Source organism: Enterobacter soli ATCC BAA-2102 (assembly GCF_001654845.1).
GTDB classification, from domain to species: Bacteria; Pseudomonadota; Gammaproteobacteria; order Enterobacterales; family Enterobacteriaceae; genus Enterobacter; species Enterobacter soli.
On sequence record NZ_LXES01000016.1, the window covers coordinates 1 to 45799 of the forward strand.

General features: G+C 52.4%; 42 protein-coding genes and 2 pseudogenes. 25 read left to right on the top strand and 19 right to left on the bottom strand.

The genetic code is table 11. The annotated features are described in order from the left end of the window. Positions 1 to 331: 331 nt before the first annotated feature. Complete coding sequence (locus M987_RS05640) at positions 332 to 1039, top strand: FadR/GntR family transcriptional regulator (RefSeq protein WP_014072421.1); 708 nt, start codon at positions 332 to 334, stop codon at positions 1037 to 1039. Continuing rightward, positions 1036 to 2469, top strand: a complete 1434-nt coding sequence (gene mdtD / locus M987_RS05645) for a multidrug transporter subunit MdtD (protein WP_014072422.1) — start codon at positions 1036 to 1038, stop codon at positions 2467 to 2469. Before M987_RS05640 ends, mdtD begins: the two co-directional genes overlap by 4 nt. Here the strand turns inward: mdtD and rbsR are convergent. The 7 genes from rbsR to kup form a co-directional block, all read right to left on the bottom strand. Further along, the gene (gene rbsR / locus M987_RS05650; protein ID WP_074392761.1) at positions 2435 to 3427 is read right to left on the bottom strand and encodes a ribose operon transcriptional repressor RbsR; all 993 of its coding nucleotides are present in this window, start codon (positions 3425 to 3427) and stop codon (positions 2435 to 2437) included. The genes mdtD and rbsR overlap by 35 nt on opposite strands. Before the next feature lie 3 nt (positions 3428 to 3430). After that, positions 3431 to 4360 carry a ribokinase gene (gene rbsK / locus M987_RS05655; protein WP_014072424.1) on the bottom strand — a complete coding sequence of 310 codons (930 nt, stop codon included), beginning with the start codon at positions 4358 to 4360 and terminating at the stop codon, positions 3431 to 3433. Between the two features lie 106 nt (positions 4361 to 4466). Further along, positions 4467 to 5357, bottom strand: a complete 891-nt coding sequence (gene rbsB, locus M987_RS05660; protein ID WP_014072425.1) for a ribose ABC transporter substrate-binding protein RbsB — start codon at positions 5355 to 5357, stop codon at positions 4467 to 4469. A 27-nt stretch (positions 5358 to 5384) separates the two neighbouring features. Beyond that, the gene (gene rbsC, locus M987_RS05665) at positions 5385 to 6350 is read right to left on the bottom strand and encodes a ribose ABC transporter permease (protein ID WP_006177541.1); all 966 of its coding nucleotides are present in this window, start codon (positions 6348 to 6350) and stop codon (positions 5385 to 5387) included. A 4-nt stretch (positions 6351 to 6354) separates the two neighbouring features. Next, positions 6355 to 7860 (bottom strand): ribose ABC transporter ATP-binding protein RbsA, encoded by a 1506-nt coding sequence (gene rbsA, locus M987_RS05670; protein ID WP_014072426.1) that lies wholly within the window; start codon positions 7858 to 7860, stop codon positions 6355 to 6357. A 7-nt stretch (positions 7861 to 7867) separates the two neighbouring features. Next, entirely contained in the window at positions 7868 to 8287 is a 420-nt protein-coding gene (rbsD, locus tag M987_RS05675) for a D-ribose pyranase (RefSeq protein ID WP_014072427.1), read from the bottom strand. Positions 8288 to 8511: 224 nt separating this feature from the next. Next, complete coding sequence (kup, locus tag M987_RS05680) at positions 8512 to 10380, bottom strand: low affinity potassium transporter Kup (protein WP_014072428.1); 1869 nt, start codon at positions 10378 to 10380, stop codon at positions 8512 to 8514. A gap of 222 nt (positions 10381 to 10602) precedes the next feature. Between kup and ravA the strand changes: the two genes are divergently transcribed. Next, positions 10603 to 12099, top strand: a complete 1497-nt coding sequence (ravA, locus tag M987_RS05685) for an ATPase RavA (protein WP_014072429.1) — start codon at positions 10603 to 10605, stop codon at positions 12097 to 12099. Further along, a complete protein-coding gene (gene viaA / locus M987_RS05690) occupies positions 12093 to 13544 on the top strand; it encodes an ATPase RavA stimulator ViaA (protein ID WP_014072430.1) in 1452 nt (483 codons plus the stop codon). Before ravA ends, viaA begins: the two co-directional genes overlap by 7 nt. On the opposite strand, the gene asnA is transcribed toward viaA, so the two are convergent. Continuing rightward, positions 13545 to 14537, bottom strand: a complete 993-nt coding sequence (asnA, locus tag M987_RS05695; RefSeq protein WP_014072431.1) for an aspartate--ammonia ligase — start codon at positions 14535 to 14537, stop codon at positions 13545 to 13547. It lies immediately after the preceding gene. 151 nt (positions 14538 to 14688) lie between these two features. Between asnA and asnC the strand changes: the two genes are divergently transcribed. The 13 genes from asnC to M987_RS05760 all read left to right on the top strand — a co-directional run bounded on the left by asnC (position 14689) and on the right by M987_RS05760 (position 26178). Continuing rightward, entirely contained in the window at positions 14689 to 15147 is a 459-nt protein-coding gene (asnC, locus tag M987_RS05700; protein WP_003862383.1) for a transcriptional regulator AsnC, read from the top strand. A gap of 90 nt (positions 15148 to 15237) precedes the next feature. Further along, complete coding sequence (gene mioC, locus M987_RS05705; RefSeq protein ID WP_014072432.1) at positions 15238 to 15687, top strand: FMN-binding protein MioC; 450 nt, start codon at positions 15238 to 15240, stop codon at positions 15685 to 15687. 374 nt (positions 15688 to 16061) lie between these two features. Continuing rightward, positions 16062 to 17951 carry a tRNA uridine-5-carboxymethylaminomethyl(34) synthesis enzyme MnmG gene (mnmG, locus tag M987_RS05710; RefSeq protein WP_014072433.1) on the top strand — a complete coding sequence of 630 codons (1890 nt, stop codon included), beginning with the start codon at positions 16062 to 16064 and terminating at the stop codon, positions 17949 to 17951. 108 nt (positions 17952 to 18059) lie between these two features. Continuing rightward, positions 18060 to 18683: a 16S rRNA (guanine(527)-N(7))-methyltransferase RsmG gene (rsmG, locus tag M987_RS05715; RefSeq protein ID WP_014072434.1), complete on the top strand. Its 624-nt coding sequence runs from the start codon at positions 18060 to 18062 to the stop codon at positions 18681 to 18683. Between the two features lie 616 nt (positions 18684 to 19299). Continuing rightward, entirely contained in the window at positions 19300 to 19680 is a 381-nt protein-coding gene (gene atpI, locus M987_RS05720) for a F0F1 ATP synthase subunit I (protein WP_008500194.1), read from the top strand. An 8-nt stretch (positions 19681 to 19688) separates the two neighbouring features. Further along, the gene (gene atpB / locus M987_RS05725) at positions 19689 to 20504 is read left to right on the top strand and encodes a F0F1 ATP synthase subunit A (protein ID WP_014072435.1); all 816 of its coding nucleotides are present in this window, start codon (positions 19689 to 19691) and stop codon (positions 20502 to 20504) included. Positions 20505 to 20553: 49 nt separating this feature from the next. Continuing rightward, positions 20554 to 20793, top strand: a complete 240-nt coding sequence (atpE, locus tag M987_RS05730) for a F0F1 ATP synthase subunit C (RefSeq protein WP_000429386.1) — start codon at positions 20554 to 20556, stop codon at positions 20791 to 20793. A gap of 48 nt (positions 20794 to 20841) precedes the next feature. Continuing rightward, positions 20842 to 21312, top strand: a complete 471-nt coding sequence (atpF, locus tag M987_RS05735; protein ID WP_014072436.1) for a F0F1 ATP synthase subunit B — start codon at positions 20842 to 20844, stop codon at positions 21310 to 21312. A 14-nt stretch (positions 21313 to 21326) separates the two neighbouring features. Further along, positions 21327 to 21860, top strand: a complete 534-nt coding sequence (gene atpH / locus M987_RS05740) for a F0F1 ATP synthase subunit delta (protein WP_003862369.1) — start codon at positions 21327 to 21329, stop codon at positions 21858 to 21860. 12 nt (positions 21861 to 21872) lie between these two features. Beyond that, complete coding sequence (atpA, locus tag M987_RS05745) at positions 21873 to 23414, top strand: F0F1 ATP synthase subunit alpha (protein WP_006808751.1); 1542 nt, start codon at positions 21873 to 21875, stop codon at positions 23412 to 23414. A 51-nt stretch (positions 23415 to 23465) separates the two neighbouring features. Further along, positions 23466 to 24329: a F0F1 ATP synthase subunit gamma gene (gene atpG, locus M987_RS05750; RefSeq protein ID WP_014072437.1), complete on the top strand. Its 864-nt coding sequence runs from the start codon at positions 23466 to 23468 to the stop codon at positions 24327 to 24329. A 26-nt stretch (positions 24330 to 24355) separates the two neighbouring features. Then, complete coding sequence (atpD, locus tag M987_RS05755) at positions 24356 to 25738, top strand: F0F1 ATP synthase subunit beta (protein ID WP_014072438.1); 1383 nt, start codon at positions 24356 to 24358, stop codon at positions 25736 to 25738. A 20-nt stretch (positions 25739 to 25758) separates the two neighbouring features. Next, positions 25759 to 26178 carry a F0F1 ATP synthase subunit epsilon gene (locus M987_RS05760; RefSeq protein ID WP_006177560.1) on the top strand — a complete coding sequence of 140 codons (420 nt, stop codon included), beginning with the start codon at positions 25759 to 25761 and terminating at the stop codon, positions 26176 to 26178. A 302-nt stretch (positions 26179 to 26480) separates the two neighbouring features. On the opposite strand, the gene M987_RS05765 is transcribed toward M987_RS05760, so the two are convergent. Next, the gene (locus M987_RS05765) at positions 26481 to 28589 is read right to left on the bottom strand and encodes a right-handed parallel beta-helix repeat-containing protein (protein WP_014072439.1); all 2109 of its coding nucleotides are present in this window, start codon (positions 28587 to 28589) and stop codon (positions 26481 to 26483) included. 344 nt (positions 28590 to 28933) lie between these two features. Here M987_RS05765 and glmU point away from each other — a divergent pair, with 344 nt between their 5' ends. From glmU to phoU, 7 genes are all read left to right on the top strand, one after another. After that, entirely contained in the window at positions 28934 to 30301 is a 1368-nt protein-coding gene (gene glmU, locus M987_RS05770) for a bifunctional UDP-N-acetylglucosamine diphosphorylase/glucosamine-1-phosphate N-acetyltransferase GlmU (protein WP_014072440.1), read from the top strand. Between the two features lie 154 nt (positions 30302 to 30455). Beyond that, a complete protein-coding gene (gene glmS / locus M987_RS05775) occupies positions 30456 to 32285 on the top strand; it encodes a glutamine--fructose-6-phosphate transaminase (isomerizing) (protein ID WP_014072441.1) in 1830 nt (609 codons plus the stop codon). Positions 32286 to 32606: 321 nt separating this feature from the next. After that, positions 32607 to 33647: a phosphate ABC transporter substrate-binding protein PstS gene (gene pstS / locus M987_RS05780; RefSeq protein ID WP_014072442.1), complete on the top strand. Its 1041-nt coding sequence runs from the start codon at positions 32607 to 32609 to the stop codon at positions 33645 to 33647. Between the two features lie 82 nt (positions 33648 to 33729). Further along, the gene (gene pstC, locus M987_RS05785) at positions 33730 to 34689 is read left to right on the top strand and encodes a phosphate ABC transporter permease PstC (RefSeq protein WP_014072443.1); all 960 of its coding nucleotides are present in this window, start codon (positions 33730 to 33732) and stop codon (positions 34687 to 34689) included. Continuing rightward, positions 34689 to 35579, top strand: coding sequence for a phosphate ABC transporter permease PstA (pstA, locus tag M987_RS05790; RefSeq protein ID WP_014072444.1), 891 nt, complete (start codon positions 34689 to 34691; stop codon positions 35577 to 35579). Before pstC ends, pstA begins: the two co-directional genes overlap by 1 nt. A 47-nt stretch (positions 35580 to 35626) precedes the next feature. Continuing rightward, the gene (gene pstB / locus M987_RS05795) at positions 35627 to 36400 is read left to right on the top strand and encodes a phosphate ABC transporter ATP-binding protein PstB (RefSeq protein WP_010426574.1); all 774 of its coding nucleotides are present in this window, start codon (positions 35627 to 35629) and stop codon (positions 36398 to 36400) included. A gap of 26 nt (positions 36401 to 36426) precedes the next feature. After that, the gene (phoU, locus tag M987_RS05800; RefSeq protein WP_008500182.1) at positions 36427 to 37152 is read left to right on the top strand and encodes a phosphate signaling complex protein PhoU; all 726 of its coding nucleotides are present in this window, start codon (positions 36427 to 36429) and stop codon (positions 37150 to 37152) included. 85 nt (positions 37153 to 37237) lie between these two features. On the opposite strand, the gene yieH is transcribed toward phoU, so the two are convergent. Then, positions 37238 to 37903, bottom strand: coding sequence for a 6-phosphogluconate phosphatase (gene yieH / locus M987_RS05805; protein ID WP_014072445.1), 666 nt, complete (start codon positions 37901 to 37903; stop codon positions 37238 to 37240). Between the two features lie 166 nt (positions 37904 to 38069). On the opposite strand from yieH, the gene adeP reads away from it, so the two are divergent. Further along, entirely contained in the window at positions 38070 to 39407 is a 1338-nt protein-coding gene (gene adeP, locus M987_RS05810; RefSeq protein WP_140418967.1) for an adenine permease AdeP, read from the top strand. Between the two features lie 90 nt (positions 39408 to 39497). On the opposite strand, the gene M987_RS05815 is transcribed toward adeP, so the two are convergent. From M987_RS05815 to M987_RS25020, 9 genes and pseudogenes are all read right to left on the bottom strand, one after another. Next, positions 39498 to 40064: an NADPH-dependent FMN reductase gene (locus tag M987_RS05815; RefSeq protein ID WP_014072446.1), complete on the bottom strand. Its 567-nt coding sequence runs from the start codon at positions 40062 to 40064 to the stop codon at positions 39498 to 39500. A gap of 36 nt (positions 40065 to 40100) precedes the next feature. Next, the gene (locus M987_RS05820; protein ID WP_014072447.1) at positions 40101 to 40847 is read right to left on the bottom strand and encodes a 4'-phosphopantetheinyl transferase family protein; all 747 of its coding nucleotides are present in this window, start codon (positions 40845 to 40847) and stop codon (positions 40101 to 40103) included. Between the two features lie 141 nt (positions 40848 to 40988). Beyond that, positions 40989 to 41952, bottom strand: a pseudogene (gene yidZ, locus M987_RS05825) (HTH-type transcriptional regulator YidZ). Continuing rightward, positions 41921 to 43096: an MFS transporter gene (locus tag M987_RS05830; RefSeq protein ID WP_014072448.1), complete on the bottom strand. Its 1176-nt coding sequence runs from the start codon at positions 43094 to 43096 to the stop codon at positions 41921 to 41923. The pseudogene yidZ and the gene M987_RS05830 overlap by 32 nt, the downstream one beginning before the upstream one ends. Positions 43097 to 43655: 559 nt before the next feature. Then, positions 43656 to 43976, bottom strand: a complete 321-nt coding sequence (locus M987_RS05835; RefSeq protein ID WP_128738945.1) for a hypothetical protein — start codon at positions 43974 to 43976, stop codon at positions 43656 to 43658. Between the two features lie 5 nt (positions 43977 to 43981). Continuing rightward, positions 43982 to 44362 carry a type IV secretion protein Rhs gene (locus M987_RS25010; protein ID WP_088201854.1) on the bottom strand — a complete coding sequence of 127 codons (381 nt, stop codon included), beginning with the start codon at positions 44360 to 44362 and terminating at the stop codon, positions 43982 to 43984. A gap of 49 nt (positions 44363 to 44411) precedes the next feature. Beyond that, the gene (locus tag M987_RS25015) at positions 44412 to 44897 is read right to left on the bottom strand and encodes an RHS repeat domain-containing protein (protein WP_071881280.1); all 486 of its coding nucleotides are present in this window, start codon (positions 44895 to 44897) and stop codon (positions 44412 to 44414) included. A gap of 110 nt (positions 44898 to 45007) precedes the next feature. Then, positions 45008 to 45385, bottom strand: coding sequence for a hypothetical protein (locus M987_RS23765; protein ID WP_014072450.1), 378 nt, complete (start codon positions 45383 to 45385; stop codon positions 45008 to 45010). Continuing rightward, positions 45382 to 45799 (bottom strand): annotated as a pseudogene (locus M987_RS25020) (hypothetical protein); the annotation flags it as partial. The gene M987_RS23765 and the pseudogene M987_RS25020, both read right to left, overlap by 4 nt.

The window sequence follows — 45799 nt, forward strand, 5'->3', positions numbered from 1 at the left end:
AACGCGGCTTTCGCTCAACGTTGCGAGGTGGCGTATATTACGCTTTCCTCATTCAGAGTCAAGCGTTTATTTTCACTTTTCTCTGTTGGCGTTCATCTCTGAACCCCGCTAACCCGGCGGCTTGTAAGCCGTTGTTCCGTGTCAGTGGAGGCGCATTATAGGGAGTTATTCTGAAGTGACAAGAGGAAATTTAAAAAAAGTTTCTGACCGTGTTTTTTTTCACCAAAACCTACGTAATCAAGCTACAAATTGTTCTATTTGATGTATTTGCAACCACAATCACACTCCAGATGGCATACTTACCAGCATGAACAAATAAGGAATAAGAGCGATGCCCTTAAGCGCACAACAGCTGGCAGCACAAAAAAACTTATCGTATGTGCTGGCAGAAAAGCTGGCTCAGCTGATCTTAGCGGGTAAATATGCCCCTGGTTGTATCTTGCCAGGTGAAATGGAACTGGGTGAACAGTTTGGGGTAAGCCGTACAGCCGTTCGCGAAGCGGTGAAAACATTAACGGCCAAAGGGATGGTATTACCACGCCCGCGCATCGGGACTCGCGTTATGCCGCAGGGCAACTGGAATTTCCTCGACCAGGAGCTGCTCTCCTGGTGGATGACGGAAGATAACTTCCATCAGGTTGTCGATCATTTCCTGGTGATGCGCAGCAGTCTTGAGCCGCAGGCCTGCCTGCTTGCCGCCACGCTAGGTAGTGCAGAACAGAAGGCAGAGCTGAACACCTTAATGGAAGAGATGGTCTTCCTGAAGAAGCACTTCAATCGCGAACGCTGGGTTGAAGTGGACATGGCCTGGCACGAGCACATCTATTATATGAGCGGCAATCCGTTCCTGACCTCGTTTGCATCTCTGTTCCATTCGGTTTATCACACCTACTTTACCTCTATTACCCAGGACGAAGTGGTGAAGCTGGATCTGCATCAGGCCATTGTTGATGCGATTCAGGACAGTGACGGGCAACGCGCCCTGAGTGCATGTCAGGCATTGCTGGCAGCACCAAACCACCAGCAGGAAAATAAATGACCGAGAAAAAAGCACGCAGCATGGCCGGATTGCCGTGGATTGCAGCCATGGCGTTCTTTATGCAGGCACTGGATGCCACCATCCTTAATACCGCTCTCCCCGCGATTGCCCACAGTCTTAACCGCTCCCCGCTGGCGATGCAGTCTGCCATTATCAGTTATACCCTGACGGTGGCAATGCTTATCCCGGTGAGCGGCTGGCTGGCAGATCGCTTCGGCACCCGCAAAGTATTTATGCTGGCCGTGACCCTGTTTACCCTCGGCTCCCTGGCCTGTGCACTTTCTACATCCTTAACGCAACTGGTCATCTTTCGCGTACTTCAGGGGGTTGGCGGGGCGATGATGATGCCCGTGGCGCGCCTGGCACTATTGCGGGCCTATCCGCGCAGCGAACTGCTTCCCGTGCTTAACTTCGTTACCATGCCTGGGTTGGTTGGCCCGATCCTGGGCCCGGTCCTGGGCGGCGTGCTTGTGACCTGGGCAAGCTGGCACTGGATATTCCTGATTAACATTCCGATTGGTATCGCAGGGCTTCTCTACGCCCGCAAATATATGCCGAACTTCACCACCCCCAAACGCAGCTTTGATATGGGGGGCTTTTTCCTGTTTGGCCTGAGCCTGGTGCTGTTCTCCAGCGGGATGGAGTTATTTGGCGAGAAGATCGTGGCAACGTGGATAGCGGTATCCATTATTCTCAGCGGCATTCTGCTTTTGCTTCTTTATATACGTCATGCACGCCGTCACCCGACACCACTAATCTCTTTATCTCTCTTTAATACGCGAACATTTTCAGTGGGTGTTGCCGGAAACATTGCCTCTCGGCTGGGTACAGGTTGCGTTCCCTTTCTGATGCCGCTGATGTTGCAGGTCGGTTTTGGTTACCCGGCGTTGATTGCCGGCTGCATGATGGCCCCCACGGCGATGGGGTCGATTCTGGCGAAATCGACTGTAACTCAGGTGCTGCGCTGGTGCGGTTATCGTAAGACGCTGGTTGGTGTGACCGTGTTTATCGGCCTGATGATTGCACAGTTCTCGCTGCAATCCGCAGCATTACCGGTCTGGATGCTGATCCTGCCGCTGTTTGTTCTGGGCATGGCGATGTCTACGCAGTTCACCTCGATGAATACCATCACGCTGGCAGACCTGACGGATGAGAACGCCAGCAGCGGGAACAGCGTACTGGCGGTGACTCAACAGTTGTCGATAAGCCTGGGGGTAGCCGTGAGTGCGGCGGTACTGCGGTTCTATGAAGGATTCGACAGCGCAAACACCGTCGAGCAATTCCATTACACCTTTATCACGATGGGCGCGCTTACCGTTGTCTCTGCACTGGTCTTTATGTTGCTAAAACCCAAAGATGGTCGAAACCTGATCAAAGAGCGCCATAAACCAAAGGCTAAACCGAACCCCGTTCCATCAGAACAGGAGTAAGCTGCAAACGTTGCTGTTGCAGCGCGGGCTGTGCCATACGATGAATCAACACATCGATGGCCAGCTCGCCCAGCTCATCCTTGGGCTGATGGATGGTGGTAAGCGGCGGCGTCATATAGCGCGCCAGTTCGATGTCATCGTAGCCGATCACCGCCATATCATCTGGAATGCTCAGTCCGGCCTGATACAACGCCTGATAAGCACCAAATGCCATCGCATCGTTACCAATAAATACCGCCTGCGGACGTTGTGTTTGTGCCAGCAGCTTTTGCATGGCCTCTAAACCGCCGTTAAATTCAAAGTCACCGGTAATGCAATATCCCTCAGGAATGGAAAGCCCTGCCCGCGCCATCGCGGAAAGGTATCCTTCAAGACGTAACCGGGCCGGCGTTTTATCCAGCGGCCCCGTGATACAGGCAATACTGGTGTAGCCTTTATTGATCAGGTATTGCGTTGCCATATCGCCACCCAGCAACGAGTTATCCTGAATCAGGTCGCTGGTGCCATCGAACGGTGCCCAGTCCATCATCACCGTAGGAATAGAAGGGTAGCGCTGAATAATCTCTTTCGAGGGCTGATGCGTTTCGGTACACAGCAGTAGTAGCCCGTCGACGCGTTTTTGCATCAGCGTTTCAAGGTTACGGTTCATGCGCTGCTCATCGCCTTCGGTATTACACAACACCAGGCTGTAGCCGCGCTCAAAGCAGCTGCGTTCGACGCCGCGCACAAGTTCAGAATAGAAAGGGTTGGTACTGGCGGTAATGAGCATCCCGATGGTACGGGTCTGGTTGAGCTTCAGACTACGGGCCAGCGCCGACGGCGCATAGTTGAGATCTTTTACTGCGGCTTCGACTTTTTCCCGAATCGCCTCACTGACAAAGCGATCGTTATTGATAACGTGGGAGACAGTAGAAGTAGAAACGCCCGCCATGCGGGCGACATCTTTCATTGTGGCCAAGCGTTACCCCTGCTGACTTAAGAATTCATCGATCTCTTTACGCCACGGAACGGAAGGCTGCGCACCTTTGCGGGTGACCGCGATAGCGGCAGCGGCATGAGCAAAACGAATAGCCTGATCCTGCGCCTTACCTTCCAGCAACGCCGTCACCAGCGCACCGTTAAAGGTATCCCCGGCCGCAATGGTATCAATCGCTTCCACCTTAAAGCCCGGCACGCGACGGCCTTCGCCGTTGACGCTGGCCCACACACCGCGGCTGCCGAGGGTAATGATAACGTTGCCGATACCTTTGTCGTGCAGAGCTTTCGCCGCACGCGCCGCATCGTCGTCATTTTCCACACGAATACCGGTCAGCTTTTCAGCTTCGGTTTCGTTAGGGGTGATGATATCCACCAGCGCCAGGAGCTCATCAGATAATACACGGGCAGGCGCCGGATTAAGTACGACAGTGGTATGATTTTCATGCGCAATTTTGGCCGCAGCCAGTACGCTTTCCACCGGGGACTCCAGCTGCATTAATAATGCTTCTGCACTGGCAATAATGTCGCGCTGCGCTTCAACGCGTTCGGTTGTCAGCGCCGCATTAGCCCCAGCATGAATACCGATGACATTCTCACCTTCCGCATTAACGAAAATCAGCGCTACGCCTGTTGATTCCCCGGCCACCACGCTTACTGGCGCAATATCGATGTTGTCGCTTGCCAGTTGTTTACGTACGCGTTCACCCGTGTCGTCATCACCCGTACAGGCAATAAACGCAATCTGTGCGCCGCTGCGACCGGCAGCAACAGCCTGGTTTGCGCCTTTGCCGCCAAATGCCACCTGGTACTGGTTACCGGTGACGGTTTCGCCAGGTGTCGGGAAAGATTCAAGGTTAAGAATGTGATCGGCATTGATACTGCCAAGAACAACGAGGTTGCCAGCGGTTTTCATGTATGAGGTGTCCATCTGAGAGCGCCACCGGGATTAACCGGTGGCGTATGCCACACTTTTCTTTGTATTTGTCCATCAGGCCGCCAGTGACGGCCTGAATCGCATATTACTGCTTGATGACCAGTTTCAGGTCAACTGGATATTTTGCCTGAACCTTTTCGCCCTTCAGCACTTTATCAGCAGTCTGAACACCTGTTGCGCCAATCTGCTCAGGCAGCTGAGCGATGGTCGCAGCCAGTTTGCCATCATTTACTGCTTTTTCACCATCCGGAGTACCGTCAAACCCGACAACCATCACATCAGATTTACCGGCAGTTTGCAGAGCACGCAGCGCACCCAGTGCCATTTCGTCGTTCTGTGCGAATACGGCCTGTACATCAGGATGTGCGGTCAGCAGGTTCTGCATGACGTTCAGACCTTTAGTACGATCGAAGTCGGCAGGCTGGCTGGCCAGAACGTTAAATTTGTGTGCTGCAACAGCTTGCTGGAAGCCTTCGCCACGTTCACGAGCAGCGGAGGTACCGGCAATACCCTGCAATTCAATAACTTTCGCGCCTTCACCGGCTTTCTTCGCGATGTAATCACCCGCGATTTTGCCGCCCAGAACGTTGTCAGACGCAATGTGGCTGACGACCTCACCTTTAGATGCCTGACGGTCCAGGGTGATCACCGGGATTTTCGCCTGGTTTGCCATTTTCACGGCGTTACCCACAGCGTCGGAATCGGTTGGGTTGATCAGCAGGATTTTGGTGCCACGAACGGTCAAGTCCTGAACGTTAGCCAGTTCTTTCGCCGGGTTGTTCTGGGAATCCAGCACCACCAGGTTGTAGCCCAGTTTGTCTGCTTCTTTCTGCGCGCCATCCTTCAGAGAGACGAAGAACGGGTTGTTCAGCGTGGAGATAACCAGCGCGATGGTGTCTTTCGCCATTGCGTTAGCACTTACGGTTGCGCTCAGCGCCACAGCAGAAACCAGGGTAGCCAGTTTTTTCATGTTCATATCTAAGATGTCCTGTAGTGTCGTCAGTTACTGTTTTTTGTTGTCTACCAGTACCGCCAGCAAAATCACCACTGCTTTAACGATCATCTGGTAATAGGAGGAAACACCTAATAAATTCAAACCATTATTCAGGAAACCGAGGATCAGTGCGCCGATCAATGTCCCAACAATGCGACCTTTACCGCCCGCAAGACTCGTACCGCCCAGAACCACTGCCGCAATGGCATCCAGCTCATAACCTGTACCCGCCGTAGGTTGCGCAGAAGAGAGACGCGCCACTTCGATGATGCCTGCCAGGGACGCCAGCAAGCCGCACAGGGAATAGACGATAATTTTGACTTTATTAACGCTGATACCAGAAAGGCGCGTCGCGGCTTCGTTACCACCCAGCGCATAGATATAGCGACCCAGACGGGTGTGGTGCAGCATGTACCACGCCGCCAGGAAGACGATACCCATAATCCAGACCGGCGTCGGGATACCCAGCGGGCGACCGATACCGAACCAGCCAAACAGATCGGCGTTATCCGTAAATCCGGTGTTCACCGGGCTGCCGTTGGTGTAAACCATGGTCACACCGCGCAGCAGCAGCATCATCACCAGCGTGGCGATGAACGCCTGGACGCGGCCTTTCGCCACAATCACACCAGTTACCGCGCCAATCGCCGCGCCTGCTGCCAGGGCCGCTGCAACGGCCACCAGCGCGTTGACCTCAATCCCTACAATTGAAGCCGCAATCGCACCGGTGAGCGCCAACAAGGAACCGACGGACAGGTCGATCCCCGACGTCAAAATCACCAGCGTCATGCCGACCGCCATAATGGCGTTCACGGAAGTCTGCTGAAGAATGTTGAACAGGTTATTAACGGTGAAAAAGTTTGGGCTCATGGTCGACACAATCGCAATCAGCACCAGCAGGGCAATCAGCGATTTTTGTTCCAGCAGCCAAGCCTTTGTGAAATAACGGCGACCAGAAACAGCCTGGGTAGTCATCTTCTTACTCCTGATTCACGCGATTAAGCTTGCCCACAGCGGCAGCCATCAGAACTTCCTGGGTGGCCTGCTCGCGAGTGAATTCACCGCCGAGATGCCCTTCATGCATGACGATAATGCGATCGCTCATGCCTAATACTTCTGGCATCTCGGAAGAGACCAGAATGATGCTCAGACCGTCGGCCTTAAACTGGTTAATCAGCTGATAGATCTCTTTTTTCGCGCCCACGTCCACACCACGGGTTGGCTCATCAAGGATCAGCACTTTCGGGCGCGTCATCAGACCACGCGCAATCGCCACCTTCTGCTGATTACCGCCGGACAACAGGCCGATTGCCTGCTCCATCGACGGGGTTTTGACGTTAAAGAGACGGATAAAATCGCTGACCGCCTGCTGCTCGTCTTTGTGCTTCAGGGTGCCACCGCTATGGCTGAAATAGCGCAGTGCAGTAAGAGACATGTTCTCTTTCACCGACATGCCCAGCACTAAGCCGTCGCGCTTACGGTCTTCAGAAATATAGACGATGCCATTCGCCAGACCATCTTGCGGAGAGCGAGTGACAACTTCATGGCCATCAAGAGTGACGTAACCGCTGGTGCGCGGCAGTGCCCCGTAGAGCACTTTCATCAGCTCGGTACGCCCCGCGCCCATCAGGCCCGCCACGCCGAGGATTTCCCCCTGACGCAGGGTAAAGGTCACATCGTTCACACCCGGGCCGCAGAGGTTGTCCACCTTCAGGCGGATTTCACCCGGCGCTTTATCCAGATGCGGGTACTGATCTTCGAGCTTACGTCCCACCATCATTTCGATCAGGGTATCTTCGGTCAGCGAAGCCACTTCGCGCTCGGCAATAAACTGCCCGTCGCGGAAGACGGTGACGTCGTCGCAAATCTCGAAGATCTCTTTCATGCGGTGAGATATATAGACAATCCCGCGCCCCTGCGATTTCAGCTCGCGGATAACACGGAACAGAGATTCGGTTTCGGTATCGGTCAGGGCGTCGGTCGGTTCATCCATAATGATGACCTTCGACTCAAAGCTCAGCACCTTAGCGATTTCCACCATCTGCTGATCGCCAATGGAGAGGTCGCCCACCAGGCGGTCGCTTTTAAAGCGCAGGTTCAGCTTCGCCAGCAGTTTGTCCGCTTCGGCGTACATCGTTTTCCAGTCGATTTTGCCAAACCGGTTAACAAACTCGCGGCCGAGGAAGATGTTCTCCGCAATGGTGAGTTGCGGGATCAGGTTCAGCTCCTGGTGGATAATGCCGATACCGGCTTCCTGGGATGATTTCGGGCCGTTGAAGGTGGTTTCTTTACCCAGCCAGGTGAGTGAGCCGGCATCGCGTTGATAGATACCGGTCAGCACTTTCATCATGGTGGATTTGCCAGCGCCGTTTTCACCCACCAGCGCCATCACGCGCCCGGCGTATACGTTCAGCGCGGCACCGGAGAGGGCTTTTACGCCAGGGAACGATTTATCGATCCCTTTGAGTTGCAATAATGCGTCCATGATGGCCTCAGAAGGTGACGCCAGCACAGAGAATAATATTCGCATACGGGGAACACTCCCCGCTGCGAATCACCGCCTGACTGTCTGCGGTTTGTTGTTTGAACTGTTCGTGCGTTGTGTAACGAATTTCTATGGTGTTTCCCTGGTGTTGTTGCAGTTGCTCAATGTGGCTGAGCAACGTTTCGTGGAGTTGCGGATTATGTTGTTTGATCTCCGTCGCGAGAATGGCTGCCTCAACCTGCATCTCCGCGGTCACCACGTCCAGTACCTGCATAAACGAAGGAACACCCTGCGTTAACGCCATATCAATACGGGTTGTGCTGTGCGGAACCGGTAAGCCTGCATCGCAAACCACCAGCGTATCGGTATGCCCAAGACGGGAAATAACCGATGAGATTTCTGAGTTGAGTACAGTGCCTTTCTTCATTTTCTTGCTCCACTAGCGAAACGTTTCGCTGAAAATAGTGTAGACCCACTGGTGTTCAGAAAACCATCATGACGTAACAGATTTGTGATCAACGTCGAAACGTTTCGCTAAGTGAAATGTGGAGAGGTAAATGCAAAACGGTAACCCTCAGGTTACCGTTTTTATGTTTGCGCCCTCTCCCTGTGGGAGAGGGTCGGGGTGAGGGCATCAGGCCGCAGGAAGACTTAAATCTCGACCTGTGTCCCAAGTTCAATCACGCGGTTAGGCGGGATCTCAAACTGGTCTGGCGCACGCAGGGCGTTACGTTGCAGGATAAGGTACAGCTTGCCACGCAGACGCAGATACCACGGCCGCTTACCGATAATCAGCGACTCGTGGGACATGAAGAACGAGGTCTCCATCATACGGCAGCTCAGCCCTTCCAGACCGCAGCGGTGGAACACCTCTTCCACGTTCGGCGTTTCGCGCCAGCCGTAACTTGCCACCACGCGCCAGAAGGTTGGCGACAGCTGCTCAATCTGCACGCGACGTACGTTATGAACATACGGCGCATCTTCGGTACGCAACGTCAGCAGGATCACGCGTTCATGCAGCACTTTGTTGTGCTTGAGGTTATGCATCAGCGCGAACGGGATAACGTTCAATGCGCGCGACATATACACCGCAGTACCCGGAACACGCACCGGCGGGGATTTCTCCAGGGAAACAATCATCGCTTCCAGAGAGTTACCGTGTTCATGCATCCGACGCAGCAGACGGAAGCGTTCGCTCTTCCACGTTGTCATCACAATAAACATCACCAGACCCAGCGTCAGCGGCAGCCAGCCACCGGAAACAATCTTGTCGAGGTTGGCAGAGAACAGCGGCACGTCAATACACAGGAAGCCCACCAGAATCATTCCCACCAGGAATTTATTCCAGTGCCAGTTCCGGTACGCCACAGTTGTGGAGAGGATCGACGTCAGCACCATAGTACCGGTCACGGCGATACCGTATGCCGCAGCCAGGTTGCTGGAGTGCTCGAAACTCACGATGACAATCACCACGGCAAAGTAGAGCAGCCAGTTAATGAAAGGAATGTAGATCTGGCCCGACTCCATTTCTGAAGTGTGGATAATGCGCATTGGCGAGAGATAACCCAGACGCACGGCCTGCCTAGTCAGAGAGAACACGCCGGAAATAACCGCCTGAGACGCAATAACGGTCGCCAGGGTGGCGAGGATCAGCATCGGTACCAGCGCCCAGTCAGGTGCCAGCAGGAAGAACGGGTTCTTAATGGCTTCCGGGGTTTTGAGCAACAGCGCGCCCTGGCCAAAGTAGTTCAGCACCAGTGACGGCAGCACCACGGCAAACCATGCCACGCGGATAGGCAGTTTCCCGAAATGCCCCATGTCCGCATACAGCGCTTCAACACCGGTAATAGAAAGAACGACCGCGCCTAATGCAATAAACGAAACGGTTTTGTATTCAAGGAAGAAGTTAACAGCCCAGAGCGGGTTCAGGGCGTGCAGCACTTCCGGGTTCGCAATAATGCTGCGCAACCCCAGCGCGGCCAGGATCAGGAACCAGGCCAACATAATCGGTGCAAACAGCTTTCCGACAAGCCCGGTGCCGTGCTTCTGGATAGCAAACAGCAGCGTCAGAACAATAATGGCCAGCGGGACAACCCACGTATCAAGCTGCGGCGCGATAATTTCCAGCCCCTCTATTGCCGAGAGAACCGAAATCGCCGGGGTGATCACCACCTCACCATAGAAGAAGCTGCCGCCAATCAACCCGATGATAACCAGCACCGAGGTCATTTTGGCCGACGTGTTACGCCCGGCAAGAGACATCAGCGTCAGGATACCGCCTTCGCCTGCGTTATCTGCACGCATAACAAAGGAGAGATATTTAACGGAAACAACCAGGATCAGCAGCCAGAAGATGAGTGACAAAAAGCCAAATACAGCGTCACGTTCAACACCAAAACCAAACTGACCGGACAGACATTCACGAAGCGTATAAAGCGGGCTGGTGCCGATATCACCGTAGACAACCCCGATCGCCGCAAGCGTTATTGCGGGTAATGATTGCTTATTATCAGTGCTCATAGACTAGTCTTTTCGTTTGTATAACAAATGTGTGCTTAGTCCCTTGGCCCACAAAAAGCGCACAGTATGCACGATTAATTGCAAAATCGTACCCCTAAATGCAACCGCGTTAATGTAGCGCAAAGAAAATAGCGCCGTACTTCAGTCTATTACCAGCCCTGACTGAAACGTCTATACTCGCTTCAATTGGCCGCCACGACGGCGAAAGGATGCAAAACTATTATGGCTCACTCACATTTATTAGCAGAAAGAATTTCCCGCCTCAGCAGCGCGCTGGAAAAAGGCCTTTTCGAGCGTAGCCACGCCATTCGCCTGTGTTTACTGGCGGCGTTGAGCGGTGAAAGTGTATTTTTGCTTGGCCCGCCGGGGATCGCGAAAAGCCTGATTGCCCGTCGACTGAAGTATGCTTTCCAGAATGCCCGTGCCTTTGAATATCTGATGACCCGATTCTCTACCCCGGAAGAGGTTTTCGGTCCGCTTTCCATTCAGGCCTTAAAAGATGAAGGGCGCTATCAGCGTCTGACGGAGGGTTATCTCCCGGAAGCAGAGATAGTGTTTCTCGATGAGATCTGGAAAGCCGGCCCAGCCATTCTGAACACTCTACTTACGGCAATTAACGAGCGTCGCTTCCGTAATGGGGCCAGTGAAGAAAAAATCCCGATGCGCCTGCTGGTGGCCGCCTCCAACGAACTGCCGGAAGCCGACAACAGCCTGGAAGCACTTTACGACCGTATGCTGATCCGTCTGTGGCTGGATAAAGTCCAGGACAAATCGAACTTCCGCTCGATGCTGGTCAGCCAGCAGGATGAAAACGAAAACCCGGTATCCGCATCGCTTCAGGTCACCGACGAGGAATACCATCAGTGGCAGCAGGAGATCGGCAAAATCAAACTGCCAGATGCCGTCTTTGAGCTGATCTTCATGCTACGCCAGCAGCTCGATTTACTGCCCTCGGCGCCCTACGTTTCCGATCGTCGCTGGAAAAAAGCGATCCGCCTGTTACAGGCCAGCGCCCTGTTCAGCGGGCGCGATGCCGTTGCGCCCATTGACCTGATCCTGCTGAAAGACTGTCTGTGGCATGACGCAGAAGGCATGAACCTGATGCAACAGCAGCTTGAAATATTGATGACCGGGCAGGCCTGGGGGCAGCAGTCAATGCTCAACCAGCTCGGTGCGATTGCCCAGCGTCGGATGCAGCTCCAGCAGCAGCAAAGCGATAAAACAGCACTCAAGGTTAACCGTCTTGGCGGAATGTTTGCCCGTAAACCGCATTACGAGCTGCCGACTGAGCTCACTGCTACCTCTCTCACGCTTCTGCTCCAGCAACCGCTAAAACTCCACGATATGCAGGTGGTGCACATTACCCTTGAGCGCGAGGCGTTATCGCAGTGGCTGGATAAGGGCGGCGACATCCGCGGCAAGCTCAACGGCATTGGTTTTGCGCAGCTGCTGAATATGGAAGTTGATACCAGCCAGCATCTGGTGCTTCGCGATGTTAGCCTGCAAGGTTCCCGCCTTGCGTTACCCGGCACGGCGTCAGACAGCGTACCGGAAGAAATCAAACAGCAGTTGGAAGCGCTGGATACCGAATGGCATCAGCAACATACCCGCTTCAGCGAGCAGCAGAAGTGTCTGTTTATTCACAGCGACTGGTTAGGGCGCATTGAAGCCAGCCTTCAGGACGTGGGCGCGCAGATCAAACAGGCGCGTCAATGCTAACGCTGGATACGCTTAACGTCATGCTGGCGGTCAGTGAGGAAGGATTGATCGAAGAGGTCGTCATTACTCTGCTGGCCTCCCCACAGCTGGCGGCCTTCTTTGAAAAATTCCCCAGACTCAAAAAGGCCATGACCGACGATCTCCCGCGCTGGCGGGATAATCTGCGTAAGCGCTTAAAAGAGACGGAAGTCCCGCCTGAACTCACCGAAGAAGTGGCGTGCTATCAGCAGTGCCAGCGGTTATCCACGCCACAGTTTATTGTTCAGCTGCCACAAACCCTGACCCTGCTGGATAAAGTCCACTCTCCGTTTGCCAGCCAGGCCAGAACGCTGGTCACCGATAACGCCACCTTTACTCCGGCACTGCATACTCTGTTTTTACAGCGCTGGCGGCTCAGCCTGGTAGTGCAGGCGACAACCCTTAACCAGCAGCTGCTGGATGAAGAGCGTGAACAGCTCCTGAGCGAAGTACAAGAGCGTATGACGCTCAGCGGCCAGCTGGAGCAGGTGCTGGTGGAGAACGAAAACGCGGCCGGACGCCTGTGGGATATGAGCGCCGGGCAGTTGCGGCGCGGTGATTACCAGCTGATCGTAAAATACGGCGACTTTCTGACGCAGCAGCCAGAGCTCATGAAGCTCGCAGAGCAGTTGGGCCGCTCGCGGGAGGCAAAATCCGTCCCGAAAAAAGATGCGCCAATGGAAACATTCCGCACGCTGGTACGTGAACCGGCAACAGTGCCTGAACAGGTCGATGGGTTACAGCAGAGCGATGATATTTTGCGCCTGTTGCCTACGGAGCTGAGCACGCTGGGTATTACCGAGCTGGAGTACGAGTTTTATCGTCGGCTGGTGGAAAAGCAGTTGCTCACGTACCGGCTACATGGCGAATCCTGGCACGAAAAAATCAGCCAGCGTCCGGTGGTGCATCAGGACTTTGATGAGCAGCCACGCGGGCCTTTTATTGTGTGCGTGGATACTTCCGGTTCGATGGGCGGTTTTAATGAGCAATGCGCGAAGGCCTTTTGCCTGGCACTGATGCGCGTGGCCCTGGCCGACCGACGTCGCTGCTTTATTATGCTGTTTTCCAGTGAAGTGGTGGGTTACGAACTGACGGGGCAACAAGGCATTGAGCAGGCCATTCGTTTCTTAAGCCAGCGTTTTCGTGGTGGTACCGATATGGCGAGCTGCTTTCGCGCCATTATCGAACGTATGCAGGGTGGCGACTGGTACGATGCCGATGCGGTGGTGATCTCTGACTTTATTGCCCAGCGGCTGCCGGATGACGTGGTAAATAAAGTGAAGGTATTACAGCGCGAACATCAGCATCGTTTTCATGCTGTGGCGATGTCCGTAAACGGAAAACCCGGCATCATGCGCATCTTCGATCATATCTGGCGCTTTGATACCGGGTTGCGTAGTCGCCTGCTCAGACGCTGGCGACGCTAGTTAAAGAAGGGAACTGACGCTTTCACGAACCTGCTGTGGCCATACTCCACACTGAACCTGGCCGATGTGGTCAAGTTGCAGCAACAGCATCGTCAGGCGAGACTGACCAATACCGCCGCCGATAGTCTGCGGCATCTCTCCGCGCAGCAACGCCTGGTGCCACTCAAGCTTCAGGCGATCTTCATCACCCGTAACGGCAAGCTGGCGTTTCAGCGCAGCGGCATCAACACGGATACCCATTGAAGAAAGCTCAAATGCATCTTCAAGAACCGGGTTCCAGACCAGAATGTCACCGTTCAGGCCGGCAAATTCACTTTCGCCTGCCGTGCTCCAGTCATCGTAATCAGGTGCACGAACGTCATGACGCTTACCATCAGACAGCTTGCCGCCGATCCCCATCAGGAATACCGCACCCAGCTCTTTCGCAATTGCGCGTTCACGGCCTTTAGCATCCAGATCCGGGAAGCGGCTCAGCAGCTCCTGGCTGTGAACAAAGTGGATCGTTTCTGGCAGGAACGGTGCCAGACCAAACTCTTTGCTCACGGCGGTTTCAGTTGCTTTGATCCCAGCGTAGATCGCCTCAACGGTGGATTTCAGCGTACCAATATGGCGCTCGCCATCACCCATTACGCGCTCCCAGTCCCACTGGTCAACGTAGACAGAGTGAATAGCAGAAAGGCGGTCTTCATCGGGACGAAGGGCTTTCATGTGCGTGTAGAGCCCTTCGCCCGCGCTGAAGTCGTGTTGTCCCAGCGTTTGACGCTTCCATTTCGCCAGTGAATGAACTACTTCGAACTGAGCGTCTGGCAGTGTTTTCACTTTCACCTGAACCGCTTTTTCGCAACCAGACAAGTTATCCTGCGTCCCGTCTCCTACGCGGCTTAAGATTGGAGCCTGAACTTCAACCAGGCTGAGCTTATCTTCCAGCTGGCGGGAAAAGTGGGATTTAACGAAGCTGATCTGGCGTTGTTTTGCGATGTAAGCGGTTTTCATTATTTATACTCCTGCGTCCTGTTGGTATTGATTAAGCAACAGAAATGGCACTCAACTCAATAATCCAACAACAAAAAGCCACCTTCACTTTTGATTCGTTAAAATAAGACGCTAGAATAGAGTGATTCACTAATCTTCATAAGAAAAACCTATGGAAAATTATCAGATCGACAATCTGGACCGCGGCATCCTGGAAGCGCTAATGGCCAATGCACGCACCGCCTACGCAGAACTGGCAAAGCAGTTTGGCGTCAGCCCCGGAACCATTCACGTGCGGGTAGAGAAGATGAAACAGGCAGGGATCATTACCGGTGCACGTATCGACGTCAGCCCAAAACAACTGGGTTACGACGTGTGCTGCTTTATTGGCATCATCCTCAAGAGCGCCAAAGATTATCCCTCTGCACTGGAAAAGCTGAACGCACTCGATGAAGTCACCGAGGCGTACTACACCACCGGGCACTACAGCATCTTTATTAAAGTCATGTGCCGATCCATCGATGCGCTCCAGCAGGTACTTATCAACAAGATCCAAACAATCGATGAAATTCAGTCCACCGAGACACTGATCTCCCTGCAAAACCCGATCATGCGGACTATCCGCCCGTGATCGGGCAAATTCATTCCCACATTTTCCACAGGTAGATCCCAGCTCGTTCACAGCGTACAATGGCCGCCTCTTAATATGAGCGAGCGATCAATGGCGGACATTACTCTTATCAGTGGCAGCACCCTGGGCGGCGCGGAATACGTTGCAGAACATCTGGCCGAAAAGCTGGAAGATGCCGGTTTTTCCACGGAAACCCTGCACGGACCGTTACTGGAAGATCTTCCGACTGCCGGGATCTGGCTACTGATCACCTCTACACATGGTGCCGGCGATATCCCGGACAACCTGCAACCTTTATATGACGAACTGCTAGAGCAACAACCCGACCTGTCAGCCGTGCGTTTCGGTGCAGTCGGTATCGGCAGCCGTGAATATGACACCTTCTGTGGTGCAGTAGAGAAAGTAGAAGCCGCAGTGAAGTCATGCGGAGCCAAACAGCTCGGTGAAACGCTGAAGATCAACATCCTCGAACACGATATTCCAGAGGATCCAGCAGAGGTTTGGCTGGAAGAATGGAAAATTTTACTCAAAAACGATTAAAGATCGCGCGAACAGATGTGGATAACTCTGGTTAAAAGCTCGTATTAAGCCGTAGTTATCCCAATAACAACTCGCGTCCCGTTTTTGGCCTGTGCATAAAGTCGCGATCTGATCCCAGCTTATACGGTCCAGGATCACCGATCATTCACAGCAAACGATCCTTTCTAACTGCATGATCTTCTTTGTGAGATCGGACTTACCCACAGGGAGAGTCGATCCTAATAAGAGATCACAATAGAACAGATCTCTAAATAAAAAGATCTTCTTTTTAATAGCCCAGGATCCCAATGCTTTCTCGAAAGACTAAAGTTGAGTAGAATCCACGGCCCGGGCTTCAATCCATTTTCATACCGCTTTACGCGAGGCAGACCACCATGTTTTATCAGGATCCTTTTGACGTCATTATCATTGGCGGGGGTCATGCAGGCACTGAGGCCGCAATGGCCGCAGCGCGAATGGGTCAGCAGACCCTGCTTTTGACACACAATATCGACACGCTTGGACAGATGTCCTGTAATCCGGCGATTGGCGGCATTGGGAAAGGACACCTGGTAAAAGAAGTGGATGCACTTGGCGGCCTGATGGCGAAGGCGATCGATCATGCGGGCATTCAGTTTAGGATACTAAACGCGAGCAAAGGCCCGGCTGTCCGTGCGACCCGAGCCCAGGCAGACCGTGTGCTTTACCGCCAGGCAGTGCGTACCGCACTGGAGAACCAACCGAATCTGATGATCTTCCAGCAAGCGGTGGAAGATCTTATCGTTGAGAACGATCGTGTTGTCGGCGCGGTGACCCAGATGGGCCTCAAATTCCGCGCTAAAGCGGTGGTGCTGACTGTCGGGACATTCCTCGATGGCAAAATCCATATCGGTCTGGATAACTACAGCGGTGGCCGTGCTGGCGATCCACCGTCCATTCCGCTGTCTCGTCGTTTGCGTGAGCTGCCGCTGCGCGTCAGCCGCCTGAAAACCGGTACGCCGCCGCGTATCGATGCCCGAACCATTGATTTCAGCGTGCTGGCACAACAGCATGGTGACAACCCAATGCCGGTGTTCTCGTTCATGGGCAATGCGGCTCAGCATCCGCAGCAGGTGCCGTGCTACATCACGCACACCAACGAAAAAACCCATGACGTGATCCGTAATAACCTCGATCGCAGCCCAATGTATGCCGGCGTGATCGAAGGGATCGGCCCACGTTACTGCCCGTCGATCGAAGACAAAGTGATGCGTTTTGCCGATCGTAATCAGCACCAGATCTTCCTGGAGCCGGAAGGGCTGACCTCTAACGAAATTTATCCGAACGGTATTTCCACCAGCCTGCCGTTTGATGTGCAGATGCAAATTGTTCGCTCAATGCAAGGCATGGAGAACGCTAAAATTGTTCGTCCAGGCTACGCTATTGAATATGATTTCTTCGATCCGCGTGACCTGAAGCCAACCCTGGAGAGTAAGTTCATCCACGGGCTGTTCTTCGCAGGCCAGATCAACGGCACAACTGGTTACGAAGAAGCTGCCGCACAGGGTCTGCTTGCAGGTCTGAACGCCGCGCGCTTCTCTGCCGAGAAAGAGGGCTGGGCTCCGGGTCGTTCCCAGGCTTATCTGGGCGTGCTGGTCGACGATCTTTGTACCCTGGGCACCAAAGAGCCGTACCGTATGTTTACGTCCCGCGCGGAATATCGTCTGATGCTGCGCGAAGACAACGCCGATCTGCGTCTGACCGAAATGGGTCGTGAGCTGGGTCTGGTGGATGACGAACGCTGGGCGCGTTTCAACGAGAAGCTGGAACGCATTGAGCAGGAACGTCAGCGCCTGAAAACAACGTGGGTGAATCCACAGGCAGAGACTGCTGCCGAAGTGAACGCTCACTTGACTGCACCGCTCTCACGCGAAGCCAGCGGTGAAGATTTGCTGCGTCGCCCGGAAGTGACCTATGAGAACCTGGTCAAACTGACCGCGTTCGCGCCGGGTCTTGAAGACGCTGAAGCGGCAGAGCAGGTCGAAATTCAGGTGAAATACGAAGGCTACATCGCGCGTCAGCAGGATGAGATCGAAAAACAGCAGCGTAACGAAAATACGTTGCTGCCGGAAATGCTGGACTATCGCCAAGTGACTGGTCTTTCCAACGAAGTGATCGCCAAGCTTAACGATCATAAGCCTGTGTCGATCGGCCAGGCATCTCGTATCTCCGGCGTCACACCTGCCGCGATTTCGATTCTGCTGGTGTGGTTGAAAAAACAAGGCATGTTGCGCCGCAGCGCGTAAGTGCTAAGAGAATTGCCCGGTGGCGCTGCGCTTACCGGGCCTACATGATCCCGTAGGGCGGGTAAGCGAAGCGCGACCCGCCTTTTAGCATCTCAACAGGTATTCACCGTGCTCAATAAACTCTCTCGTCTGCTGGATGAAGCAGGTATTTCGCTCACTGATCACCAGAAAAATCAGCTGGTGGCCTATGTCGATATGCTGAACAAATGGAACAAAGCGTACAACCTGACTTCCGTACGCGATCCCAACGAGATGCTCGTTCGCCATATTCTCGATAGCATCGTGGTTGCCCCGTATCTGCAAGGTGAGCGCTTTATCGACGTCGGAACGGGTCCGGGCCTGCCTGGTGTGCCGCTGTCGATTGTTCGTCCTGAGAGCCATTTCACGCTGCTGGACAGCCTTGGGAAACGCGTACGTTTCCTGCGCCAGGTGCAGCATGAATTGCAGCTTGATAACATCACACCGGTGCAGAGCAGGGTAGAGGAGTTTCCGGCTGAACCACCGTTTGACGGTGTTATCAGCCGCGCATTTGCATCACTCAACGATATGGTGAGTTGGTGTAAGCATTTGCCTGCGCAAAATGGCCGTTTTTATGCGCTGAAAGGGCAGTTGCCTGCTGAGGAAATTGAACAGCTTCCTGTTGGTTTTTCAGTCGAAACTATTGAGAAATTAAACATTCCTCAGCTCGATGGCGAACGCCATCTGGTGATAATTAAGCCAAACAATTTTTAAAAAATTAATAAAAAATGTGGAATTTGTGCTGTTCTTAGAGTGTTAAAAAACAGCACAACTAACGAGATTTTACTGAAGTTAATTTAACCTTGTTGTTACCGTGGATTTTCTTTGAGTTAACCTAATTGGCATGGTTGCCCTGGAGAATAATCAACCACGAAAATATCAGCCTGCTAAAAGTGAAAAGTGGCAATAAGGTGAGGATGTTAAATATTTATTAAGAATGTCAATAAAAGGTTTTTGTTGTATACAGGGCTGTTTTGAAAAAAGTTACGACAATTTATCTTTAATATCATAAAGATGAAATAAACCGATTTACGTCTTTGATAAATACAACCTTATCGTAAATGTGTATTTTGTGATCTCGTGCACGCTTTATCGTCAACGTTTTCGCGCTGTTTGCAGTTTTGTTGGAAGGCCTGCGGTTTCACGAAAAGTTAAAAAATAGCGGTGGGGAAAAATATTTAAACATTTATTCACCTTTTCGCTACTTAATGTTTGAAATCACGGGGGCGCACCGTATAATTTGTCCGCTTTTTGATGCTTGACTCTGAGCCTTAAAGGACGTTTTATACGACACGCGACATACCTCGAAGGGAGCAGGAGTAAAAACGTGATGTCTGTGTCGCTCTTGAGTAGAAACGTTGCTCGTAAGCTTCTGTTCATTCAGTTTCTGGCTGTGATAGCAAGTGGACTGCTGTTTAGCCTCAAAGACCCCTTCTGGGGCATCTCCGCCGTGTGCGGGGGTTTGGCGGTGGTTTTGCCAAACGTGTTGTTTATGATTTTTGCCTGGCGTCATCAGGCGCATACACCTGCCAAAGGCCGCGTGGCCTGGTCCTTCGCTCTCGGCGAAGTGTGTAAGGTGTTGCTGACCTTTGCTCTACTGGTGATGGCGCTGGCGGTTTTGAAAGTGGTATTCATGCCGCTGATAGCAACGTGGGTTTTGGTGCTGGTGGTACAAGTTCTGGCTCCAGCTGTAATCAACAACAAAGGGTAAAAGGCATCATGGCTTCAGAAAATATGACGCCGCAGGATTACATAGGTCACCATCTGAATAACCTTCAGTTGGACCTGCGTACATTCTCGCTGGTCGATCCGCATAACCCCCCGGCCACCTTCTGGACGATCAACATCGACTCCATGTTCTTCTCGGTGGTTTTGGGTCTTCTGTTCCTGGCCATGTTCCGCGGTGTTGCTAAAAGAGCGACCAGCGGTGTTCCAGGGAAATTCCAGACCTTCATCGAAATGATCATCGGCTTTGTCCATGGCAGCGTGAAAGACATGTACCATGGCAAGAGCAAGCTGATTGCTCCGCTGGCCCTGACCGTGTTCGTTTGGGTATTCCTGATGAACCTGATGGACCTTCTGCCTATCGATTTCATTCCGTGGATTGGCGAACACGTCTTCGGTCTGCCTGCACTGCGCGTGGTTCCGTCTGCTGACGTGAACATCACTCTGTCGATGGCGCTCGGTGTATTCATCCTGATTCTTTTCTACAGCATCAAAATGAAAGGCGTAAGCGGCTTTGTGAAAGAGCTTACCTTGCAGCCGTTCAACCACTGGGCGTTTATTCCGGTCAACCTGATCCTGGAAGGCGTTAGCCTGCTGTCCAAACCTGTTTCACTGGGTCTGCGACTGTTCGGCAACATGTATGCGGGTGAGCTGATTTTCATTCTGATCGCGGGTCTTCTGCCGTGGTGGTCACAGTGGATTCTTAATGTGCCGTGGGCCATTTTCCACATCCTGATCATTACGCTGCAAGCCTTTATCTTCATGGTTCTGACGATTGTCTATCTGTCGATGGCGTCTGAAGAGCACTGATTCTTTACCAACACTACTACGTTTTAATTGAAACAAACTGGAGACTGTCATGGAAAACCTGAATATGGATCTGCTGTACATGGCTGCCGCTGTGATGATGGGTCTGGCGGCTATCGGTGCTGCGATCGGTATCGGCATCCTCGGGGGTAAATTCCTGGAAGGCGCAGCGCGTCAACCGGATCTGATTCCTCTGCTGCGTACTCAGTTCTTTATCGTTATGGGTCTGGTGGATGCTATCCCAATGATCGCTGTAGGTCTGGGTCTGTACGTGATGTTTGCTGTCGCGTAGTAGTAGTTTTAAAACCCTAAGCCACAGAAATTAAAGAGGTATTGTGCTGTGAACATGAACGCAACAATCCTCGGCCAGGCCATCGCGTTTATTCTCTTTGTCTGGTTCTGCATGAAGTATGTATGGCCGCCATTAATGGCTGCCATCGAAAAACGTCAGAAAGAAATTGCTGACGGTCTGGCTTCCGCAGAACGCGCTAAGAAAGATTTGGACCTTGCACAGGCCAACGCGACAGACCAGCTGAAAAAAGCGAAAGCTGAAGCTCAGGTAATCATTGAACAGGCTAACAAACGCCGTTCTCAGATCCTGGACGAAGCCAAAGCTGAAGCAGAACAGGAACGTACTAAGATCGTGACACAAGCTCAGGCTGAAATTGATGCTGAGCGTAAACGTGCTCGTGAAGAACTGCGTAAGCAGGTTGCGATTCTGGCTGTTGCTGGCGCCGAGAAGATCATCGAACGTTCCGTGGATGAAGCTGCTAACAGCGACATCGTGGACAAACTTGTCGCTGAACTGTAAGGAGGGAGGGGCTGATGTCTGAATTTGTTACGGTAGCTCGCCCCTACGCCAAAGCAGCTTTTGACTTTGCTGTCGAACACCAAAATGTCGATCGCTGGCAGAACATGCTGGCGTTTGCCGCTGAGGTGACGAAAAACGAACAAATGGCTGAGTTGCTTTCCGGTGCGTTAGCGCCAGAAACCCTCGCCGCGTCGTTTATCGCCGTGTGCGGGGAGCAGCTGGATGCCAACGGCCAGAACCTGATTAAGGTTATGGCTGAAAACGGTCGTCTGCGTGTGCTCCCGGATGTTCTTGAGCAGTTCGAGCACTTACGTGCCCTTAGTGAAGCAACTGCAGAAGTCGAAGTGACTTCCGCGACTGAACTGAGTGACGAACAGCTTGCGAAAATCACCGCCGCGATGGAAAAACGTCTGTCACGCAAAGTTAAGCTGAATTGCAAAATCGATAAGTCTGTAATGGCAGGCGTAATCATCCGTTCGGGTGATATGGTCATTGATGGCAGCGTACGCGGCCGTCTTGAGCGCCTTGCAGACGTCTTGCAGTCTTAAGGGGACTGGAGCATGCAACTGAATTCCACCGAAATCAGCGAACTGATCAAGCAGCGCATTGCTCAGTTCAGTGTTGTGAGCGAAGCTCATAACGAAGGTACTATTGTTTCTGTAAGTGACGGTGTTATCCGCATTCACGGCCTGGCCGATTGTATGCAGGGTGAAATGATTTCCCTGCCGGGTAACCGTTACGCTATCGCACTGAACCTGGAGCGCGACTCCGTAGGTGCAGTTGTGATGGGTCCATACGCTGACCTCGCCGAAGGCATGAAGGTTAAGTGTACGGGTCGTATTCTGGAAGTTCCGGTTGGCCGTGGCCTGCTGGGTCGTGTTGTTAACACCCTGGGTGCGCCAATCGACGGTAAAGGTCCGGTTGAGCACGATGGCTTCTCTCCAATCGAAGTTATCGCACCGGGCGTTATCGACCGTCAGTCCGTTGATCAGCCAGTACAGACTGGTTATAAGTCCGTTGATGCCATGATCCCAATCGGTCGTGGTCAGCGTGAACTGATCATCGGTGACCGTCAGACCGGTAAAACCGCAATGGCTATCGACGCCATCATCAACCAGCGCGACTCTGGCATCAAATGTGTGTACGTGGCTATCGGCCAGAAAGCGTCCACCATTTCCAACGTTGTTCGCAAACTGGAAGAGCACGGTGCGCTGTCTAACACCATCGTTGTGGTTGCAACTGCTTCTGAATCTGCTGCACTGCAATACCTGGCACCATATGCCGGTTGCGCAATGGGCGAATACTTCCGTGACCGCGGTGAAGATGCACTGATCGTATACGATGACCTGTCTAAACAGGCTGTTGCTTATCGTCAGGTTTCTCTGCTGCTCCGTCGTCCACCAGGACGTGAAGCATTCCCAGGCGACGTATTCTACCTCCACTCTCGTCTGCTGGAGCGTGCTTCCCGCGTTAACGCGGAATACGTTGAAAACTTCACCAAAGGTGAAGTGAAGGGTAAAACCGGTTCTCTGACCGCTCTGCCGATCATCGAAACCCAGGCGGGTGACGTTTCTGCGTTCGTTCCGACCAACGTAATCTCCATTACCGATGGTCAGATCTTCCTGGAAACCAACCTGTTTAACTCCGGTATTCGTCCGGCAGTTAACCCGGGTATCTCGGTATCCCGTGTAGGTGGTGCTGCTCAGACCAAGATCATCAAGAAACTGTCCGGTGGTATCCGTACCGCACTGGCACAGTATCGTGAACTGGCTGCGTTCTCTCAGTTCGCATCCGATCTGGATGAAGCAACCCGTAAACAGCTGAGTCATGGTCAGAAAGTGACCGAACTGCTGAAGCAGAAACAGTACGCTCCAATGTCTGTTGCTCAGCAGGGCCTGGTGCTGTTCGCGGCTGAACGCGGTTACCTCGAAGATGTGGAACTGGCGAAAATCGGTAGCTTCGAAGCCGCTCTGCTGGCTTACGTCGACCGTGATCACGCTCCGCTGATGCAAGAGATCAACCAGACCGGTGGCTACAACGACGAAATCGAAGGCAAGCTGAAAGCTATCCTCGATTCCTTCAAAGCAACCCAGTCCTGGTAATCGTCCGGCGGCTTGTCTTAGGACAAGCCGTCTGGCATTGAGGAGAAGCTCATGGCCGGCGCAAAAGAGATACGTAGTAAGATCGCAAGCGTCCAGAACACGCAGAAGATCACTAAAGCGATGGAGATGGTCGCCGCTTCCAAAATGCGTAAATCGCAGGATCGCATGGCGTCCAGCCGTCCTTATGCAGAAACCATGCGCAAAGTGATTGGTCACCTTGCAAACGGTAATCTGGAATATAAGCACCCTTACCTGGAAGAACGCGACGTTAAGCGCGTGGGCTACCTGGTGGTGTCGACCGACCGTGGTCTGTGTGGCGGCTTGAACATTAACCTGTTCAAAAAACTGCTGGCGGATATGAAAGCATGGTCCGAAAAAGGCGTTCAGTGCGATATCGCAATGATCGGCTCTAAGGGCGTTTCTTTCTTTAACTCCGTTGGTGGCAACATTGTCGCTCAGGTGACCGGTATGGGTGATAACCCGTCCCTGTCCGAACTGATCGGCCCGGTTAAAGTGATGTTGCAGGCCTATGATGAAGGCCGTCTGGACAGACTGTACGTTGTCAGCAACAAATTTATTAACACCATGTCTCAGGTTCCGACGCTCACTCAGATGTTGCCTTTACCGGCATCAGAAGATGGTGAGATGAAGCAGAAAACCTGGGATTACCTGTATGAACCTGATCCGAAACCGCTGCTGGATACCCTGCTGCGTCGTTACGTTGAATCACAGGTTTATCAGGGCGTGGTAGAAAACCTGGCCAGCGAGCAGGCCGCACGTATGGTGGCGATGAAAGCCGCGACCGACAATGGCGGCAGCCTGATTAAAGAGCTGCAGTTGGTATACAACAAAGCTCGTCAGGCCAGCATTACTCAGGAACTCACCGAGATCGTCGGTGGTGCATCCGCGGTATAACCAGGTTAATTCGTAGAGGATTCAAGATGGCTACTGGAAAAATTGTCCAGGTAATCGGCGCCGTGGTTGACGTCGAGTTCCCTCAGGATGCCGTACCGCGCGTGTACGATGCTCTTGAGGTACAGAATGGTAACGAGAGCCTGGTGCTGGAAGTTCAGCAGCAGCTCGGTGGTGGTATCGTGCGTACCATCGCAATGGGTTCTTCCGACGGTCTGCGTCGTGGTCTGGAAGTTAAAGACCTCGAACACCCGATCGAAGTCCCGGTAGGTAAAGCAACACTGGGTCGTATCATGAACGTATTGGGTCACCCAATCGACATGAAAGGCGACATCGGTGAAGAAGAGCGTTGGGCTATCCACCGCGCAGCACCTTCCTACGAAGAGCTGTCAAGCTCTCAGGAACTGCTGGAAACCGGCATCAAAGTTATCGACCTGATGTGTCCGTTTGCGAAGGGCGGTAAAGTTGGTCTGTTCGGTGGTGCGGGTGTTGGTAAAACCGTAAACATGATGGAGCTGATCCGTAACATCGCGATCGAGCACTCCGGTTACTCCGTGTTTGCAGGTGTTGGTGAGCGTACTCGTGAGGGTAACGACTTCTACCACGAAATGACTGACTCCAACGTTCTGGACAAAGTATCCCTGGTTTACGGTCAGATGAACGAGCCACCAGGAAACCGTCTGCGCGTTGCGCTGACTGGCCTGACTATGGCTGAGAAATTCCGTGACGAAGGTCGTGACGTTCTGCTGTTCGTTGATAACATCTACCGTTATACCCTGGCCGGTACTGAAGTATCAGCACTGCTGGGCCGTATGCCTTCAGCGGTAGGTTATCAGCCAACTCTGGCAGAAGAGATGGGTGTTCTTCAGGAACGTATCACCTCGACCAAAACCGGTTCTATCACCTCCGTTCAGGCGGTATACGTACCTGCGGATGACTTGACTGACCCATCACCAGCAACCACCTTTGCTCACTTAGATGCAACCGTGGTACTGAGCCGTCAGATCGCGTCTCTGGGTATCTACCCAGCCGTTGACCCGCTGGACTCCACCAGCCGTCAGCTGGATCCACTGGTTGTTGGCCAGGAACACTACGACACCGCGCGTGGCGTACAGTCCCTGCTGCAACGTTACCAGGAACTGAAAGACATCATCGCCATCCTGGGTATGGATGAACTGTCTGAAGAAGACAAACTGGTGGTAGCACGCGCTCGTAAGATCCAGCGCTTCCTGTCCCAGCCGTTCTTCGTTGCGGAAGTATTCACCGGTTCTCCGGGTAAATACGTTTCCCTGAAAGACACCATCCGTGGCTTTAAAGGCATCATGGAAGGCGAATACGATCACCTGCCAGAGCAGGCGTTCTACATGGTTGGTTCCATCGACGAAGCCGTGGAAAAAGCCAAAAAACTTTAACGCCTTAATCGGAGGGTGATATGGCAATGACTTACCACCTGGACGTCGTCAGCGCAGAGCAACAAATGTTCTCTGGTCTGGTCGAGAAAATCCAGGTAACGGGTAGTGAAGGTGAACTGGGTATCTTCCCAGGTCACGCACCGCTGCTCACCGCCATTAAGCCTGGTATGATCCGCATCGTTAAACAGTTCGGTCATGAAGAGTTTATCTATCTGTCCGGCGGCATTCTCGAAGTGCAGCCAGGCAGTGTGACCGTTCTGGCCGATACCGCTATCCGTGGCCAGGATCTCGACGAAGCGCGAGCCCTGGAATCGAAGCGTAAGGCTGAAGAGCACATTAGCAGCTCTCATGGTGACGTGGATTACGCTCAGGCGTCTGCGGAGCTGGCCAAAGCGATCGCGAAACTGCGCGTTATCGAGTTGACCAAAAAAGCGATGTAACACCGGCTTGAAAAGCACAAAAGCCAGTCTGGTTTCAGACTGGCTTTTTTTATGGTTTTGTTTCAGTAAAAGTGAAACTGAAAAGCTGTTTTATTATTTTGTGATTTACATCACAAAAATGTTGATCGGTTAAAAAATGAGGCGTAGACTTCTTTTTTGTGAAGTGTGTCACAAAATAAACCTCAATAATTCAGGATACCATCATGAAACTGGTCAACAAAATCATCGCTCTTTTCAGCAACATGAACGTTTCTTTCGGTACGTTCAACCACTAATCCGCTGAATGCCGAGTGGCGCCACGCTTACCGTTGTGTGATAAGCGAAGCGCCATCTGGCAGGATCTCTCCACTGCCGTTTACGCTCTTCCCTTTCACGATAAAATAGTTCGACTTATCAATATTCCCCACCACCGCATCGTCGTATAAGCCTTGTTGCGTCCGCACCGATTTATTGCCGCTAAACACTCCCTGGGTTGATGCATCGCCGTATGGGCTGGGCCGGAAGATGAAATTAAAGCGCAGATTGTCCACCGCAACGTTATTGGCCACCACCAGCGCGCCAGGATTGAAGTTGTCAGTAAAACCATCCAGATGATTGCCAATGGCCTTACTGTTGCGAACCTCATGCGCAACCGGCTGCCCTTCGCCGCCAAGTTTGAAACCGTTACTGGTGTTATTGCGGGCAATTGAATTCTCGATCACCACAACGCCATTTGCACCGTCCTCAATCTTGTTGAACAGGTCAAAGCCGTCATCGATATTGTCATGGGAATAGCAGTTTTCCAGGCGGTTCCCCTCCCCCACGCGCATTTTGACGGCAAAACCATCTGCGTTGATTTTCCCTGGATCCTCATTGGCATACGACTCTGAATCCATTATCCGGTTATAGCTGGCCCACAGTGGGCGACCAATATTTTCCGGGGAGGATATCTGGATCCCGGTATCGTCATTGCGGTAAGCCGTGACGTTTTCGATAAGGTTATGGCTGCCCTGCACCCGCAGGCTTTTATCCGTTATCTCAATACCGTTGATATGCCAGTAGCTCGCGTCCACCAGCAAACCCTTTATCACCGCTTTGCCGTCCGCCTGAAGCGTTTTTACCTTATCCGGGCTGCCGCTGGCTGAAAGCGGGATAGCGCTTCGCGGATACTCGCCTGCCTGTAAAACGATTTTCCCACCCACAGGGAGCAGATTTATTGCGGTCATTAAATCCATCGGCGCACTTTTACTGCCTTCTGCACCGGCTTTCCCCTCAGGCGAGGCATAGAGCGTTGTTGTCGCATTGTCTGCGAGTTTTTCCACGCTGAATTGGGTTGCCACCGGGGATGCATTCTCTGTGCTGGTGGGGGTGAAGGTAAGACGAAAATCATTCTTTTCCCCGAGCGTAGCAGGCAGTGTGTACATCTCCCCCGCTTTCACCGGTTTATCGTTACCGATCACCACTTCATTTTGCCAGACGCTGAAAACGCCATCGTAGTTTGCGCGTGCCTGTACCAGATACTGCGCAGAGGTGCTCTGGCTGCCGGAAGCAAGTTGCACCACAACAGGTAGCGCTTTGGCCTGCCAGGGGGCAGATTCAAGAGTATGCGCCTGGGATGTGGTAAGCGATGCACTCGTAACGGTGATTTTGGCATTGCGGGAGGCGAAAAAACCGACGTAATAGTGAGCGCTGTCCTGTACTGAGATCAGGTCTGCGCGAGGCACGCTCTTACTCACCCATTCATCGCTGCCTGCGGGCGCCCAGGAGGTAATAAACCCGCTATCGGTGCGCTCAAGCCTGAGGCGGAATTCCGGTGTTTGCTGTAAATCCACCTCCTCTTTATAACTCTGCTTCTTGATTTCGGCTCCGGCATTCCCCCACGGATGAGAGATCCCTTCACGCGTAATGGCTTGCAGTTTTATCCGGTGATGATCTTTTTTATCCTGCGTCATAATGGCATTCATCACCTGGTTGGATGCCGCAGGGAACTCCTCATAGCCCGCTTTAAGCGGCTGTTGGCGCGGTACGCCGATGATGTCACGCACCAGCAGTCCGGCCCCTTCCTGCGCGGCCGGTTTGGCTCCGTTTTCCGGGCCAAACTGATCCACTTTGACGGTGGCCTGTAAGACAAAGTTTTCCCCTGAAGGAAGCGTGGTATAGAAAAAGGTTAGACCGTCGTGGGAATTTGCTATTTTCCCGCCCCGGCTTTCAATCGTGACGGGTTTTGACAGATCAACGGCATCCTGTGGCGTGAGTTTTTTCTCGCCGAGGGTGACATCGTTTACGCCGATTTTATCGGGCAGTACGTTTGAGGAAAAATTCATGTCCGTTGACTGCCCGAAGGCTATCGCTTTCCAGACATGCTCAGGCTCTGCGGCCGAAGCGGTGAAGGTGCTACACATCATTAGAGCCAGAGGTATTTTATAGTTCATCTTATTCTCCTGAGTAATAATTGAGCGTCATTATCATAAAGATGAAACGGTGTTTCTTTTTTCTCTGTCACATTATTCGATTATTAAAACTACGTTTTGATTTTGGCTTATCTTTATTCATGAGGCGAAAGAACAGCTAAGCTGTTGTGACAGCTTGCGACTTACCGCGAGAATGCTATTTTCAAGAGAAAAAGTGATTTACTCGGCCCTAAAAAGTATCCTCAAATAGCCCGTAAAGCCTTGGGTTGAGCGTTTTAGCGGCATTCCATTTTATGGCGCAAAATATGTAGAATTTTCAACGTCAAAGGGTTTTACTTCTCACTCAAATTACAGTCAGGACGCGTATGTTGAACAATACGATGAGCGTGGTCATCCTTGCCGCTGGCAAAGGCACCCGCATGTATTCCGATCTTCCGAAGGTGCTGCACACCCTGGCAGGAAAGCCTATGGTGCAGCATGTCATTGATGCCGCTAATGATCTCGGTGCCCGCCAGGTACACCTGGTTTACGGCCACGGCGGCGATCTGTTAAAGAAAACGCTGCGTGATGACAAACTGAATTGGGTACTTCAGGCTGAACAACTGGGTACTGGCCATGCGATGCAGCAGGCTGCCCCGTTCTTCGCGGACGATGAAGACATTCTGATGCTGTACGGCGATGTACCGCTGATTTCCGTCGAAACCCTGACTCGCCTGCGTGAAGCGAAACCGCAGGGCGGTATTGGTTTGTTAACCGTGGTACTGGACGATCCGAGCGGCTATGGCCGTATCACCCGTGAAAATGGCAACGTAACGGGTATCGTTGAGCACAAAGATGCCAGCGACGCCCAGCGTCAGATCCAGGAAATCAATACCGGCATCCTGATTGCCAACGGCGCAGACATGAAACGCTGGCTGTCGAAACTGACCAACAACAACGCTCAGGGTGAATATTACATCACCGATATTATTGCTCTGGCGTATCACGAAGGCCGTGAGATTGCCGCTGTACACCCGGCCCGCATTAGCGAAACCGATGGTGTAAACAACCGCCTGCAACTTTCCCGCCTGGAGCGTATTTACCAGTCTGAACAGGCGGAAAAACTGCTGCTGGCAGGCGTTATGCTGAACGATCCGGCGCGTTTTGATCTGCGCGGTACCCTATCTCACGGGCGCGATGTTGAGATTGATACTAACGTTATCCTTGAAGGCAATGTGACCCTTGGCCATCGCGTCAAAATTGGCACGGGTTGCGTGATTAAAAACAGCGTCATTGGTGACAACTGCGAAATCAGCCCCTACAGCGTGGTGGAAGATGCCCATCTGGAAGCGGCGTGTACCATTGGTCCGTTTACGCGCCTGCGCCCTGGCGCTGAGCTGCTGGAAGGCGCGCATGTGGGTAACTTCGTCGAAATGAAAAAAGCGCGGCTGGGTAAAGGCTCTAAAGCTGGTCATTTGACCTATCTGGGCGATGCAGAGATTGGCGATAACGTGAATATTGGTGCAGGTACAATCACCTGTAACTACGACGGTGCGAATAAGTTTAAAACCATCATTGGTGATGATGTGTTTGTCGGCTCCGATACGCAGCTGGTGGCACCTGTTACCGTTGGTAATGGCGTGACTATTGCCGCAGGAACGACCGTCACGCGCGATGTGGCCGATAACGAGCTGGTGTTAAGCCGCGTGCCGCAGGTTCACAAGCAGGGCTGGAAACGCCCGGTGAAGAAGTAACAAATTTTCGGGGTGAGGGGATAAAATAATCCTCCCCCCATCAGCAGTACCCATAAATATAACCCCACTCTCTACAAGGCTCGGGGCGCCCGAAAAGGGCAACAACAGGTCAGCGACAACGCATGGCAAAACGCCATAATCAGGAAATCTAACTATGTGTGGAATTGTTGGAGCAGTTGCGCAGCGTGATATTGCTGAAATCCTTCTCGAAGGTTTACGTCGTCTGGAATACCGTGGCTATGACTCTGCTGGTCTGGCTGTGGTGGATGCAGAAGGTCAAATGACCCGTTTGCGTCGTCTGGGTAAAGTGCAGATCCTGGCGCAAGCGGCGGAAGAACATCCGCTGCACGGCGGCACAGGTATCGCGCATACCCGCTGGGCGACGCACGGCGAACCCTCCGAAGGTAACGCGCACCCGCATGTGTCTGAACACATTGTTGTAGTGCATAACGGCATTATCGAAAACCACGAACCACTCCGTGAAGTGCTGAAAGCACGCGGTTATACCTTCGTGTCTGAAACCGACACCGAAGTTATTGCTCACCTGGTTCACTGGGAGCTGGAACAGGGCGGCACACTGCGTGATGCGGTGCTGCGTGCTATTCCTCAGCTGCGCGGCGCATACGGTACGGTGATCATGGATTCCCGTGACCCGAGCACACTGCTTGCTGCACGTTCCGGTAGCCCAATGGTTATCGGCCTTGGAATGGGTGAAAACTTCATCGCATCCGATCAGCTGGCGCTGCTGCCAGTGACCCGTCGCTTTATCTTCCTGGAAGAGGGCGATATTGCTGAAGTGACGCGCCGTTCCGTGTCTATCTTTGATAAAGCCGGTACGCAGATTAATCGCCAGGAAATTGAATCCAACCTGCAATATGACGCAGGCGATAAAGGCGCGTACCGTCACTACATGCAGAAAGAGATTTACGAGCAGCCGAACGCCATCAAAAACACCCTGACCGGGCGTATTAGCCACGGCGAAGTGGATCTGAGCGAGTTGGGCGACAATGCGAACGAGCTCTTGTCGAAGGTTGAGCATATTCAAATCGTTGCCTGCGGGACGTCGTATAACTCCGGCATGGTGTCGCGCTACTGGTTTGAATCGCTGGCGGATGTGCCATGCGATGTGGAAATTGCCTCTGAATTCCGTTACCGCAAATCCGCAGTGCGCCGTAATAGCCTGATGATCACCCTTTCCCAGTCTGGCGAAACGGCAGATACCCTGGCTGCGCTGCGTCTGTCCAAAGAGCTGGGCTATCTTGGCTCTCTGGCGATTTGTAACGTCCCTGGCTCCTCGCTGGTACGTGAATCCGACCTGGCGCTGATGACGAACGCGGGCACGGAAATTGGTGTGGCGTCGACGAAAGCCTTCACGACTCAGCTGACCGTGCTGCTGATGCTGGTGGCGAAACTGGCGCGTCTGAAAGGGCTGGATGCCGCTGTTGAGCAGAACATTGTTCATGGCTTGCAGGCTTTGCCGAGCCGTATTGAGCAGATGCTGTCTCAGGACAAACGTATTGAGCAGTTGGCTGAAGATTTCTCTGACAAACATCACGCGCTGTTCCTGGGGCGTGGCGATCAGTATCCGATTGCGCTGGAAGGTGCGCTGAAGCTGAAAGAGATCTCATACATCCACGCAGAAGCCTATGCGGCAGGTGAGCTGAAACACGGCCCGCTGGCGCTGATTGATGCGGATATGCCGGTTATCGTCGTTGCACCAAACAACGAACTGCTGGAAAAACTGAAGTCCAACATTGAAGAAGTGCGCGCCCGTGGCGGCGTACTGTACGTCTTTGCTGACAAGGATGCCGGTTTCACCAGCAACGACAACATGCACATCATTGAGATGCCGCATGTGGAAGAGGTGATTGCACCTATCTTCTACACCGTTCCGCTGCAATTACTGGCTTATCACGTTGCGCTTATCAAAGGCACCGACGTTGACCAGCCGCGTAACCTGGCGAAATCTGTAACGGTTGAATAATCCTCTCAGGCTCCACCTTCGGGTGGAGCTTTTTTACCCTTCCTGGTTTGTTTTTAATCAACTCTTTCCCGTTTTTATTTATGACAATCTGTCATCTTCAGCTACTTTTTTCAGTGTCACATAAAGAAAATATTACTGAAAACGTACTGTCATGTTGGTGGCTAACTAATTGATATTGAATGTTAGTTTTGCTTATTTTTAAGTGAAACTTTCAATGTCATAAAACTGTCATAATTCGTACATTTATCTGTCACCTGTTTGTCCTATTTTGCTCATCGTAGCCACTAAACAACGATTTACGAAAATCTTGCAGGAGACATTATGAAAGTTATGCGTACCACTGTCGCAACTGTTGTCGCCGCGACCTTATCTCTGAGCGCTTTCTCTGTATTCGCAGAAGCAAGCCTGACTGGCGCCGGTGCAACCTTCCCTGCGCCGGTGTATGCCAAATGGGCAGATACCTACCAGAAAGAAACTGGTAACAAGGTTAACTACCAGGGTATCGGCTCCTCCGGTGGCGTTAAACAAATTACCGCTAACACCGTTGATTTCGGCGCATCAGATGCTCCACTGACTGATGAAAAACTGGCTCAGGAAGGCCTGTTCCAGTTCCCTACCGTTATCGGTGGTGTGGTTCTGGCAATCAACCTGCCGGGCGTGAAGTCTGGTGAGCTGGTGCTGGACGGCAAAACACTGGGTGACATCTACCTGGGCAAAATCAAAAAATGGGATGACGAAGCTATTGCTAAACTCAACCCAGGCCTGAAACTGCCTTCTCAGAACATCGCTGTGGTTCGCCGCGCAGATGGTTCTGGTACCTCTTTCGTCTTCACCAGCTACCTGGCGAAAGTGAACGAAGAGTGGAAATCTAAAGTCGGTTCTGGCTCTACCGTTAACTGGCCAACCGGTCTGGGCGGTAAAGGTAACGACGGTATCGCGGCATTCGTACAGCGTCTGCCAGGCTCTATCGGTTACGTAGAATACGCTTACGCTAAGCAGAACAACCTGGCTTACACCAAGCTGCTGTCTGCTGACGGCAAGCCAGTAAGCCCGACTGAAGAGAACTTTGCTAACGCGGCTAAAGGCGCTGACTGGAGCAAATCCTTCGCACAGGATCTGACTAACCAGAAAGGCGAAGGCGCATGGCCAATCACCTCTACCACGTTCATTCTGGTTCACAAAGAGCAGAAGAAACCTGAACAGGGTACTGAAGTGCTGAAGTTCTTCGACTGGGCATACAAAAACGGCAACAAACAGGCTAACGACCTGGATTACGCCAGCCTGCCGGACAGCGTGGTTGAGCAGATTCGTGCTGCATGGAAAACCAACGTGAAAGACAGCAGCGGTAAAGCGCTGTACTAACAGGATATTTTTGACGAAGATGGCGGGTGGCGTGAGCTAACCCGCCAGTATTCGTGAAACGTCTTTAACAGAAGAGTGATTTATGGCTGCAACCAAGCCTGCATTTAACCCTCCGGGTAAAAAAGGTGACATAATTTTCAGCGTGCTGGTAAAACTGGCTGCGCTGATTGTGCTATTGCTGCTGGGCGGCATTATCGTGTCCCTGATTTTCTCATCCTGGCCGAGCATCCAGAAATTTGGATTCTCTTTCCTGTGGACTAAAGAGTGGGATGCGCCGAACGAAATCTTCGGTGCGCTGGTACCAATTTACGGCACACTGGTGACCTCGTTCATCGCTCTGCTGATTGCGGTTCCGGTGAGCTTTGGTATTGCCCTTTTCCTGACGGAACTGGCACCAGGCTGGCTAAGACGTCCGCTCGGTATTGCGATTGAACTCCTGGCGGCGATTCCAAGTATCGTTTACGGCATGTGGGGTCTGTTCATCTTTGCTCCGCTGTTCGCAACCTACTTCCAGGAGCCGGTCGGTAATGTCCTCTCTGCGATCCCGTTTGTAGGCGCCCTGTTTGCCGGCCCAGCATTCGGTATCGGTATTCTGGCCGCAGGTGTGATCCTCGCCATCATGATTATCCCGTACATTGCGGCCGTTATGCGCGATGTCTTCGAACAAACCCCGGTGATGATGAAAGAGTCGGCCTACGGCATCGGCTGCACCACCTGGGAAGTTATCTGGCGCATCGTTCTTCCGTTCACCAAAAATGGGGTGATCGGGGGCGTCATGCTGGGATTAGGTCGTGCACTGGGTGAAACCATGGCGGTGACCTTTATCATCGGTAATACCTACCAGCTCGACAGCGCATCGCTGTTCATGCCGGGTAACAGCATTACCTCTGCACTGGCGAACGAATTTGCCGAAGCAGAATCCGGACTGCACGTTGCTGCATTGATGGAGCTGGGTCTGATCCTGTTTGTTATCACCTTCATTGTTCTGGCGATTTCCAAGCTGATGATTATGCGTCTCGCTAAAAATGAGGGGGCACGCTAATGGCGACTCTCGAAATGCAAAGCACCGCTGAGCTGGCGGAATCCCGCCGTAAAATGCAGGCTAAGCGCCGTCTGAAAAACCGTATTGCGCTCACGCTCTCGATGGGGACGATGGCATTCGGTCTGTTCTGGCTAGTCTGGATCCTCTTCTCTACCGTTGTGCGCGGTATTGATGGCATGTCGCTGGCGCTGTTCACCGAGATGACACCACCACCGAACACGGCGGGTGGCGGCCTGGCTAACGCCCTGGCGGGTAGCGGCCTGTTGATCCTGTGGGCGACCATCTTCGGTACGCCGTTGGGGATTATGGCGGGTATCTACCTGGCAGAATACGGACGCAAATCCTGGCTGGCAGAAGTCATTCGCTTCATCAACGACATTCTGCTCTCTGCACCTTCTATCGTGGTCGGCCTGTTCGTGTACACCATTGTGGTGGCGCAGATGGAGCACTTCTCCGGCTGGGCGGGAGTTATTGCGCTGGCGCTGTTGCAGGTGCCCATCGTCATCCGTACCACCGAGAACATGCTGAAACTGGTGCCGGACAGCCTGCGTGAAGCGGCTTATGCACTGGGGACACCAAAATGGAAAATGATCTCCGCGATTACGCTAAAAGCGTCAATCTCCGGGATTATGACCGGTATCCTGCTGGCCGTTGCCCGTATAGCGGGTGAAACGGCTCCGCTGCTGTTTACGTCGCTCTCCAACCAGTTCTGGAGCACGGACATGATGCAGCCGATCGCCAACCTGCCGGTGACCATCTTTAAATTTGCGATGAGCCCGTTCGCGGAGTGGCAGCAGCTGGCCTGGGCCGGGGTGCTGATCATTACCCTTTGCGTACTGTTGCTGAACATTCTGGCGCGCGTCATTTTCGCGAAGAAGAAACACGGTTAATTTTTTACGGCGCGGCACATCGCGGCGTCGAATGAGGAAATGAGTCAATGAGTATGGTTGATACTGCCCCGGGTAAGATTCAGGTTCGTGATTTGAACTTCTACTACGGCAAATTCCATGCCCTGAAGAATATCAACCTGGATATCGCGAAGAACCAGGTCACGGCATTCATCGGTCCATCTGGCTGTGGTAAATCCACCCTGCTGCGTACCTTTAACAAGATGTATTCGCTTTATCCGGAACAGCGCGCAGAAGGCGAGATCATTCTGGATGGCGAAAACATTCTGACCCAGGCCCAGGATATCGCCCTGCTGCGTGCGAAAGTGGGCATGGTGTTCCAGAAGCCGACGCCGTTCCCGATGTCGATTTACGACAACATCGCCTTTGGCGTGCGCCTGTTTGAAAAGCTTTCCCGCGCCGATATGGACGAGCGTGTGCAGTGGGCTTTGACCAAGGCCGCATTATGGAACGAAACCAAAGATAAGTTGCACCAGAGCGGTTACTCTCTCTCCGGTGGTCAGCAGCAGCGTCTGTGCATTGCGCGTGGTATCGCCATTCGCCCGGAAGTGTTGCTGCTGGATGAGCCGTGTTCAGCTTTGGACCCGATCTCAACCGGTCGTATTGAAGAGCTGATCACCGAGCTGAAGCAGGATTACACCGTGGTTATCGTGACCCACAACATGCAGCAGGCTGCGCGTTGCTCCGATCACACGGCGTTTATGTACCTGGGCGAGTTGATTGAGTTCAGCGATACGGACGCGCTGTTCACCAGGCCCGCGAAGAAACAAACCGAAGATTATATTACTGGCCGCTACGGTTGATTTGCCTCAGTGCATGTGGAGAAACCATGGACAACCTCAATCTTAATAAACACATTTCCGGCCAGTTCAACGCAGAGCTGGAAAGCATTCGCACCCAGGTGATGACCATGGGTGGCATGGTCGAGCAGCAGCTTTCTGATGCGATCACGGCAATGCACAACCAGGACAGCGAACTGGCGAAACGCGTTATCGAAGGCGACAAAAACGTCAACATGATGGAAGTGGCGATCGACGAAGCCTGCGTACGCATTATCGCAAAACGTCAGCCGACGGCGAGCGATCTGCGCCTGGTGATGGCGATTATCAAAACCATCGCCGAGCTGGAACGTATTGGTGATGTTGCGGATAAAATCTGCCGCACCGCGCTGGAGAAGTTCTCTCAGCAGCACCAGCCGCTGCTGGTGAGCCTGGAGTCGCTGGGTCGCCACACCGTGCAGATGCTGCACGACGTGCTGGATGCCTTTGCGCGTATGGATCTGGACGAAGCGGTACGTATCTATCGTGAAGACAAGAAAGTCGACCAGGAATACGAAGGCATTGTGCGTCAGCTGATGACCTACATGATGGAAGATTCACGTACGATCCCAAGCGTACTGACCGCATTGTTCTGTGCGCGCTCTATCGAGCGTATCGGCGACCGCTGCCAGAACATTTGTGAATACATCTTCTACTTCGTGAAAGGTCAGGATTTCCGTCACGTGGGCGGCGATGAGCTGGACAAGCTGCTGGCAGGTAAAGATCCGAAAGAGTGATGTTTGTGGCGGGTGGCGCTAGCGCTTACCCGCCCTACGAGCCTTGTAGGCCGGATAAGCGTTAGCGCCATCCGGCTTTGTTTTTTCAGCGAGTAATATCCCATCCCCGCGCCTTCCACAGATCCGGCAGTTGAGCCAGATCGGTAAAGGTCGTTACTTTTGGATGATCGATCGGTTTGTTGTGTGGATCGGCACAGAAGTAAAACACTTCCATTCCTGCATCAATCCCTGACTGCGCGCCCGCAGACGAGTCATCCACCAGAATGCAGTTTTCTACGTTGACGTTCATTGCCTTCGCCGCGTGGAACATCAGCGCCGGATCTGGCTTCCAGCGCTGGATATCGTAGCCGCTGAACAGTTTTTCCGGGAAATGGTGCAACATCTCAAGCTTGCCCAGCGAGTGCTGCATTTTGCTGACCGGACCGTTGGATACCACGCAGATTGGCACTGTCATCGCATCCAGAAGCGCATTTGCCCCGGAAATGACCTCCAGCTCCGAGTCGAACAGGCGTGCGACTTCGGCGCGGTACACCGGCTCCAGAGCGTCTTTTGCCAAAGCTACGCCGTGTTCTTCGTTAATGATGTCGATGATCTCGTACAGTTTCACACCCTTAAAGCGTTTGAACACCTCTTCGAGATCGAGCGTAATGCCAAATTCCTGGAACATGGCGACATACGCACGGGAACAAATGACCTCACTGTCGACAAGCGTACCGTCGCAGTCGAAAAATACCGCCTCAATTCCGGACATGCCTTTCCCTTTTAACAAGTTTAACGTTTACGTGGTGCAGTTTTACGACACGCAATCGTTGCCGTATAAGCAAATTCAATGAAAAAAAGTACCCTATAACCGCCCTTATTGTCGCATTTTGGTATAGGATAGCGACGAATTTTCCCTCCTTGTTCGGAAATTGATGATGAGTCAACAACACACTACCCAGACATCTGGTCAGGGTCTGCTTGAGCGCGTGTTTAAACTGCGCGAGCACGGCACAACGGCACGCACCGAAGTGATCGCCGGTTTCACCACCTTCCTGACGATGGTCTATATCGTTTTTGTTAACCCACAAATTCTGGGCGTTGCTGGCATGGATACCAGCGCCGTCTTCGTAACGACCTGTCTTATCGCGGCCCTCGGCAGCATTCTGATGGGTGTGTTCGCGAACCTGCCTGTTGCGCTGGCACCGGCAATGGGTCTGAATGCCTTCTTCGCGTTTGTTGTGGTTCAGGCGATGGGCCTGCCGTGGCAAGTGGGTATGGGCGCTATCTTCTGGGGCGCGATTGGCCTGCTGCTGCTGACCATTTTCCGCGTACGTTACTGGATGATTGCCAATATTCCTGTGAGCCTGCGAGTGGGTATCACCAGCGGTATCGGTCTGTTTATCGGCATGATGGGTCTGAAAAACGCCGGTGTTATCGTGGCTAACCCGGATACGCTGGTCAGCATCGGTCATCTGACCTCGCACAACGTGCTGCTGGGCGTGCTGGGCTTCTTTATCATCGCTATTCTGGCGTCCCGTAACATTCATGCGGCAGTGCTGGTGTCCATCGTGGTGACAACGCTGCTGGGCTGGATGCTGGGTGATGTTCACTACAACGGCATCGTTTCTGCGCCACCGAGTGTAACCACCGTGATTGGTCACGTTGATCTGGCGGGCTCCCTGAACCTGGGCCTGGCGGGCGTGATTTTCTCCTTTATGCTGGTCAACCTGTTCGACTCCTCCGGTACGCTTATCGGTGTGACCGACAAAGCAGGCCTGGCAGATGAGAAGGGTAAATTCCCGCGCATGAAGCAGGCGCTGTTCGTTGACAGTATCTCTTCCGTTGCGGGCTCCTTTATCGGTACCTCTTCTGTTACCGCTTACATCGAATCCTCTTCCGGGGTCTCTGTTGGTGGCCGTACCGGTCTGACCGCAGTTGTGGTTGGTATTCTGTTCCTGCTGGTGATTTTCCTTTCTCCGCTGGCGGGGATGGTTCCACCGTATGCGGCAGCAGGTGCGCTGATTTATGTGGGCGTGCTGATGACATCCAGCCTGTCACGCGTGAAGTGGGAAGATTTAACCGAAGCAGTTCCCGCGTTTATTACTGCGGTAATGATGCCGTTCAGTTTCTCGATTACCGAAGGTATCGCGCTGGGCTTTATCTCTTACTGTGTGATGAAGATCGGTACCGGTCGTTTCCGCGACCTCAGCCCATGCGTTATCGTTGTGGCGCTGCTGTTTGTGCTGAAGATTGTGTTTATTGATGCCAAATAAACAGCAAGCCCTTTTCAAAGAAAAGGGCTTTAGTGTTTGCACCCTCTCCCGTGGGAGAGGGCTGGGGTGAGGGCAACAGGCCGCTCCGGCTTACGCTTTCACCCGCTTAATATAATCGCCAAACGCCGTCAGCTGACCTGCCAGATGATCCCGCGTGCTTTGATCAACCACTTCACCCGTTTGCGGGTCGACCTTGTTCTGAATCACGCCGCCCATAAATTCCGGCTTGTTCATAACCATCGCATCCAGGAATACCAAAATCTGGCGCAGATGATACTGGCAACGCGCGCCGCCAATGGCGCCCATAGAGCTGGTCTGAATCAGCACTGGCTTACCAGACAGCGGCTGCTGGGGTAAACGGGATAACCAGTCAATCGCGTTCTTCAGGCCACCAGGCACCGAATAGTTATACTCTGGCGTAACGATAACGACGCCGTCAGCCTGGCGAATCTGCTCTGCCAGCGCTTCTACGCTCTGTGGAAAACCGTCTTCCTGCTGAACATCGGCATCATACAGTGGGATATCACCAATAGACGGCAGCGCTGAAACGTCCATTCCTGCCGGAGCCAGCTGTGGAAGAGAACGGGCAACCATCCCGTTAAATGAACCTTTGCGCAGGCTTCCCAGTAACGTAACAACTTTCAACGTATCAGACATGATTACTCCTTTTTCATCATGATGGCCCTGGATGGGTCAGTTAAGGGTAAGAGCTTTTTCTGCCGGTAAACTGGTTAATCTCATTAAACGTGCGGCAGGTTCATTAGCGCGCGCCGGGACATCAGGAAGACTATGCCACCCGCGGCTACTGTCAAATTCCCAAATTTTGAGGCGTTCAATGGCCGGCGTCACGGCAATTGACCAAATCAGAACATCTTCCGCATCACTGAGTGCCTCAACCAGTGCCGCTTTTGAGGCGCGCAAACGGCCGGAGCCGGGCAACAGCTGAAGCAGCCGGGCATCATCAGATGCACAGCCTGATAATTTACGAATACTCTGGCGCAGCGTGATGAGCTGCGCCTTTGCTTCACTGGGATCGTTCTGGTTACGGATCCACAGTTTTTCGTTGCTTGAGAGCGGGTATTCATCAAGCGTATTCACTCCCAGGAAACCGGTGGTTGCTCGCTGGAGTTCCATATCCAGCCCGCAATCGCCTTCGGTGGTGAGGGCTACGCCAATAATGTTGCCGGTGTAAGAGATAGAAAAGCGGGGAAGTTCCGGGTCAGCAAAGACCGGGCGGCCTTCTGGCTGGGTAATGATATCCGGCAGCTCGCTGGTGCCGTACAGCATAAACATCAGCTCCGCGAGCAAGGCTCTGGAGGCTAAAAAGCGCGTCCGGCGATGTTCGGGGAGTTTGAGTGCCTCACTGTGACACTCTGAAGAAATTCTGGCCGATACGAGGCGTCCTTCTGTGAGTATCCCTCTTGCAAAGTGCGTTGCCATTTTTCGCTCCTTGATAATGGTCGTATTCGGTTAAACGGTTACATCATTATCGCTTAACTTCTCCTCTGTTTTAATCAGTAAATGGCAGTAAGAGAAGCCTGAGGACCGAACTTTACATTTTCTTAGGCAAAAATAGGATCGCTAGCTCAGTGGGGAGCCATACAGTGCCTTAATCGTCTCTCTGAGCCAGAGGATTTTCGGGTTGTGGCTGTTACGTTTATGCCAGATAAGCGTGAAGGGCACGGTCAGTTTTTCTGCCTGTGCTTCATCGACAGGAATAGGGAGTGCAATCAACTTACGCTGGTGGAGTTGATTGTAGTGATGGCAGTAGTGCGGAGCGGTGGCAATATAGCTATGGCCCGGCTGCGCTGCCATAAACATCGACTGCTCGAACCCGGGCAGGCTCATGGCGATATTCCGCTCGCGGCCCATCTCTCTTAGCACTTCATCGAGTGCCCAGGTATCGCTACGTTCCCAGTAAATACTGATATGCGGGTAGCGCAGGAAGGTGTCGAGATCCCACGTTTCCTGAAGCGCCGGGTGATCTTCCCGCAGATAAACACAAGGGCGGTCGCTGAACAGGATTTCATAGTCGATAAACCACGGCATCAACTTAAGTAACTCGCGGGAGCGTGGGTGCGTTTCACGCCCGGTAAAGCCGAGGTCGACCTCGCCACGCGTAATCGCATCCAGCGAATCGTAATCCCACTGCCGCATCTTTACCGTGGCCTGCGGGTAACGTTGATTCACCTGCTCCAGCAGAGCATTGAAGCGGGATCAACATCAGCGGCGTTTCCGCTGCCATTTCGAATGTCAGGCCGCCCGGTGAGTCATGGTGAAATTTATCGAGGATCTGATTACCAATCTGCATCCAGTCGGCCAGATCCTGCTCCAGACTCACCGTCAGCGGTGTAGGCAGCAGCCCCAGCGGGGTTTTCACAAACAGCGGGTCCTCAAACCAGTCGCGCAATTTCGCCAGTGATTTACTCACTGCCGACGGTGTGACGTTCATCCGCTTGGCGGCTTTGGTCACGCTGCGTTCCTGCAACAGAAGTTGCAGGGTTAACAACAGGTTAAGATCGAGGCTGCTGATGGGCTTCTTCATAATGTGCGGCGGTCTGTATCACCAGAAGTAAAAGAATGCAGAGTATGCTACAGCCAATCAGTATCCCGATCAGCATATTCAACGCGTTAAGACCAAGAACGGCCGCCAGCCAAATCCACAGTGAGGAGCCGCAGACCTGGGCAATACCCAGTACCGAACTTGCTACGCCCGCGCGCAGTGAGAATGGGCCAAGCGCCTGGCTCATCGCCACGCCAAACCCAACGGAGAATCCTGCGCAGATCAGGGTAATGCCTGCCAGCATAATGGCATGTGAGTGTGTGGTGGCCAGAATCACACCCGCCGCCAGGAAAAGCACCTGAGAGGTGAGCATCAGCGTGCGCTGACGGAAAATATTCAGGGCAAAAGGCGTTGAGAACGAAACGGCCATGCTGACCATCGCCGTCGCTGCCATTACCGTGGAATATTCTCCGCGATCGAATCCCATCGTCTCCATCAGCAGTACAGGGGAAACGTTTACATAGGTCAGGATCACCGCCACGCTGAGGGTTGTGACGAGCAAACGGCTGATGAAAAAGCGGTTCAGGAGCTTTTCCGCCGGGTTAATCGTCGCGTTATGCCCTGCATTCTGCGCGCCGGGATGTGTCTCTTTAAGCACCGCGACAGACAGAATAAAGACCAGCCCGCCCATCGCCGCCATTGTCCAGAACAGGCTCTGCCACGGGAACTTAAGCATAATCAGATAGCCCACAACGGGCGCCAGCACGGGAATAATGCAGGTGATGCCATTCATCATGGAGAGCACTTTGGCGCGTCGCTGGGCATTTAAGGTATCGCGCAAAATGGCAAAGGCCACCACGTAGCAACCGCCAGCGCCAATGCCCTGAATAAAGCGCCCGGCCAGGAACAGACTGCTGTCCTGAGCCATTGAACACAGAACAGAAGCCAGCGCAAAAATCACCGCACCGGTAATGGCGACAGGCTGCCGTCCCGCTTTGTCCGCAATTCTCCCTGCAAATACCATCGACGACGCCATCCCTGCGAGATAGGCCGAAAACGCAATGTGAAGTTGTGCTTCGCTCGCGCCCAGATCGTGGGCGATGTGCGGTAAACCCACCAAATACATATCAATACCTGACGGATAAAGCAGAACCAGTGCAAAACTACAAAACAGAAAACGAGCCATAGATCCCCCATAGATGCTGGCAAGCAGAATAGGGGGGGGAAGGGGATTAAGCGAGTTGCCATTTGGACAATCGTGATTTCCTGGGAGGAAATCACGATGCAACGATGACAATTGCAATATGCGGGAATTACAGAAAAAGAATGCTAAGGTTAAACTGATGATGAGCGAAATCTGGCTGAAATGACAGCTACCGCAGGCTGTGGATAAAAACCCTGCATATTTTTATATTATTTTATAAAACCGAACTGTGGGAGTTTACCACATAAATTCAGAATTTTGCCTGATATATTGCTCATCTGTTACAGGTGACTATAAATAGAGGGCAGTGTTAATTCTAAGCATAATCCCGCCGTTTGTTATTCTATTATTCCACATGTATAGGGTGTAGGGGGGGACGGACGATAACGAGGCAGCAGGGCGCTGCGCGAGCAACGTTATCAGGTGCGGCAGGTGGTGAAGGGATTAAGGATGCGATTGTTTAGTGGGCTGAACAATCGCGGTTAAATAAAAAATAATCCGGGGGGCTTATTTTTCGTCCGGATTTCTCTCATTAAATATATTACCGTTCTTCTATATGATATGTATCTATATCAGTCCAGTATATTATTTTATACTTCCCAAAATTATTTTTTTGTTCTTTATAGTATTCCATTACTTCCGATGGATACCAACCATGCCCATAGAGGAAAAGAGCGTTCTCATTAATTAACGTCTTTATGACTCTTTGTTTATCCTCATCATCATGAACAGATAAGATCATAAATTGGTCCATCGTTGAAAATCCTATCAACTTCATTTTATCGATCAGGTTTTGCCCGAACACCCTAATCTTGATAGGGTTTCCAGCTATATCAATCACGATAATGGAATCATTTGGCATCTTATTCAATTTACATTCACCCGTATAGTTACTGGAGTTGATGTTGGCACAGAGTTTATAACCATTTCAGGTGCTCCGCCCGGTAAATGCTGCCCTGGCCCCAAGAAGTAATCATTACCTTTTAATGGGCTTCGTGGTTGCATATTAGAGATTCCGTCAATTCTTCTAATATTAAACCTATCGCTTAAAGAGCCAGGAGATAGCCCTATATCTTCTTCAATGGTTGCTGCTAGAGATTTAGAAATAGTCACCTCACCATTCTGAATTGTATTAAAATATTTTAAAGCACCATCCTTATCCGTAACAAATGTACCATCTCGTCCAATTTCAGGGAATTGATCCCAACTTTTGGGGCTTATATTATATCCTACATCATCCTGCAACATTTGAGCCTGTCGCGCTCTCGCACTATCAACCTTACATAGTCCAAGTGGATCAATATATTTCAGCGGATCCGGCACATACGCATACTGATTCAGCCCCCCCCGCCAGCCCCACCGGGTCCGGACTCAGGTACCGCCCGACCCCCGGGTCATAATACCGGTGCCTGTTGTAGTATAACCCACTTTCCGCGTCATGATACTGCCCCTGAAAGCGCAGCGGCTGATTTATCCCTGCCGTATCAACATGATGCACCTGACCGTAGCTGCGCAGCATGGCAGACCATACAACGCGGCCCCGGACATCGCGCAGCTCCAGCGGCGTGCCGAGGTGGTCGCAGACGTAGTGATATACCCCAGCATTCGTCTCCCGTCCGCAGAGCATGAGCAGCGGGCGGAAGTCATGCTCATCTTCATACAGCCACACGCGATGTGTCGTATCGTGGAGTGCCTCCTGCAACTGCGGGTTATCCGGCAGACTGCCGCGCCAGAAGCGTCCGGCATCACACTCGCAGAGCAGGCGCTCACCCTGCCAGAACATGAGTTCGTCCACCCGGCGCGGTGTGAATGCGGTGGCGGCAAGGTGCCCCTGCTCATCATTGCTGAATAAAAATAAGCTGGGAAGATTTTATAATCTTCCCAGCTTTTTAGTTAAAGCTCAACCGGATATAATGACACATTATTTACAGGCGTAGAAAAAGAGACATATTTAATTGTGCCTGGAGATGAATTAACATCTAAAAATATGACTTCACCACCTAGCGAGACAGTTAAAACACCATCGTTCTCATAAGATAATATCTGTGCAGTGAATGACAACTCATTATCCAACATCTTGATGGTGGAAGTTTTTTTATTTGTACTATTTATATTTACCCCCCATTCAAACATATCATCAACATCTAACTCAACATGATAACAACCACCCACTTTTGGGGATTCCCCGCACCATATAGCCACTCCCTTACCTAAAGATGAGATGAACTTTACTTTATTTTCATGAACGTCCACTATCGTTATATTTGTCATTTTAATATAGGCACCCTCACAACAACATTATCGACATTCATTACATTATTTACAGAATCTAATGTCCATATTTCTTCATGATAATGATGTTTAGTTGGTTTACTATTCATTTCATGATTACCATAGCGAATACTTCTTTTACCGTCAGCCGATACTATTCTGTCTGGGTCTGGTAACCCCGTTCTGGGATGAGTATTTGTATGAGGGACTGGGCCAAGGAAATCATCCCATAGGTTAAGGGCATCTTCCGGTTTAACTGCTTTAGGTGCATAGGTTTCATTGTGGTATCCCTGTCCGGGAGGAGTTTGATTTGTTCCACCTGTTCCGCCGCAACTAAGACCTAACGGATCTATCCACGACAGCGGATCCGGCACATACGCATACTGATTCAGCCCCCCCGCCAGCCCCACCGGA

Bases quoted from the DNA above. Each gene is read 5' to 3' on its own strand.
- glmU (WP_014072440.1), top strand. From the start codon at position 28,934: ATGTTGAACAATACGATGAGCGTGGTCATCCTTGCCGCTGGCAAAGGC.
- M987_RS05640 (WP_014072421.1), top strand. From the start codon at position 332: ATGCCCTTAAGCGCACAACAGCTGGCAGCACAAAAAAACTTATCGTAT.
- M987_RS05835 (WP_128738945.1), bottom strand. From the start codon at position 43,976: ATGCCAAATGATTCCATTATCGTGATTGATATAGCTGGAAACCCTATC.
- atpA (WP_006808751.1), top strand. From the start codon at position 21,873: ATGCAACTGAATTCCACCGAAATCAGCGAACTGATCAAGCAGCGCATT.
- M987_RS23765 (WP_014072450.1), bottom strand. From the start codon at position 45,385: ATGACAAATATAACGATAGTGGACGTTCATGAAAATAAAGTAAAGTTC.
- viaA (WP_014072430.1), top strand. From the start codon at position 12,093: ATGCTAACGCTGGATACGCTTAACGTCATGCTGGCGGTCAGTGAGGAA.
- M987_RS25010 (WP_088201854.1), bottom strand. From the start codon at position 44,362: ATGTTGCAGGATGATGTAGGATATAATATAAGCCCCAAAAGTTGGGAT.
- M987_RS05830 (WP_014072448.1), bottom strand. From the start codon at position 43,096: ATGGCTCGTTTTCTGTTTTGTAGTTTTGCACTGGTTCTGCTTTATCCG.
- phoU (WP_008500182.1), top strand. From the start codon at position 36,427: ATGGACAACCTCAATCTTAATAAACACATTTCCGGCCAGTTCAACGCA.
- rbsA (WP_014072426.1), bottom strand. From the start codon at position 7,860: ATGGACGCATTATTGCAACTCAAAGGGATCGATAAATCGTTCCCTGGC.
- glmS (WP_014072441.1), top strand. From the start codon at position 30,456: ATGTGTGGAATTGTTGGAGCAGTTGCGCAGCGTGATATTGCTGAAATC.
- kup (WP_014072428.1), bottom strand. From the start codon at position 10,380: ATGAGCACTGATAATAAGCAATCATTACCCGCAATAACGCTTGCGGCG.
- M987_RS25015 (WP_071881280.1), bottom strand. From the start codon at position 44,897: ATGTTCTGGCAGGGTGAGCGCCTGCTCTGCGAGTGTGATGCCGGACGC.
- adeP (WP_140418967.1), top strand. From the start codon at position 38,070: ATGAGTCAACAACACACTACCCAGACATCTGGTCAGGGTCTGCTTGAG.
- M987_RS05815 (WP_014072446.1), bottom strand. From the start codon at position 40,064: ATGTCTGATACGTTGAAAGTTGTTACGTTACTGGGAAGCCTGCGCAAA.
- atpE (WP_000429386.1), top strand. From the start codon at position 20,554: ATGGAAAACCTGAATATGGATCTGCTGTACATGGCTGCCGCTGTGATG.
- mioC (WP_014072432.1), top strand. From the start codon at position 15,238: ATGGCGGACATTACTCTTATCAGTGGCAGCACCCTGGGCGGCGCGGAA.
- M987_RS05760 (WP_006177560.1), top strand. From the start codon at position 25,759: ATGGCAATGACTTACCACCTGGACGTCGTCAGCGCAGAGCAACAAATG.
- atpD (WP_014072438.1), top strand. From the start codon at position 24,356: ATGGCTACTGGAAAAATTGTCCAGGTAATCGGCGCCGTGGTTGACGTC.
- atpH (WP_003862369.1), top strand. From the start codon at position 21,327: ATGTCTGAATTTGTTACGGTAGCTCGCCCCTACGCCAAAGCAGCTTTT.
- asnA (WP_014072431.1), bottom strand. From the start codon at position 14,537: ATGAAAACCGCTTACATCGCAAAACAACGCCAGATCAGCTTCGTTAAA.
- M987_RS05765 (WP_014072439.1), bottom strand. From the start codon at position 28,589: ATGAACTATAAAATACCTCTGGCTCTAATGATGTGTAGCACCTTCACC.
- rbsK (WP_014072424.1), bottom strand. From the start codon at position 4,360: ATGAAAACCGCTGGCAACCTCGTTGTTCTTGGCAGTATCAATGCCGAT.
- M987_RS05820 (WP_014072447.1), bottom strand. From the start codon at position 40,847: ATGGCAACGCACTTTGCAAGAGGGATACTCACAGAAGGACGCCTCGTA.
- rbsD (WP_014072427.1), bottom strand. From the start codon at position 8,287: ATGAAGAAAGGCACTGTACTCAACTCAGAAATCTCATCGGTTATTTCC.
- atpB (WP_014072435.1), top strand. From the start codon at position 19,689: ATGGCTTCAGAAAATATGACGCCGCAGGATTACATAGGTCACCATCTG.
- ravA (WP_014072429.1), top strand. From the start codon at position 10,603: ATGGCTCACTCACATTTATTAGCAGAAAGAATTTCCCGCCTCAGCAGC.
- pstC (WP_014072443.1), top strand. From the start codon at position 33,730: ATGGCTGCAACCAAGCCTGCATTTAACCCTCCGGGTAAAAAAGGTGAC.
- mnmG (WP_014072433.1), top strand. From the start codon at position 16,062: ATGTTTTATCAGGATCCTTTTGACGTCATTATCATTGGCGGGGGTCAT.
- pstS (WP_014072442.1), top strand. From the start codon at position 32,607: ATGAAAGTTATGCGTACCACTGTCGCAACTGTTGTCGCCGCGACCTTA.
- yieH (WP_014072445.1), bottom strand. From the start codon at position 37,903: ATGTCCGGAATTGAGGCGGTATTTTTCGACTGCGACGGTACGCTTGTC.
- atpG (WP_014072437.1), top strand. From the start codon at position 23,466: ATGGCCGGCGCAAAAGAGATACGTAGTAAGATCGCAAGCGTCCAGAAC.
- pstA (WP_014072444.1), top strand. From the start codon at position 34,689: ATGGCGACTCTCGAAATGCAAAGCACCGCTGAGCTGGCGGAATCCCGC.
- rbsB (WP_014072425.1), bottom strand. From the start codon at position 5,357: ATGAACATGAAAAAACTGGCTACCCTGGTTTCTGCTGTGGCGCTGAGC.
- asnC (WP_003862383.1), top strand. From the start codon at position 14,689: ATGGAAAATTATCAGATCGACAATCTGGACCGCGGCATCCTGGAAGCG.
- atpI (WP_008500194.1), top strand. From the start codon at position 19,300: ATGTCTGTGTCGCTCTTGAGTAGAAACGTTGCTCGTAAGCTTCTGTTC.
- mdtD (WP_014072422.1), top strand. From the start codon at position 1,036: ATGACCGAGAAAAAAGCACGCAGCATGGCCGGATTGCCGTGGATTGCA.
- pstB (WP_010426574.1), top strand. From the start codon at position 35,627: ATGAGTATGGTTGATACTGCCCCGGGTAAGATTCAGGTTCGTGATTTG.
- rbsC (WP_006177541.1), bottom strand. From the start codon at position 6,350: ATGACTACCCAGGCTGTTTCTGGTCGCCGTTATTTCACAAAGGCTTGG.